Raw genomic sequence first — 53,726 nt, forward strand, 5'->3', positions numbered from 1 at the left:
GACATGGGCCTGAACCTCAGTAAGGTCCTCATCCACGACAACGTGGAGACCGAGAGCATGCACAGCCTCGACCTGATCGACATGGGCGCGATCCCGGACGACCGCGTCATGAGCGAGCTGGAGGGCGACGTCCAGGCGATCGTTCCCACCCACGGCCACCTCGACCACATCGCGGGCATCCCGAAGCTCGCCCACCGGTACGACGCGCCCATCGTCGGCTCCCCGTACACGATCGAGCTGGTCAAACAGCAGATCGACGACGAGGGGAAGTTCCAGGTCGACAACGACCTCGTGAAGATGAAGGCGGGCGGGACGATGGCCATCGGCGACTCCGAGCAGGTCGAGATGGAGTTCGTCAACGTCACCCACTCGATCATCGACGCGATCAACCCGGTCCTCCACACCCCCGAGGGCGCGATCGTCTACGGCCTCGACAAGCGGCTGGACCACACGCCCGTCATCGGCGACCCGATCGACATGGACCGGTTCCGCGAGATCGGTCGCCAAGACGAGGGCGTCCTCTGTTACATCGAGGACTGCACGAACGCCGGTCGGAAGGGCCGGACCCCCTCGGAGTCGTACGCCAAGAAGCACGTCGAAGACACGCTGACCTCGATGGAGGACTACTCGGGCGGGATCGTCGCCACGACGTTCTCCTCCCACATCGCCCGCGTGAAGACCCTCGTCGAGTACGCCCGCGAGATCGGCCGCCAGCCGGTCCTGCTCGGGCGCTCGATGGAGAAGTACTCGGGCACCGCGGAGCGGCTCGACTTCGTCGACTTCCAGGGCGACGTCGGCATGTACGGCCACCGCAAGTCCGTCGACCGCGCGTTCAAGCGGATCATGAAGGAAGGGAAGGGGAACTTCCTCCCCATCGTGACGGGCCACCAGGGCGAGCCGCGCGCGATGCTCACCCGCATGGGCCGCGGCGAGACCCCGTACGAAATCGACGACGGCGACAAGATCGTCTTCAGCGCCAGCGTCATCCCGGAGCCCACCAACGAGGGCCAGCGCTACCAGAGCGAGCAGCTCCTCCGGATGCAGGGCGCGCGCCTTTACGACGACATCCACGTCTCGGGCCACCTCCGCGAGGAGGGCCACTACGAGATGCTGCAGGCGCTCCAGCCGCAGCACCTCATCCCCGGTCACCAGACGCTCGAGGGCCGCTCTCCGTACGTGAACCTCGCGACGTCGCAGGGGTACAAGCTCGGCCGTGACATCCACGTCACGCAGAACGGGAGCGTCGTCCAGCTCGTCGAATGACGAACGGGACGAAGGAGGCGCGGGTGCTGGACGCCATCCGCGAGCGGCGTGACCTGGTCAACGCCGCTATCGACGAGGAGCTGCCGGTACAGCACCCGGAACGCCTCTACGAGGCGACGCGGTACATCCTCGAAGCTGGCGGCAAGCGACTCCGGCCGACGGTGGCGACGCTCGCGGCCGAGGCGGTCACGGGCACCGAGCCGATGGGCGCCGACTTCCGCGAGTTCCCCGGCCTCGACGGGACCGAGGTCGACGTGATGCGCGCGGCGGTCGCCATCGAGGTGATCCAGTCGTTCACCCTCATCCACGACGACATCATGGACGAGGACGAGCTCCGGCGCGGCGTCCCGGCCGTCCACGAGAAGTACGACACGTCGACCGCGATCCTCGCCGGCGACACGCTCTACTCGAAGGCGTTCGAGTTCATGTCGGAGACGGGCGCGGCACCCGAGAACGGGCTGGAAGCGATGCATATGCTCGCGTCCACCTGCACGGAGATCTGCGAGGGACAGGCGCTCGACGTCTCCTTCGAGTCGCGCGACGACATCCTCCCCGAGGAGTACTTGGAGATGGTCGAGCTGAAGACCGCGGTCCTCTACGGCGCGTCGGCCGCGACGCCGGCCGTCCTGCTCGGCGCCGACGACGAGACCGTCGACGCGCTGTACAAGTACGGGATCGACTCGGGGCGGGCGTTCCAGATCCAGGACGACGTGCTCGACCTGACCGTCCCCTCCGATGAGCTCGGCAAGCAGCGCGGCTCGGACCTCGTCGAGGGGAAGGAGACGCTGATCACCCTCCACGCGCGTCAAGAGGGCGTCGACGTCGACGGGCTCGTCGACGCCGACACCCCGGCGGAGGTCACGGAGTCGGCCATCGAGAACGCCGTGGCCGCTCTGGAGGAAGCCGGCTCCATCGCGTACGCCCGCGAGACGGCCGAGGACCTCACCGCGCGGTCGAAGGAGCACCTCGAACTGCTCCCCGAGAGCGGCTCGCGGAGCCTGCTCGAAGACCTCGCGGACTACCTGATCGTCCGCGGTTACTGAGCGGGCCGGGAGGGCGAGCGATCGGCGGCGCAGACGCCCGCGTCCGGGCGACGTTCCCGATCCGGCGGCGTCGTCCGCAACGGACACCGCTTTATCCCCGGTCGCCCTCCTCCCCGTGTGTCCCGGTATCGAGACGTCGTCCTGTTCTTCGCCCTCGCCTCGCTGTGGGGCGGCTCCTTCGTCGCCATCGAGGTCGGGCTCGACTACTACCCGCCCGTGCTGTACGCCGCCTTCCGGTTCGACGTGGCGGCGCTGGTGCTGGTCTCGTACGTCCTCCTCACCGAGTCGGAGCCGCTCCCGCGCACCCGCGGCGACCTCGCCGCGATCGGCTTCAGCGGCGGGCTCTCCGTCGCCGCCAACAACTCGCTGCTGTTCGTCGGCCAGCAGTACACCACGAGCGGCATCGCCTCGATCACGTACAGCCTCGTGCCGATCGCGACCGCCGCGGTCGCGGCCGCCTGGGTCGGCGGCTCCGACCTCGACGCGCGTGGCGCGCTCGGCGTGGTGCTCGCGTTCGTCGGCGTCGGGCTCGTCGCCCAGCCCGACCCCGCGAACCTCGCCGGCGGCGTCACGATCGGCGTCGGGCTCATCTCGATCGGCGTGCTCGCCGTCGCGGTCGGCAGCGTCGGGCTCCGCACCGTGGAGACGAGCTTCTCCAGCATCGCGCTCACGGGATGGGCGATGCTGTTCGGCGCCCTGCTGATCCACGGGCTCAGCGTCGGGCTGGGCGAGCCCCAGCAGCTCCCGGTCGCGGAACTCCCGGCGGTCGTCGCGCTGCTGTTCCTCGGCGTGCTCTCCTCGGCGGTCGCGTACACCATCTACTTCACGCTGCTCGACCGGCTGGGGGCGTTCGAGATCAACCTCGTCTCCTACGTCGTCCCGGTCGTCGCCACCGTCGCCGGGGCGGTCCTGCTCTCGGAGCCCGTGACGCCGTTGACGGTCGCCGGCTTCGCGGTCATCGTCGTCGGGTTCGCGCTGCTGAAGCGGCACGCCATCGCCGACGAGGTGCCGCGGTTGCTCTCGCGGGTCGGCGGTTTATTCTGACGTATTGATGATTGGAGCAGTGAACGAGGCTTCCGATGCTGGAATTTATATATTGATTCGAGGTGTTGCTGTCGGTTGTTTATACGTGGGCGGTGACGTTGTGTAGACTGTTGCCGGGGACCGAGCCGCTCATTCATACGTTATCAGCACCGAATCGGCAGAATCCATCTCTGAAGTCATAGTCGCTCGGTTATAAATAACGGACACCGGATCGACGGTGACCGCCTCCAAAGCCCCACCCGACCGCACAGCGACCGCACCTCACGCCTCCCCAGCCTCGCGGTTCGCTCGGGGCTCCCTTCGGTCGCCCACGTCGCTCACCGCGTCCCTCGCGCGTGCGACTCGCGCCCTCCGGGCGCTTGTCGGCACGCGCCACCGCACCGCTTATGCGATCGTCGCTGCCGTTCATCAGCCCTCCAGCGCGGCGATATCCTCGACGATCTCGACCGCGTGGTCCTCGGGGGAGACGCCCTCGTACGCGAGGACGACGGTCCCCTCGTCGTCGAGGACGTACGTGTTCCGGAACACGCCGTCGAAGGTGTTCCCGAACATCTGCTTCTCGCCGTAGGAGTCGTACGCGCTCGCCACCTCGCCGTCCGGGTCGGAGAGCAGCGTGAACGGGAGGTCGTGCTTCTCGGCGAACGATTTCAGGTCCTCGGGCGGGTCGTCGCTGATTCCGACGACCGAGATGTCCGCTCCCTCGAAGGCGTCCCACTCGTCGCGGAACCCGCAGGCCTCGGCGGTACAGCCCGGCGTGTCGGCGCGCGGGTAGAAGTAGACGACCGTGTACCGCGCGGCGGCGGGGTCGACCGCGACGGTCTCGCCGCGCCGGTCGGACAGCGTGATCTGGGGTGCGGGATCTCCCGGTTCGAGCATACCTCCCGTCGGATCGGCCGCGTGTTATGCAGTTCGGTCCGGTTCGTTTTTATCCTCTACCGTCATGCAACCGGTATCGATGCCGTGGCAACCGACGCCGTACACGGCGCCCCTGCTCGTGGCGGCGGTCGCCGCCGTCTCCTTCGCCGCCTACGCCGCGACGAAGGGGCGGCGGGGGGACGGCCCGCTCGTCCACGCCTTCGTCGGCGTCGCGGTCGGGAGCGGGATCTGGTCGCTGGCGTACGCGGCCCAGCTGTCGGCGACCGCCCTCGACGCGACCCTCTTCTGGAACCGGTTCGTCTGGGTCGGGATCGGGGTGCTCGGGGTCGCCTGGCCCGCGTTCGTGCTCGCGTATCTCGATCGGACGGCGTGGTTCCGGCCGCGCCGGTTCGCGCTCCTCTGTCTCGTCCCCGCGACCGCGGCCGGCGGCGCCCTCCTGTTCGGCGCGGCTCCCCTGTTCTACCGCGCCCCGTCGCTCGCCGACGCCGGGGGGTACCTCGTCGTGGAGTTCGCCCCGACGCCGGCGCTCCTCGCGTTCGTGGGCTACTCGTACGCCGTGAACCTGCTCACCTTCCTCGCCCTCGGCCGCGCGGCGCTCGTCCGCGAAGGCGTGTTCCGGCGGCAGGCCGCGCTGCTGCTCGTGGCCGGCGCGGCGCCGACGGTCGCCGGAATCGCCGGCCTCTGGAGCGCGGCGGGCTCGCCGTTCGTCGACCTCACCCCGGTGACGTTCGCCGCCACGTCGGGGGTGATCGGCTGGGTCGCGTTCAGGGGACGCCTCCTCGACCTCTCGCCGATCGCCCGCGACGCCGTCTTCGCGAACCTCGCCGACGGGGTCGTCGTGGCGGACGCGACGGGTCGGATCGTCGACGCGAACGGCCCGGCGAAGGGGTTGTTTCCGTCCGTCGCAGTCGGACGCGACGCCGCGTCGGCGTTCGACCGCGCTCCGAGCGTCGCCGAGGCGGTGACCGGCGAGGGCGACGCCGGACCGCGCGAGGACGAGTTCCGAGTGACGCTCGACCACGGGAACGGTCACCGGTTCCTGACCGTGAGCGTTCACCCGATCGCCGCCGACCGCGGGGTGACGGGGCGCGGCCGGAGCGGGACGGTCCTCCTCTTTCGGGACGTGACCGAGCGGGAGACGCTCCAGCGCCGGTACCGGACGCTCATCGAGAAGTCGCCGAACGTGATCGCCGTCTGTGGTGCCGACGGCCTGCTCCGCTACGTGAGCCCCTCGGTCGAGCGGCTGCTCGGCCGCTCGCCCGCCGAGATCGAGGGTCGACCGATCGTCGACTTGGTCCACCCGGACGACAGGCCGGAGGCCCAGCGCGCGTTCGAGCGCGCCTTCGAGACGGGCGACCCGCAGCCGATCGACCACCGGATCGCGCACGCCGACGGGAACTGGCGCCGGTTCGAGACGACCGTCGAGCGGCTGTTCGACGACGCGGAGGAGGTCGTGATCACCGCGACGGACGTGACCGAGAGCCGCCGGTACGAGCAGCGCCTGCAGGTGCTCAACCGCGTGCTCAGACACGACCTCAAGAACGACGCGAACGTGATCGGCGGGTACGCGGAGCTGCTGCGCGACCACGTCGACGCGGAGGGCGACGGCTACCTGGACATCATCGACCGGAAGGTGGAGACGCTGACGCACCTCAGCGACCAGGCCCGCGAGATCGACGTCGCGCTCCACAGCGAGCGGGGACGGACGACGATCGACCTCGCGGAGCTGGTCGAGCGCCTCTGTGCGTCGCTCGACTCGTCGTTCCCGCACGCGACCGTGCGGGTCTCGACCCCCGCCGTCGCCGTCGCCCACGCCGACGAGCTGCTCGAATCGGCCGTCCGGAACGTCTTGGAGAACGCCGTCGTCCACAGCGATCGGGACCGCCCGACCGTCGAGGCGAGCGTCGCGGCCGCCGACGGCGGATACCGGATCGAGGTCGCCGACGACGGGCCGGGCATCCCGCCGGCCGAGCGGGCGGTCTTCTCCGAGGCGCGCGAGACGGAGCTGGAGCACGCGAGCGGGCTCGGCCTCTGGCTCGTCCACTGGATCGTCACGGAGTCGGGCGGCGAGCTCGACATCGAGACGCGGGAGCCGACGGGGACGCTGGTCGCGATGTGGCTCCCCGCGGCCGACGGGGAGGACCGGGAGGCGGCGGTCGCCGAGCGCGACGGGGGGTCGCCGACCGCGGCCGACGGGGAAAACTCGGCCGCGGCCGACGACGAGAGTTCGACCGCGGCTTACGGCGGGGGATCCGCCGCGGCCGACCCCCCGGACTGACGCGGCCGCCGTCGCTCCGCAACCTCTTTGCGGTCGCTGGCCGAACCGGCGGTCATGAGTTACGGAGCCCTGGACGACGAGGCGGTCGAGAGCTACCGGGAGGCCGGCGCGGTGCTGGTCGAGGCGACGAACGAGGCCCGGAAGATGGTCGAGCCGGGGCGGACCCACCTAGAGGTCGCGGAGTGGACGGAGGACTTCGTCCGCGAGCGGGGGGCCGGGCTCGCGTTCCCGGTCAACATCAGCGTCGACCCGGAGGCGTCGCACGCCACGCCGAGCCGCGGCGACGACACCGAGTTCGGCGAGGAGATGGTCTGTCTCGACGTCGGCGTCCACGTCGACGGCTACATCGCCGACGCCGCGGTCACCGTCGACCACTCCGGGACCCCGGAGCTCGTCGAGGCCGCCGAGATGGCGCTGGAGGCGGCGGTCGACGAGGCCGGCCCTGGCGTCGAGGTCGGCGTCGTCGGCGGGGCGATCGAGGACGTGATCCGCGGCTACGGCTACACCCCGGTCCTGAACCTCTCCGGCCACGGCGTGGAGCGCTATGACGCCCACACGGGGCCGACGGTCCCGAACCGCGGCGTCGACCGCTCCGTCGAGCTGGAGCCGGGACAGGCGGTCGCCATCGAGCCGTTCGCCACCGACGGTCGCGGGAAGGTCGGCGAGGGGACCGACGAGGAGATCTTCGAGCGGCAGGGGTCGGGGAGCGTGCGCGACCGCCGCGCGCGGCAGGCACTCGAAGAGATCGAGGCGTTCGACGACCTCCCGTTCGCGGCGCGGTGGCTGGATGGCGACCGGGTCGGGATGGCGCTCCGGCGCCTCAAACAGGCGAACGCGGTGAAGGGGTACCCCGTTCTGAAGGAGGCCGACGACGCCTTGGTGAGCCAAGCGGAGCACACCCTCCTGATCACGGAGGACGGCGTCGAGGTGACGACGGCTGGGATCCACGGCTTCGACGACTGATGGACCGGATCTACGCCCCGTGGCGGATCGAGTGGGTCGAGCGCGACGCCGACCCGATCGACGGCTGCCCGTTCTGCGTTCTGCCCGAGCGCGAGGACGCCCGCGAGGCCCGGATCGTCGCCCGCAGCGAGCGCAACTACGTCCTGTTGAACAACGCGCCGTACAACCCCGGTCACGCGATGGTGATCCCGAACGAACACGTCGAGGACCCGACCGCCCTCGACGACGCGGCCCTGCTCGATCACGCGAGGCTGAAGGCGGCGACGTTGGCGGCGCTGCGCCACGACGTCGACCCCGACGGCGTCAACACCGGGCAGAACCTCGGCGGAGCCGCCGCCGGCGGCTCGGTCGATCACCTCCACACCCACGTCGTCCCGCGGTGGGACGGCGACACGAACTTCATGCCCGTGACCGGCGACACGAAGGTGATCGTGGAGGCGATCGACCGCACCTACGAACACCTCCACGCCGGCTTCGCCGCCGGCGACGACGCTATCGACCCGGGCGACCCCGACGCCGGCGAGGCGGTCGAGCTCGACTTCGGGGTCTGAATCGACGACGCTGATTCTTTATAAAAACGGTGCGGCTTGAGGACTACGCAGATTCCGTGAGATGGAGCCATCGGATTCACAAACGCCAGCGTGCAGGTGCTATGATCCGGCTTCGGATCGGGGAGTAGGATGCGGCGATTAACAGTAAGAGTAGAGTTACCGACGTAAAGAAATGCGACGAGCGACGGTCGAATCACGGCGCGAGTGCGCGCGAGAAGGATCCCGGCCGCGGCGGGACCGGTCTACCGCACTCGCAGCGTCCGGTGGAGCGTGTAGCCGGCGGTCACGAGGAAGACGAACGGGAGGCCCGTGAGCGGGTGCGCCAGCAGCGATCCGGCCGCGAGCACGAGGTACCCCTTGTCGGGCGGCGCCCACGCGGTCCGGTCTCGCATCGCCGCCAGCTCGGTCGCGAACGCGTAGAGGAACCCGCCGGCGACGAGCAGCCACAGCGCCGCCGCCAGGGCCGTCCCGAGCGGCGCCCCCGCGACCTCGGCGACCGAGCGGGGGAGCCACGCGACCGCGGCCGCGTACTCCGGGTCGACGAGCGCGCGGGCCGCGACCGACGCCGGCAGGTACAGCGCCGCGACCGCGACCGTCGTCCAGAAGGGGACGTTCGCGCGCCGCGGCGAGACGGACGGGGTGCTCATACCCGACCGCGGGGACCCGCCGGGAGAAATCCTCCGGTTCCCCTCACGCCGTCACAGGCCGTGGACGACGCGCTCCCCCGCGTCGAGACCGTTCGCGATGGCGGCGTGGAGTCGCCCCTCGCCGGCGACCCAGTCGCCGAGGAGGTAGAGGTCGTCCCGGCGGGCGGAGTCGATCGGCCCGCGGTCGACGCCGCCCTCCGGGAGCGCGTAGCGCCACCCCTGGTGGTCGGTCCACGCCGGGTCGGCCAGCCGCTCGTCGCCCACGATCGAGGCGGTGTGCGCCGCCAGGTCGGCGACGTTCGCGGCCGGGTCGTCGTCGTAGCGCTCGGCGGACCACTCGGGACCCGCCTGGACGACGAGCAGCGTCTCGCCCTCCGGGACGTGCCCCGCCTTGCACTCTTCGCGCGAGATCCACCCCACTGGGTGCTCCTTGTCGGTGTTGACCAAGGCGTAGTAGGGGACGTCGACCGCGAAGGGGTAGTGGAGCACCGCGGTCCACACAGAGCGGTACGCCACGTCGCCGACGGCGTCGACGAGCGACTCGCGCACGGACGACTCCCACTCGGCGTCCCGGAGGAGTTCGGCGGTCTGCGGCGCCGGCGGATTCAACAGGAGGACGTCGAACGGTCCCCACGTCTCGCCGTCGGCGTCGTCGAGCGCCCACCGCTCGCCGACCTGGCGCACCGTCTCGACGCGCGTCCGCCGGTGGACCGTCGCGTCGGTCCGCCCGAAGAGCCGCTTGGCGATCTGGGTGAGCCCGCGCCGGTAGCTCCACTTGCGCTCGTCGGCGTCGCGCCCGGGCGAGACCGTCTCGTCGACGTCGAAGGTGTACACCGGTTCGGTGACGTCGACGAGCCCCTCGTCGTCGAGGGTCTCGGTGACCAGCTCGACGACGCGCTCGTCGTCGGACTTCAGGTAGTTCGCGCCGTAGTCGTACGTCAGGTCCCCGTTCCGGCGGGTGGCCGCGCGGCCGCAGAGCCCGCCGGACTTCTCTAACACGGTCACGTCCGCGTCGGGCGCCGCTTCGTCGACGACGAAGGCCGCGGCCGCCGCGCCGGCGCCCGCCCCGACGATGCCGATTTCGGTCATACAGAACGTAGGCGACGCAGCCACTTAGTCGGTCGTCTCACGGTCAGTCCGTCGTCTCGCGGATCGCCGAGCGCGCGGACGCGGTGCGGAAAAAAGGGACGGCGACGCGGTCAGTCGTCGGCGCCGACCACCATGACGGGCGCGGAGGCGCCGCGCTGGACGCGGACGGGGAGCGTCTCGGGGTGGACGAGCCGGTCGAGGCCGGTGCGGCGCGCGGAGCCGACCACGATCAGGTCGGCGCCGTGCGCGTCGGCGAAGTCGAGCACCTCCTCGTGGGGGGCCCCGTACCGGAACCGCTTCTCGACGTCGACGCCGAGCGCCTCGCCGCGGGCGGCGGCGTCCTCGACGAGCGCCTCGCCCGTGCGCTCCCGGCGCTCGACGACCATGTCCCAGTGCTCGCTGGTGTCGACGACGTACAGCGCGTCGACCGTCGCGCCGTGCGCGGCGGCGACGTCGAGCCCGGCGTCGATCGCGGCGCGACCGGCCTCGTCGTCGCCCGTGACGACGAGCACGCGCTCGAAGACCGATCCGCCCCGGGCGGTTTCGACCGGGCGCGGCGCGCCGTGCGCCTCGTCAGTCGCGGCGTCGACCGCGCTCGGAGCGACGGTCCGGTCGGTGTCGGCGGGTGCGCTGACGTTCGGGGCCTCAGTGTCGACGGCGTCGGTGTCGGCGGACATGATGAGTGGTGCCGGTCTCGCCCGTTCTCGGGCGCCGGTCGTGTTCGTATTCATGTAGGAGAGGCTCCCTCTTAACAATTTTCGACAGTATAGACGATTATCATTATCTATCCGGTAGCGATTTTCGGGGCCGGTTGCGCTTCGCGGCGATCCCTCCCGATTTTCTTTGACGAACGACCACCACATCGATACCCGATCGGGGAAGGTCCCGTGCGACGCGATCTCGAGGGCGACGTGCTCCGGGATCGCGGCGCTCTGGGTCGTCGGCCTCGGAGCACTGGCCGTCGGGGGACTGATCCCGCCCGCGATCCGGTTCACCGCGGCGGATCCCGACGCGCTCTGAGGGGTCCCCTCCTCGAATTCGATCCGACCGCGGGTCGACGAGGCAAGAACGTCCCCAACGACGCGTTTTAATCGGCGAGTCCGAACAGTACCGGTACGGACGCGAGCGCCGCGGCGGAGCCGCCCCCGCGGCGCGATCGAGGCACACGACATGACACCGAACATCACCACGCGGTCGACGGACGGCAACGATGGGTGAAGAGGGCGAAGCGAGCGACGCCGCCGACGAGCCGACCGGCGACGATTCCGCCCCCGATGAGCCGGACAGCGACGGTTCCGCCCCCGACGAGCCGCCCGGCGAGGTCGACTACGCCGGCCGGGCGTCGTCGATCCTCGGTTTCTCCCGCTGGTGGCAGATCGTCGCCGCCGCGGGGATGATGGCGGCCGTGAGCCCCTATCAGTACGTCTGGTCGTCGATCGAGCAGCCGCTCGCCGCGAGCCTCGACATCGCGCTGCCGGCGCTGGGCGCGGTGTTCTCGTTTTACGTCGTCTTCCAGTCGCTCTCGCAGTTCCCCGCGGGCAAGTGGCGCGACAGCCGCGGGCCGGGCGCGCTCACTTTCCTCGCGGCGCTGCTGGCGGGCGGAGGGTACATCGGGCTGGCGTACGCGACGGCCGTCTGGCAGCTCTACCTGCTGTACTCGCTCGGCGCGATCGGCGTGGGGATCGTGTACACGGTCGCGGTGAACACCGCGGTCAAGTGGTTCCCCGACCGCACCGGGCTCACGACCGGTATCGGCACGATGGCGTTCGCGGGCGGGAGCGCACTCGTGGTGCCGTACGTGCGCGCGAACGCGACGGTGGCGGCGTACGGCGACGTGCTCCGGAACGTCGGGGTCGCCATCCTCGTCGTCACGCTCGTCGGCGCGTACCTCCTGCGGGACCCGCCGGACGACTGGCTGGGGCTGGAGGACCGGGAGGACGACGAGGGCGACGACGGGCTGGCCGCCTCGCTCCGCGGGCGGGCCTACACGACCCGCGAGATGCTGTCGACGTGGCAGTTCTGGCTGTTGTACGCGATGTTCGTCGCGATGGCCGGCGCCGACCTGATCGTCATCGCCAACGTCGTGCGGTTCGCCGAGCAGTTCGGACTGGCGGCGGTCGTCGCGACCGCGGCGGCGACCCTGCTGCCCGTCGCTGCCGGGGTCTCGCGGATGATCCTCGGCGAGGCGTCCGACCGCTTCGACCGCAAGAAGGTGATGGCCGCCTCGTTCGTGCTCGCCGGAGTCTTCCGGCTCGCGCTGATCGGTGCCGGACGGGCCGAGGCCGGACTCGCGTTCGTCGCGCTGGTGATGGCGGCGATGTTCTTCTCCTCGCCGCTGTTCGTCTACTTCCCGTCGGTGATCGCCGACTACTACGGCTCGCGCAACTCCTCCGGCAACTACGCGGTCCTCTACACCGCGAAGGTCGGCGGCGGCGTCTTCGCGGGGACCGTCACCGGCTACCTCGTCTCGGCGTTCGGCTGGGTCCCGACGTTCGCGCTCGGCGGCGGCCTCGCGATCGCCGCCGGTCTGGCGGCGCTCGCGCTCCGCCCCCCGAGCGGCTCCGGGCTTGAGTCCGAGTCGGCGACGCCGGCGGATTAGCTGTCCCGGCCGCGAGATCGACGCCGCCGGTACCGCGCTCAGCCGCGGTCGCCCGCCGCCGGCTCCCGCCCCACGACCGCGTAGAACGGGTCCGTGCCTGGACGCTCCGCGATCCGGTCCGCGACCGCGAGGCCGCCCGCTTTCAGATACCGCTCGACCAGGTCGGCGCGCTCGTCCATCGAGGCGGCCCGCCACGCCCGGACCGCCTTCGTCGGGAACATCCGGTTCGAGAAGCTCACGACCACGACGCCGCCGGGCGCGAGGACGCGCGCGAACTCCGCGAACACGTCGCCGGGGTACTGGAGGTACTGGACCGACAGGGCACAGCAGACGGCGTCGAAGGCGCCGTCGGCGAACGGGAGCTCCCGGTCGGCGTTGAGGTCCTGTACGACGAACTCGTCGAGCCGGTCGTTCGCGGCGAGTTCCGCCTCGTTGAGCCCGTGGCCGACGACGCGATCGAACTCGGTCGCGGGGAGGTGCGAGACCCAGCTGCTCATCGCGTCGAGGACGCGGTCGTCCGGGGCGAGCAGCCCGTCGTACAGCACCGTCAGGCGGTCGAGGAACGCGTCGTCGGCGTGGGTGACGAACCGCGGCTCCTCGTAGAACGTCCCGTCGGGTCGGTCGTCGCGCTTCCGCCGGTCGCGGTCGGTGAGGACGGTCGTCACGCGTGTCGAGAGGTGTGGACCGCGCGTCAAAGAACCCGTCGCCAGCGAGGACGTCATCGGTCCGCCGGCCCGCGGACCGGACCGCTCACCCGACGCGCGCCATCGCGCGCTCGATCCGCCGCGTGAGCCCGTCGAGCCGGTCGCCGACTGCACCGACCGCCGCGAGGACGGGGTACGTCGCGTCGGTCGACCCGTAGAGGTACGTCGGGAGGTCGACGGCGTCCTCGTCGAGCCGGAGTTCGCGCTCGTGGGCCGCGATCACGCGTTGACGGCGCGCCGCGATCCGGTCGCAGTCGTCCACGAGGACGCCGGCGCGGGCGCGACACGCGTCGAGCGCGCCGAAGTCGCCGTCGGGGATCGCCGCGTCGAGCGACGCGATCTCGCGCCGGACGGCCGCCAGCCGCGAGCCGGCGCGGTCGAGCGACTCGGCCTCCGTCGCCAGCCGCTCTTCGAGCCGCTCGCGCTCCGCGATCGCGGCGTCGACCGCGTCGAACAGGGCCCGTTCGCAGTCGGCGTGATACGCGGCGCTCCGGGTGAGCGCGTACGCCAGTTCGGGGCCGAACTCCGCGGCGACGCTGCGCTCGTAGGTGTCGTCGTACTCCGCCTCGTAATGCGGGACCGACATCACCGTCTCGACGTACGCGTCGCGGACGGCGACGAGCCCGGAGCCCGGCGGCGCGGCGGGAACGCCCGACCCCGCGTCCGCGGTCGCGCCGGGGGCGGCGGTCGGTCCCGTGGCGCCGCCGGTTCCCGAGATTCCGGGCGGGCCTCCGGGACTACCGAGATCCGCCGCGCGCGACCCGTCCGGCGAGGTCGACTCCGTCGGGATCGCCTCCAGTCGGCCTCGGAACGCCCGGAACGCCTCGCGCTCGTCGACGGTGCGGCGGCGCTCGACGCGGATGGCCTCCCGCGCGTCGTCGATGAGCGCCCTGGACCCTTCCGATCCGTCGGTCGTTGGCATACCGCGTCCCTCGCTACCGGTCCTCGTAAACGCTTATATGAGCGGTATCGGGCCGCCGTGAGCGCTCCCGAGCGCTCAATAGTCCTCCCGAGGCGGCGGTCGGACTCGTCTCGTGAGCCCGCCCGCCCGCTCTGGCGGCGGCGGGAAACGTACATCCGTCGGCCGACCCAAGGGCGCGCCGATGGAAGTCGCGCTGATCACGGTCGGCGACGAACTGCTCTCGGGCGACACGGTGAACACGAACGCGAACTGGCTCGCCGGCGAGCTGAGCGACCGCGGCGTCACCGTGGCGCGGATCCTCTCCGTCCCCGACGACCGGGCGGCGATCGCCGACCACGTCCGCGAGTACGCCGCGGCGTTCGACGCCGTGATCGTCACGGGGGGGATCGGCAGCACCCCGGACGACGTGACGATGGAGGCGGTCGCGGACGCGTTCGACCGAGAGATGGTCGCCACCGACCTCACGCGCGAGTCGGTCGAGCGCCGGCTGGCCGCAATTCGCGAGCGCGTCCCCGACCGCGAGTTCGACGTCGACGTCGAGGCGGAGGCGGCGGTCCCCGAGGGGAGCCGCCCGCTCGTGACCGAGGCCGGGCTCGCCCCCGGCTGCGTGGTCGAGGGCGTCTACGTCATGCCGGGAATTCCGGACGAGCTGAAGGCGACCTTCGCGACCGTCGCCGACGAGTTCGCCGGCGACCGGCGCTCGCGGTTCCTCTACACGGTCGAGCCCGAGTCGAACATCGTGCCCGCCTTGGAGGAGGCGATGGAGCGGTTCGACGTCGCCGTCGGCTGTTACCCCGACCGCGAGGCCGACCACAACCGCCTGAAGGTGACCGCGACCGACGACGGCGCGCTCGACGACGCGGCCGCGTGGCTGCTGGCGAACGTCAACGCGAGCGAGACGCCGGTGCGTCGCAATTGGGACTGAAAAGAGCGGAGCTGCGAAGGGAATTCCCGATCGGCCGCGGGCGCGGCTCAGCCGGTCGTCTGGTTCTCCGGGGGCTCCTGCGATCCGGACGGCGCCGTCTGGTTTCCGGACGGTGCCGTCTGGTTCCCCGAAGGCGCGGTCGGCGTCGGCCCGGCGGTCGGTGTCGCCTGGCCGCCCGCCACGAGGAAGTCGGCGAGGTTTCCGATCAGCGCGTCGTTATCGGCGCGGGCGGCGTTCTCGGGCGAGAGGAAGTCGCTGTCGCCCACCATCACCACGCCGTCGCTCCGAACGAGGAGCGGCGCCTCGGTCGACGCGCGCGTCGTCGACAGCTCGCTCCCCTCGATCGGGCGGAGCACGTCGCCGCCGCCGGTCGCCGTGCCGACCGGCGTCGCCGACGGCAGGACCGCGCGGTCGACGCCCTCGGTCAGCGCCGCGCCGGACCCGCCGGTCGGTTCTGCGTACACGCGCTGGTAGTTCAGATCGTTCTCCTCCATGTTGTAGACGTAGCCGGGCTCGGTCGTGACCTCGAGCGTCGAGTCGAGGCCGACCGCTCCCGGCTGGTCGAACGCCGCGTCGGGCTCCGTCGCCACGATCACGCGGCCGCCCGAGTCGACGAACTCCTCGATCGCGGAGAGCTCGGCCTCGTCGTAGTCGGTCCGGAACGTCACGAACGCGTCCGCGTCGGCGAGCCGTTCGCCGAGCCGAGTCTCCGCCCCGCCGCTGCCGGGACCGGCGGCGCGACGCGGCTGCGTCGCACCCGGCACGTAGACGCCGATCTCGTGGCCGTTCTCGATGAGCGCGTTCGCCAGCGGCCGGATGTCGCGGTCGGCGACGCCCGGACTCCCGAGGCCGAGGAGCGCGAGCGGGCTCGCGGCCACGCCGCCGGACGAGTCGATGCCGGGGTCGACGAGCACCGTCTGCGACCGCGCCGTCGACTCCATCTCGACGGTCGCCCGCCCCGGCGTGTCGTTCGCGACGGCGTCGCCGTCGACGTAGTGCTCGTTCTGGATCTCGGGCGCGGGGGCGGCGCCGTCGGCGGTCACGAAGCCGGTGACCGCCGCGCCGCCGGTGATCGCCGCCAGCGTCACGACGAAGGCGACCGCCAGCGTGCGGATATCGCTCACGCGCCGACACCTCCGGTGGACTGCGCCGTCTCGTTGCCCGTCGCGCCGGTCGCCGCCTCGCCGCCGTCGACCTTGAGGTCGCTCTCGGAGAAGCGCTCCACCGTGTCGACGTGCGGGACCGCCGGCAGGTGGACGTACGTGAGTCCCATCGGCTTGACGTCGGCGTAGCCGGGGTCGTTCGCGTGGACCGCGACGACCTGGGTGTCGGTGCGGAGCAGGAACGGCAGGCCGCCGTCGGGCCCGGTCTCCCGGGTGTCGACCCGGTACTCGCCGAGGTTCTCCTCGGTCGCGGCGGCGTGGATCGCCTCGTTGAGCGAGCCGATCTCGTCCGCGAAGCCGTTCTCGACCGCCTCGGTACCGAGGTAGACGTCGGCCTTCGCGACCTCCTCGCGAGGCATCTGGAACTCCTCCTCGCGCTCGGCCATCATCGCGTCGACGAACGTGTCGGCGAGCGTCTGCTGCTCGGCCCATCTCTGTATCTCGTTGCTACCGGCCTTGTCTGGGCCGCTCGGGCCGTAGACCGGCGCGGTCGACCGCGGCGCGGGGGCGTTCAGGCCGATGCTGCCGACCGTCGAGGTCGGGAGCACGTAGATCTCGTCCGCGGGCGCCATGGCGTAGTAGCCGCCGGAGGCGCTGATCGACTGCACGCTCGCGATGACGGTCATCTGTTCGCTCGTGCGCTGGACCGCCTTGTACATCCGCTCGGAGGCGACGGGCGCGCCGCCCGGCGTGTCGATCTTGAGCACCACCGCGCCGACGGAGTCGTTGGCGCGGATGTCCGCGAGTTCGCTCTCGACGTCCTCGGCGAGGGCCGTGTTGACGGGCCCCTCGATCTCGACGACGGCGACGGTATCGTCCGGGTCGTTGGTCGCCGCGTACACGCTGGGCGCGAGCACGGCGCCGACCACCGCCGCGGCCACCACGACGACGGCGAGCCGCTGCCGCGACGTGAGAGCCGTGGAGGGCTGTTTGGATGACATGACCGAGTAGACCCTGCGTCAAACAGAAAATAAAAATTGTGGAAACGAGAGCGGTGATATCAGTCCTCACGAAGGGGTCCCGCAGGGCGCGTCGGCACCCGGATCCCTCCCGCGGTCGTGTGCGGCGCGCGCCACCGGGGACGGGACTTGATGAGGGTGGCCGCCGTCACCGGGCCCATGCAGGAGTTCGATTTCCTCGTAATCGGGTCGGGATCGGGACTGGACGTGGCGAACGCGATGGCCGGCCGAGGGAACTCGGTGGCGGTCGTCGAGGAGGGGCGGCTCGGCGGCACGTGTCTCAACCGCGGCTGTATCCCCTCGAAACAGCTCCTCTACCACGCCGACGTGCTGGAGACGATCGAGGGCGCCGGCGCGTTCGAGATCGACGCCGAGGTCAACGACGTGGATTTCGCAGAGATCGTCCGGAAGGTGAACGAGGACGTCTCCGAGAGCTCCGAGTCGATCCGCCGCGGGCTCTCCTCGTCGGACGGCCACGACCTGTTCTCGGGGACGGGCCGGTTCGTCGACGACCGCACGGTGGAGGTCGTCGACGGCGACGACGAGGGCGCCACCCTCCGCGCCGACACCGTCCTCGTCGCCACCGGCACGCGCCCCTCGATCCCGCCGATCGACGGGATCGACGAGGTGGACTACCTCACGAGCACGGAGGCGCTCCGGCTCGGATCGCCCCCCGATCGCCTCGTGATCGTCGGCGGCGGCTACATCGCGGCCGAACTCGGGCACTTCTTCGGGACGTTCGGCAGCGACGTGACTATCGTGGGTCGTCGCGAGCACCTCCTCCCGGAGGCGGACGCGGAGGTCGGTGAGGCGTTCACCGACCGCTACGCCGACCGGTTCGACGTGTACACCGGCTACGAGGCCGTCGCGGCCGACGAGGCCGGCGGCGAGGTGACCGTCGAGGCCCGCCCGTACCCCGAGGCCGACGCGATCCGCGCGGGCCGCGAGGCGGTCGGCGCGCCCGACGAGGCCGAGGACGTGACCGTCTCGGGCGACGCGCTACTCGTCGCCGCGGGTCGGCGGCCGAACACGGACGCGCTGAACCTCGACGCGACCGGCGTCGAGACCGACGAGCGGGGGTTCGTCGAGACCGACGAGTATCTCCGGACCGACGCCGAGGGCGTGTGGGCGCTCGGCGACGTGGTCGGCGAGTACCTGCTGAAACACAGCGCGAACCACGAGGCGAAGGCCGTGATCCGGAATCTGCTCGGCGACGAGCCGGAACCGGTCGACTACTCGGCGATGCCGTTCGCCGTCTTCGCGTCGCCCGAAGTGGCCGGGGCCGGGGCGCGCGAACGGGACCTCCGCAAGGCCGACGCCGACTACGCCACCCGCACCTACGCGTACGACGAGACCGCCCGCGGGAGCGCGATGCACGCCGACGGGTTCGTGAAGGTCCTCATCGACCTCGACGGGAACATCGAGGGCTGTCACATCGTCGGCCCCGAGGCGTCGAACCTGATCGAGGAGGTCGTCGTCGCGATGACGGCGGGATCGGGGACGGTCGCCGACATCCGGGACGCGGTCCACGTCCACCCCGCGCTCTCCGAGGTCGTCGATCGGGCCTTCTCCGGGCAGTTCTCGCGCGGCGGCAGCCATGACCACGATCACCATCACCACGGGTGAGCGGTGTGAATCGCCGGCCTTCGGGCCGGCGCGCGAACCGTCGGTACGCCATGGCATGCCGAATCGGCGTCCGGAACACACACCCGCCGGTGCGTTATGTACCGGTAGCGTTTATAAGAACGTACAATGGCAAAAGCAGCTATCGTGATTCTCGCCGGCAACGAATCGCACGCCGACTACGGTCGCCTCGCGAACGCGCTGGAGGCCGCGAAGGAGTTCGCCGAGAACGACGAGGACGAGCTCGAGCTCATCTTCGACGGCGCCGGGACCCAGTGGATCCCGGAGCTGGAAGACGAGGAGAGCGACTACCACGAGCTCTACCGGGCGGTCCGCGACGACGCCGCGGTCTGCGACTACTGTTCCGGCGCGTTCGGCGTCGACGAGGCCGTCGCCGACGCGGGGCTGGTCACGCTCGACGAGTACGACGGGCACCCGAGCGTCCGGTCGCTCGTCGACGACGACTACGAGATCATCACGTTCTGAGCGCCGTCCGCGGCGCGTCTTCGTCTTTTTAACGACGCCGCCCGGTAGCGTCAGATGAACTCGGAGGGGTTCGGCCCGTTCGTGACGTGGACCTCGAACGGCTGCGTGCCGACGTCGTCCCGCTCGACGAGGTGCCAGTACGTCTCGGCCAGCTCGTCGGGGTCGAGGAACGTGTCCGCCTCGCGGTCCGGGTCGCGCTCGCGGGCCCCAGGCGAGCCGATCTGCCCGTCGATCACGACGTGCGCGACGTGGACGCCGTCGCCGCCGAACTCCTGCGCGATGTCCATCGCCATCCCGCGCGCGGCGAACTTCGCGGCCGTGAACCCGATCGCCCCGCCGCGGCTCCGCACAGCCGAGGTCGCGCCGGTGAAGATCACCGTGCCGCCGCCGGCGTCGAGCATGTCGCCGACGGCCTCCCGCGAGCAGACGAACGCGCCGCGGCCGTTGACCGCCCACGCCTCCTCGAACGCCTCGACGCTCGTGTCCATCAGACCGGTCCACGACGCCGCGCTCGCGTGGTTGACGAGGACGTCGACCGGCCCGAACGCCTCCCGCACCGCCGCGAACCCCTCCCGGATCGCTTCGACATCGGTCAGGTCGACCGTGACCGCGAGCCCCTCACCGGGCTCGGGGAGGTCCGCGGCGAGCTCCTCGATGTACTCCGTCGAACGGGCGAAGAGGGCCACGCGACACCCCTCCGCCGCGAACTTCCGCGCGAGCGACTCCCCGAGCCCCGGACCGACGCCGGCGACGACTACCGTGCGAGTCATGCCCGTGATACGCGCCGCCGCGTGAAAACCGTGGTCGCTCCGGCAGGGAGCTCAGTCGGAGTCGCGTCGGGCGCGGCGACCGCGTCTCACCCGCCCGAGGCCGCCCGGAGCTCCGGGAAGTACCGACCGTGGAAGTCGAACGGGACCGCGTGCGGCAGCGTCGCCCGGGCGCGCTCGGTGAACGTCTCGCCGTCGAGGACGAGCAGGCGCGACCGGTCGGCGTCGACGTCGAGCGCGACGGTCAGCACGACTCCCTCGTCCTCGCGCTCGCCGTCGGGCGCCGGGACGAAGATCGGTTCGCCGAAGTAATCGCCGCCCGCGTCGAAGCTCTCCGCGGTCCCCGACTCGGCGTCCAGCTTCACGACGCGTCGGGCCCACTCGGTGACCGGCGCCTCCATGCCCATCGCGTAGACGTAGCGGTGCTCGCGGCACCACCGCGCGGGCGAGCTCGTCGGCAGCGCGGTCCCGCCGTCGTACAGCGTCTCGCGGGACACCGCGGCGTCGTCGCGGTCACCGTCGCCCCCGCCTCCGCCGTACCTGTCCGCGCCGGTCGCCGCTCCGAGGTCCAGAGTGAACCGGTCGACCCGACCGACGATGGCGCCCATCTCGCCGGCGCGGACGTTCTCCAGGTACAGCGAGTCGATGGCGGTCGCGTCCGGGACCGTCTCCAGGTCGAAGACGACCTCGGTCCCCCCGTCCCGCTCGAAGGCGTTGACGTGGTGGAAGCCGAAGACGGGGGCCGCGGTCGGCTCCGCGACCACGTCGCCCGTCGTCCGGTCCAGCACGACGATGCGGGTCCCGCGCTCCGGTTCCCACTCGAACTGCTCGATGAACGGGGGCTGTCGCCCCGGCTTCAGGAACCGACGCGGGTCGAGCCGGAGCGGGAACTCCGTCAGCACGACGTACCGCGGCGTGAGCGCGAAGCTGTGCATGTACGCCGGCCGGTCGGTCTCGACACTGCCGACGTGACGACGGTCCCCGCCGGCGGTCCACGCGGTGACGTGGTACCGGCTGGTGCGCCCGAACTCGGTGTCGACGGTGACGAGCGCCCCCGTCGCCGGGTCGCGCTTGAAGTGGGCACAGGAGAGCTGGCCGCTCGGCGCGTCGCCGTCGCGGTCGGCGTATCCCGTCGTTTCGAGCGTGTCCGGGTCGAACCGGACGCCACGCGGCGACTCGGTCAGGGCGACGTACGCGTCGCCGACCCGCTCGGCGACGATGTTCGCGTTGTCGTACGGGTCCGTGAGGAAGGTCGCCAGCCGCGATCGGAGCGTCGTCTCGCCGGTGGCGAACCCGCCTTCAAACGCGCCGCTCGTCGCCGCCTCGTACGCCTCCGTCCGGAGGAAGCGGTTGCGGTAGTGGACCGCGTCCCCGTCGCCGTCGGTCACCGACCCGGCCTCGTCGCCCGGATCGAACGTGAAGCGGTACAACATCGCCAGCCCGTCGAACCAGTGGTCCACCTCGCTCCCGTTCGGGAACGAGAACGCCCCGGGGCCGTTGCGGATCAGGCTCCCGCGGAGCCACGCGGGGAGGTCGCCCCTGACCGGGAGCGACGCGGCCGCCTCCTCGCGGAGCGAGTGGAACCCGGCGTGCGAACCCATGACGGATCCTCGGGGCGCGCCGGCGTCAGACCTTAGCCCGGCGCGGACGACTCAAACCGGATCGATGTCGGCGACTCAGGCCGGATCGATGTCTACGACGGTCGATATCCGCGCGTTCTCCTTGATCCGGATCCCGGCGCCGCCGACCGACAGCGGGACTCGGGGGAGTTCCGCGACGCGAAGCGTCGGATGGAAGGCCCCTCGCTCCAGCAGCGCGTCCCGCGTCTGGACGGTGAACCGCAGGTCGCTCCCGGAGATCGACTCGTTGTACTCGACGAGGTACGTGCCCGGGTCGAGCGACCACCACCCGTACTCGTCGTCCGGATCGCGCATCTCCCGCTCGTGCGGTTCGGTGGCGGCGGCTTCCAGCTCGCCCCCGCCGAAGTCGACGCGCCCCGCCCCGGTCATCTCGTACACCTCGGCGACGGTGAGGTCGACGCCACTCCCTTCGGTCTGCGTCGGTTCGTGGACGAGTCCGTCGATGTGGGTCGCGTACGGTGACATCGGCGGACGCCTTACCGGCGAAGCAACGTAAAATCACGCGGCGTTTGGGGTGAGGGACCTTCGCCGTCGCTCGCGGTTGCGGCGTCGACAGAAATGGGTTGGGGCGGATTTGAACCGCCGGCCTCCTCCATGTCAAGGAGGTGTCATAACCGGACTAGACTACCAACCCGAGGGGGCTTACTGACGCGTCTCGTCGTTTCCGGGGGACGTAATTGAACCTTTCGTTTCGACCGGCGACGACGTGGCGCGGTCCCCCGATCGGCGGTCGCTCGCGTGCGGCGCCCGGCGTCGCGGGACGCCGACTCTCGACGCCGACGCGATCGCTGCGGTCGGCTTTCGACCGGTTTTACTGGGTCGACGAGAATCGGTGGGTATGGCCGATCTCGCCCCCCGCACCGACAGGCTCGACGCGTACCTCGACGAGCGCGGGCTCGAAGCGGTCTGGTTCGCCAGGCCGAACGGCTTCGCGTGGCTCACCGGCGGCGACAACGTCGTCGACGCCGAGACCGACGTCGGGGTCGCCGCCGCCGGCTACGACGGCGCGCTCCGCGTTATCACGGACACCATCGAGGCGGAGCGGCTCGCCGACGAGGAGCTCCCGGACGCGTTCGCGGTGGAGTCGTTCCCGTGGCACGCCGACTCCTTGGCGGGCGCCGTCGCCGAGCGCTCGCCCGCCCCCGCGGCCGCCGACTTCGACGTGCCGGGCTTCGAGCGCGTCGACGCGAGCCGGCTCCGTCAGCCGCTTACCGACGACGACGTCGAGCGCTACCGGGAGCTGGGCCGCGAGGCCGCCGCCGCCGTCGAGACCGTCTGCCGCAACCTCGAACCCGAGGACCCCGAGTACGAGGTCGCCGCCGGGATCGACATCTCGCTCGCCTCCCGCGGCGTCGACACCCCGGTCGTGCTCGTCGGCGGCGCGGAGCGCGCCCAGCGGTACCGCCACTACACGCCGAGCGACGCGGCGCTCGGCGACTACGCGCTCGTCTCCGTCACCGCCGAGCGGGCCGGCCTCCACGCCTCCCTGACCCGCACGGTCGCGTTCGACGCGCCCGACTGGCTGGAGGAGCGGCACCGAGCCGCGGCCCGCGTCGAGGCGACCGCGCTCGCGGCGACCGAGGCCGCCGCGATCGGAGAGCTGACCGGAACGGACGGCCCGGACACCGCGGGCGACGTCTTCGACGCGATCCGCGAGGCGTACGACGCCGTCGGATTCCACGACGAGTGGCGAGCGCATCACCAGGGCGGCGCCGCGGGGTTCGCGGGCCGCGAGTGGCTCGCCACGCCCGGGAGCGAGGAGCCGGTTCGACAGCCGATGGGCTACGCGTGGAACCCGACCGTGCAGGGCGCGAAGAGCGAGGACACCCACCTCGTCGCGCCCGACTTCACCGAGCGACTGACGAAGACGGGGCAGTGGCCGACCCACGAGGTGGAGCCGGTCCCGGTCGAGGGGATCTCGACGGAGCCGCGGGAGCTGTCGGCGCCAGTGATCCGGTAGACCGCCTCGTCGTCCGCGACGCCCCGGGTCGCGGACGCTCAGTAGACGTACTCGCGCTCGTCGATGCCGACGTACTCCCGCCCGACGCGCCGCTTGTTCCACTTGTAGCCGAGCATGAGCTTCAGCGACTCCCAGCCGGAGCGGTACGGCTGCGAGAGGAGCCCGTCGCCGGCCTCGGCCGCCAGCATGGCGTCGGCGGCGCCGATGATCCGGTTCCAGTCGTCCGGGTCGTAGTCGGCGACCATGTCGGCCATGGTCACGTTGCGGACGACCTCGTCGCCGATCGCCTCCTTCCAGCGCCGGTTGTAGGGGGCCATGTCGCCCGCGGCGGCCAGCTCGCCCGCGATGGCGCCGGTGCGGACCGCGACGTGGTCGCCGCCCTCGTGGAAGGCGGAGGTCGTCCCCATCGCGCCGCCGACGACGGCGACGCCGGCCTCGGTCGGCGAGTCGATCGGCCGCGTCGAGGAGATCGGATACGTCTCGGTCCCGCCGCGCTTGCCCGCGTCCTCGACGATCGGGAAGTCCTCCTCGACGTCGTACTCGTCGCCGTACTGCCACTCCAGGAGGCGTCGGATGTACTCGCCGCCCTGCGGGATCGACTCGTCGTCGGGCTCCAGCAGGGCGTACGCCTCCCGGTCGAAGTCGTCGACGTCGAGGCCGATCGGCATCGTCAGCCCGACGCGGCAGACGCGGTCGTCGTTCGGGAAGATCCACGGGTACGCCGTCTCGCCGGGCATCACGCCCCACCAGAAGACGAGCGCGTCGTTCACATCCTCGTACACGTCCGCCGGGACCCGGCGGTACTCCTGGTAGGCGATGTGGTTCGCCGTCCGCGAGGCGAGCCGGTCGGAGGCGGCCGCGTCCGCGGGGAGATACTCGTCGAGCACCTTGTTCGTCACCGTTCGCTGGGGGCCGTCGGCGAGCACGAGGAAGTCGGCCCCGACCGACTCGCCCGAGGCCAGCTCGACGGCGTGGCGGGGGTCGTCGCCGCCGGGCGAGCCGGTGTCGACGCCGCGGACGGAGACGCCCGCGCGGTACTCCGCCCCGGCGTCCTCGGCGCGCTCGCGGAGCCAGTCGTCGAAGCGCGCCCGCTGGAAGGTGTAGCCGAACTTGTCGTACGACGACTCGATCCCGGTGGAGGTGAGCGTCGCCGCCTCGTCCGGCCCGCGGAACTCCGCGCGGGTCAGCTCCCGCTGGACGACGCCGTCGTCGAACTCGTCGGGGTGGATCCCCATGATGTCGACCCAGTAATCCAAGATCCCCGCGGCGTCCGTCGAGTCGGGGCCGAGCCGGTCGCGATCGGCCCGCGGCACCCCCTTCTCCAGGACGAGGGCGTCGGCACCGCCGACCGCGGCCGCGTGCGCTGCGGCGGCGCCGGCCGGGCCGCCCCCCACGATAGCGACGTCTACGCGTTCCATATCCCGTGAGGTCACCCTCCGGCTATTAAATTCACGGTCCCCGACCGGACGACCGTTCAGCCGCGCAGGACCGCGGAGTAATCGGCGATGATCCCGTCGACGCCGGCCGCCGCGAGCCGGTCGGCCTCGTACCACGTCTCGACGGTCCAGACGTTCACCGCGACGCCCGCCTCGCGCGCCGCGGCGAGGACGTCGATCCCGCCGGTCGCCGCCGGGTCGCCGTCGGGGGCGCCGAAGCGCTCGGCGTCGAAGAACGGGGTGCCCCGGATCGCGTCGATCGGAGGGTGAACCGCGACCGCGTCGTGCTCGCGGGCGATCGCGACCCCGTCCGCGATCGACTCGGACACCAGCGGGGCGACCGCCGTCGCCGACAGCGCGCGGACCGCCGCGAGCGCCCCCTCGCAGAACGACGAGAACAGGAGGTCGTTCTCGCGCCCCTCGGCGACGTCGAGGACGCGCTCGACGAACGGCCGCCAGGCGGCCGTCCGCTCCGCGAGCGCGTCGCCCGCGAGCTTCTCGTCGGGACGGAGGTCCCACCGCCCCGGGTTCTTGAGCTCGACGTTCACGTCGACATCCGGCGGAACGGCGTCGAGCACGTCGACGAGGAGCGGAACGGTCGCCCCGCTGTCGAGCACCTCGGCGTCGGTGACGGTCGCGGTGTCGGTCTCCCAGACGACGCCGCTCGCGTCGGTGAGCCCGCGTCCGCCGCGGCCCGAGAGCGCCGCGTCGTGGATCACGACCGGGTCGCCGTCGGCGGTGGGCATCGCGTCGACCTCGACCCAGTCGGCCCGGCGCCCGGCCGCGGGAACGCGGCGGCTTCCCGTCCCGCCCGTCGAGTCCTCTCCCCTCGCGACCCCTGCGGCCCGCTCGACGGCCGGGACGGTGTTCTCGGGGTTCTCACCGGCGAACCCGCGGTGCGCGATCAGGGTCGGGGCGGAATCAGCCTGATCGGTCCGGTCAGTCATATCGCCTCCAGCACCGCGTCGACGGCGACGCCGACCGCCTCGGTGACGACGGTCTTGATCTGCGCGAAGAGGCCGCTCGATTCCGCGTCGTCGTCCTCGCCGCCGTTATCGCCCCTCCCGCCGTCGTCTTCGCCCGGTGGGTCTCGAACGAGACACCCGGCGTCGACGGGGAGCGCCGATCCGCCGCTGCCGCTGAGATACCGCCGTCGCGTGTGATGCATGCGGCCACTCAGGACGCCGACGGGCATAGTCGTGCCCGTCAGTAGACGACGAGCGAGAGGTACAGCTGGCCGACGCCGGCGACCACCATCACCGCGCCGGCGACCCGCTTCAGCGTTCCGGCGTGGGCCATCACCCGGTTGGCGTTGCCGATCAGCCCCACGCCCGTCGCGACGGTGGTCGCCGCCATCAGGAGCGCGACGACCCCGGCGTACACCGAGAGGACGACGAGGGCGGCGTCGCTGGGGAGCGCGATGGCGCGCGCCACGACGGCGAGGAAGACGGGGGCGACGCAACCCGCGCCCGCGAGCGCGTATCCCGCGCCGAACAGCCCGAAGCCGAGGACGCTCGACCGCCGCTTCGGCAGCGAGAGCGAGAGCGACGGCGCCCGTCCGGCGACGACGAGCAGGCCGAAGACGACGAGCAGCCCCCCGACGAGCGTCTCGAAGACGGCGATGTTCGAGAGCGTCGCCCGACCGACACGGACCGTCGCGCCCGCGAGCAGCGCGAACGTCGCCAGCACGCCGACCGCGGCCGCGATGCCGCGCACCCCGGCACCGGTCACCGAGGCCTCGTCGGCGTCGACGGAGTTCACGTAGAAGCCGACGTACCCCGGTAACAGGGGGTACGCGCACGGCGAGAAGAACGTCGCCACCCCCGCGGTCACCGCGAACGGGACGTTGGTCGCGAGCGAGACCCCGGTCATCGGTCGACTCGTCGGTTCACGGATCGGTCGACTCGCCGCCTCATCCGTCGAGCGCCCTCTCGATCCCCTCGACGAACTCCTCCGTCGTGTGAGTTCCGGACGTCGCCCAGCGGACACGCCCCGTGGCGTCGATGGCGCGGGCGCTCGGGAAGCCGTTGATACTCAGTCGCGTGAAGAGTTCGGCGGCGACGTCGGCCGCGACGAGCCAGTCGCCGTCGTGCTCGCGCCACCAGTCCGCGACCGCTTCCTCGCTGACCGCACCGCCGACGTCCTCGGTCGTCACCGAGACGAACCGCACCTCGTCGCCGAGCCGGTCGTGCGCCTCGGCGAGCGCCGGCATCTGCTCGGCGCAGGGCGGGCACCACGTCCCGAAGAAGTCGACGAACGTGGCCCGACCGTCGGCGGGGACCGTCACCTCGCCGTCGCGGCTCCCGGGAGCCGCGACGGTCGGTAGCGTCGTCGGCTCGACCGGCTCCGAGCCGTCGCCGAATCCCAGCCCGTCCGGCACGCTCCCCGTCGCGACGGCGCCCGCCCCGCCGAGGACGCCGACGCTCGCGACCCCGGCCAGCAGGTGCCGCCGCCTCACGCCGTGACCACCCGCTGGACGTCGTCGACGAGCCGTTCGACCTCGGTCTGCGGCCCCCTCGGGTACGCGCGCTCGACGATCCCCCGCTTGTTCGCGAGGATGATGAGCCCGTAGTGCGGGAACCGGTACTCCAGGTTCTCGATGTCCTCGGCCGGCTGCTTCTCGATGACGAGTCCGAACTTCTCGTCGTGTATCTCCTGGGCCCGCTCGTAGCTCTCCGGGCGGAGGAAGTGCCAGTTCCCCGCGTCGAGGTCGACGCCCTGCTGCGCGGCGTACCCCCGGAGCGCCTCGGCGGTGTCGCGCTCGGGGTCGAACGTGATTGGGAGGAACGCGACCTCGTCGCCGTACGCCTCCGGGCCAATGACGTCCCGGATCTCCGACGGGAGGAACGGGTACTTCGGATTCCTTCCGGTCGGGTCGGCGGCGACGGCCTGCGCGCGTCGCAGCCGGAGGATGAGCGCGGGACAGACCCCGTCCGGGCAGTTCGTGTAAAACGAGGTCCACAGCACCGCGCGCTCGCCCTCGAAGTCGGAGACGGTGACCTCCTCGTCCGCGATCGGGTCGGGGACGGTGAAGTCGGGCATCTCCTCCCCGTAGCTCGGGAAAGACGCCTCGCTCAGGTCCCGCTCCGGCGGGCCGAGGACGGTCCCCTCGGCGCCACCGGTGCCGAGGACGCCGAGACAGCCCGCGGTGCCGACGGCCGCGCTAACGCCGGTCCCGGCCGCGAGCGAGCGCATGAAGGTGCGACGGTCCATCTGTTGTCGACACCTACGTCCTCGCGCGTAAATGAACCCCGCGACTGGTCGCACCGCGCGGTGACGGTCGAGATCGCGCCGGAACCGCCGTCCTCGGAAGGTTCTCCCGAGACGAACCCGACCGACGGCCCCCGCGACGGTCGTGGTACCACGACCCTCGCAAGCGTTATCCCCCAAACGCCTGTACGTTTGGTTGCAATGGCAAACGGTAAGGTTGACTTCTTCAACGACACTGGCGGCTACGGTTTCATTTCGACTGACGACGGCGATCTCGACGACGACGAGGACGTGTTCTTCCACATGGAAGACGTCGGCGGCCCGGACCTCGAAGAGGGTCAGGAGGTCGAGTTCGACATCGAGTCGTCCCCCAAGGGACCCCGCGCGACGAACCTGACGCGCAACTAACGATTCTACCGCGGACGCCGCGTCCGCACGCACTACCGGACCCCGTCGCCGGTCACCGCGACCGGCGACCGTTCCGTTCTTTCGCGCTTATTTCGCCCGCTGAGCGACGCGCTCGGCTACCTCGATACCTCCGCCGACGCCGCGATCGACCGTTTAAATACGAGCGGGGGCAACGCCCCTTCTAGTGAGCGATCCGATCCCGACCGGCTGTCGGCCGGTCGACGACCTGTTGGGCGGCGGCTTCGAGCGCGGGGTCGTCACCCAGCTGTACGGCCCCCCGGCGGCCGGGAAGACGAACCTCGCGCTGGCCGCGGCGGTCGAGGTCGCCGGCGGCGGCGACCGCGCCCTCTATATCGACACCGAGGGGCTCTCGATCGACCGGTTCGAGCAGCTGGCCGCGGGCCGGGCCGACGACCCCGGCGTCGACGACACGGTCGAGGAGATCGCGTCGCGGCTGGTGATCTCGGAGGCGTACGACTTCGACGACCAGCGCGAGGCGGTCCGCGACGCCGAGGAGCTCGCCGAGGAGATCGAGCTGATCGTGTTGGACTCCGCGACCGGCTTCTACCGACTGGAGCGCGCCGGCGACACCGAGGGCGGCGAGTCCCTCCGGAAGGTCGCCAAGCAGGTGACGCATCTCCTCTCTTTGGCCCGCCGTCACGACGTCGCCGTCGTGATCACGAACCAGGTGTTCACCGACCCCGACTCCGACCGCGACCGGGCGCTCGGCGGCAACACCCTCAACCACTGGACCGGTGCAATCGTCCGCGTCGACCGGTTCCGCGGCGGGAACCGCCGGGCAACGCTGGAGAAGCACCGCTCGAAGCCCGCGGGCGACTCCGCCACCTTCCGGATCGTCGCCGACGGGCTCGCCGAGGGCGCGGAGACGTAACGAGTCGGAGAACGTGAGAAAAGCGGCCGGAACCGCCGAGAGTCGTCCGTCTCTCCTCCCGGCTCAGAGCTCGCCGAGCTTGCGGAGGAGCTGGCCGCGGTACTCCTCGTCGGCGTTGACGCCCTTGATCTCCAAGACGTTGCGCTCCAGCTTGTCGAGCGCGACGTGGAAGGCGTGTTCGGCGCCGTACCCCTCGCCGGAGCCGCCGACCTGCCCCTCGTTGGTGCGGAGGCGGATCTGACACTGGATCAGGGGGGTGCCGCGGAGCTTCTCCTTGTGCGCGTGGAGCCGGACGTGCGCGTGGATGACGTGCATGTCCGCGTACTTGTCCGCGACCTGCTCGATCGACTCGACGATGTGCTCGCGGGAGGTCGTGTCCAGCAGGTCGACGTTGGTGATCTGGACGTCCATCGAGTCCTCCTCGGTGAACGTGAGCGCGCGGAGCACGTCGGTCTTCGTCACCATCCCGGCGACGGTGTCGGCGCCGTCGGGCGTGACGACGAGCCCGGAGACCTCGTTGTCGAACATGCGTTGCACGACGGCCTGCGCGGTCTCGTCGGCGGTCGCGGTGACGACGGGGTCCGACATGATGTCGTAGACGGGGATGTCGAGCATCCGGTCGATGTCGCCGGCGCGGTCGCCGCTCCCCTGGCGCTCGTGGTCGCGGACGACGAACTCGACGATGTCGTTGGTGGTGACGACGCCGACGAGCGTCCCGTCCTCGTCGAGCGCCGGGAGCCGGGAGATCCCGTTCTCGCGGAGGAGATTGATCGCGCGGCCGACGCTGTCCTTCTCGCTGATCCCGATAACGTCCTCCGTCGCGATCTGCCCGACGGTGATCGCGTCGAGGCTGTCGAGGACGGCCTCGAGGATCTGGTCGACCGTGACGATCCCGTAGAGCTTCTCTCCCTCGTAGACGGGGGCGATCTTCACGTCGCCCTCGACGAGGAGGCGGGCCGTCTCCCGCACGTCCTCGTGGCGGTCGACGGAGGGCGCGGGCTTCATGACGGCCGACACCTTCGTGTCGTCCTCCATGCGCGAGCGCATGAGCTGTTTCTCCCCGACCACGCCGACGTACTCGCCGTCGTCGGTGACGACGATCCCCTTCGGGTTCTCGCGCTCGAAGATGGACCGAACCTTTGCGAGTCGCTCATCGACGTCGACCTCGACGTACTCCGGCACCGCGATATCAACGATATTCATGGTCCAACCTTCGGGTTCGTCGCGCCGGGTATTGAAAGTGCGGGAGGCGTATTCGTCAATGAGATCGGGGCCGGGGACCGCACGCGGCTCAACACCTTTCCGTTCGGACGACGAGGGTGTGGTATGCGATCGTCCGCGGCGCTCATCGCGATCGGCCTCCTCCTCATCGTGATCCCGCTCCCGGTCCCGATCCCGTTCATCGGCCTGTTCGTCGGGACGATCCTCCTGCTCGTCGGTCTCGCGCTCAGGCTGTTCGGTGCGTGAGTCGCACGGGGTCGGTGAAACCTTTTTGCCGGTTACCCACCGAGAGGTGGCCGTGTACGACGCCGTCGTCCTCGACAAGGACGGGGTGCTCGTCGGGCGGACGCCGTTCGACACGCTCCGGGAGGCCGCCTGGGACGCGTTCGTGAGCCTCGGCGTCGAGGACCCCGACCTCGCCCACGTCGACGACGTCGCCGTCGGCGTCGACCCGGCGACCCTGACAGACATCTGCGAGCGCTACGGCATGGAGCCGGCGGAGTTCTGGCGCGTCCGCGACGAGATGGCCGCGACCGCGCAGATCGACGCCGCCCGGAAGGGCCGGAAGACGCCGTACGAGGACGTGGACGCGCTCCGGTACCTCGACGCCCCGCTCGCCGTGGTCTCGTCGAACCAGCAGGCGACCGTCGACGCCGTCCTCGACCACTTCGGGCTCGCCGGGCGGTTCGAGGTCGCGTACGGGCGCGAGCCGTCGATCGCCAGCCTCTCGCGCAAGAAGCCGTCGCCGTACTACCTCGAACGCGCCTTAGAGGACCTCGGCGCCGAGACGGCGCTGTTCGTCGGCGACAACGAGTCGGACGTGCTCGCCGCCGACAACGCCGGCATCGACTCCGCGTTCGTCCGGCGCCCGCATCGCCGCTCCGCGGAGCTCTCCTGCCAGCCGACGTACGAGATCGACGACCTCCACGACCTCGTGAGCATCTGCGGGCGGGCGCCCGTCGACCCGGACGCGGACGGCGGTGGCTGACGGCGTCGAGCCCGTCGGAACCGTCCGGTTCGCCTGAACCGCCGCCCCGAAAATCACAACCACTATCCGGATCGTGGCCGAGCCACCGCTCGTGCACTCGCCCTCCACGAGTCCGGACGCCGACGCCCGGCGCTCGGACGTGCGGTCGATCGCGAAGCGGTATCACCGAGTCGAGCGCGCCGTCGGCTGGCTCCTCGCGCTGGCCGCGGCCGGGACGTTCCTCCTCGCGTTCGCGCTCGCCGACCTCGTCCCGGCGCTGGCGCTGGCCGCGGCCATCGTCGTCGCGTTCCGCGCTCCGGTCCTGCGACGGCGCGGGGCGACGAGGCTCCGGACCGACGCGGCGCCCGAAGCCGTGATCGAGGCGTTCACGTCGGCGACCCCGCCGGTACTCGCGTTCCAGTGGGGCACCGCGGACGAGGTTCGTCCGGCGTCGGACGGGGTGGACGCGACGTACGAGCACTCCGCGCTCCTCGGCCTTCGGACCTATTCGCTGGCGGTCGAGACCGAAGTCGACGAGACGCGAGAAGCGGACGAGACGGGGGAAGGGGACGCGGTCGCCGGCGCGGACGACGGCACAGGTAGTCCGGTCGCCCGCGTTCGCATCGAGGGCACGCTCGACGGTCGGCCCTGGGGCGCTTACTCGGTCGCGGTCCGGAGAGCGGGCGACGGGGAGCCGGGCGAGACGGTCCTCGACGTCGAGCTGCTCCCGCGGCGCCGGTTCGGACTCCGCAGCGTTCCGCAGGCGCTCGTCACCGACGCGTACTACGTCGACGTGTTCGCGGCGCAGGGGTACGAGATCGTCGACCGCGACGTGTCGTTCGGGGTCTAGCGCCGGCTCTCGACTCGACCGAGGGCGCCACGCGAGCGGGCCGATCGGGAGGGGACGGGGTCACGCGAGCAGCTCGGTCTTCGGGGCGTCGACAGCGGTCCGAGAGACCGCCTCGTCCCCTTCGATACCCCGGAGATCGACGCCCCGGAGTCGGAGGGCGACCGCCGCGTCGGACCGCTCTTCGTCGTCGCGGGGACGGACCGTCTCCGTCTCGCGCTCGTCGTCGTCATCGCGGTAGACGACCTCGATCTCGCCCTCGTCGAAGCCGACGTGCTCGACGTCGCGCAGCGGGACCGTCGCCGTCCGCTCGCGGGCCACCGACGTGGCGACGCCGCCGACCGCCGTGATCAGGCCAATCAGGCCGAGAGCGGTCTGTGCGCTGCCGCCGCCCCGCAGGAGCCACTCGACCGCCGGGGGAACGACCATCGCGACGGCGCCGATCCCGGTCCAGCCGACGTCGCGGAGGGCCGACGGGACGCGGCCGGCGGCGAGCGCTCTGCCCGACTCGGCGACGGTTTGCGCGAGGCCGCGCCGAATTCGGAGCTCGTCGGGGGCGACGCGGACGCCCCCCCGAACCGTGGCGAACGACCACGTTCCCGAGCGGCTCATCGGTCGAACGAGCCGGTCGCGGCCGCCGGCTGACCCGGTGTCGGGAACATCGATCGCGGCGTGACGGCGGGTCGACGGCGACTGCGGGGGACGAGACGAAGCGACATGGAGGGATGTCGGAATTTCTCCCTCGAACCTATTAAATCGTCGAGGTGAGCCGCCGGCTCCGAGAGGATTCAGGTTCGTGTATAAAAACGGCTCTCCGATCACCGAGATCGACACGATCCCGCGTCGCTTTTGTATCGCCTCGCCCTCGGTTTCGGTATGACTGAGACCACGGACGGGCCGGACGACGACCCCGACGACCCGGGTAACGCGGGCAGCGTGGACGCGACGACGATCATCGACGGCGAGGCCGTCGCGGCCGACGTGCGCGCCGACGTGACCTCCCACGTCGAGACGCTGGAGGCGGCGGGCGTGACCCCGGGGCTGGCGACCGTGTTGATGAGCGACGACCCGGCCAGCGAGACGTACGTCTCGATGAAGCAGCGGGACTGCGAGGAGGTCGGCATCGAGAGCGTCCACGTCGAGATCGACGCCGACGCGCCCGCCGAGGAGCTGTACGACGCCATCGACGACCTCAACGGGCGCGACGACGTCCACGGAATCTTAGTCCAGCTCCCCGTTCCGGACCACGTCGACAGGCGGAGCGTCCTCCGGCGGATCGACCCCGAGAAGGACGTGGACGGCTTCCACCCGGAGAACGTCGGCCGGCTCGTCGCGGGCGACGCCCGGTTCAAGCCCTGCACCCCGCACGGCGTGCAGAAGCTCCTCGCGGCGTACGACGTGGAGACGGAGGGCGCCGACGCGGTCGTGGTCGGCCGGTCAGACATCGTCGGGAAGCCGATGGCGAACCTCCTGATCCAGAAGTCGCCGACGGGCAACGCCACGACGACCGTCTGTCACTCCCGGACCGAGAACTTGGAGGGAAAGCTCGCGGCCGCCGACATCGTGGTCGCCGCCGCCGGCATCCCGGAGTTCGTCGACGGCTCGATGCTGCAAGACGGGGCGACCGTGATCGACGTGGGGATCAACCGGGTCGACGCGGACACCGAGAAGGGGTACGAGCTCGTCGGCGACGTGGAGTACGAGTCCGCGAAGGATGTCGCGGAGGCTATTACGCCGGTTCCTGGTGGGGTGGGGCCGATGACGCGCGCGATGCTGCTCTACAACACCGTGAAGGCGGCCGGACTCCGGCACGACGTTGACGTGAATCTGGACTGAGACTGCGAAGCGGCAGATTCGGCCGGTTCGCTCGCGGTTGACGTTTATAAATAGTCGAACAATCGTTTATATACTGTTGCTGCTAGATCGGCGGTGAACACTTCCAAAGCCCCAGCCGCTCGTTTATAAATAGTTGGTGACGGATCGACGACGGAGACCTCCAAAGCCCCAGCCGCGAGGCGGGCGCACGCTCGCTGCGCTCCTCAGTCGCTCACTTCGTTCGCTCCTTACGGTGCTTACGTCGCCTGCGCCCGCCTCGCGGCTGCCCCTTTGAGCCCCGCCCGACCGCGACCGCACGGCACCTCACGCCTCCCCAGCCTCGTCGGTGACCCTCCGCTTCGCTCCGGGCCACCGACTCCCTCGCGCGTGCGGTTCGCGGCCTATCGGCCGCTCACCGGCACGCGCCACCGCGTCTATTTATAAGTAAGCGATCGTCGCCGCGACTCCCGTTTAGTCGTCGTCGCCCGCGACGGCGCGGTTCCGGATCTCGATCCGGTCCTCGATCTCCGGGTCGATCCCGTGTTCGCGGGCGTAGGCGGCGAGCACCTCGTACTGGATGTCGGCCTCGTCGATCCGGTGGCGCTGCGCCAGCGTCGGGTACTCGTGCTCGGAGTGGAGCAGGTACTCGGAGACGGCGACGGTGTAGCGCGCCTCGGGGTCGATCGGCTCGCCGCCGACGGTGGCCTCTAGGATGAGTTCGGCGTCGTCGTCCCAGACGACCCGGGCGTTCGAGACGTGGCCGTGCCACCAGTCGTCCTCGCCGAAGTCGACGTCGGGCGCGGCCATCTCGCGGAAGACGTCGTGCAGCTCCGCCCCGGTGACCGACGCGAGCGCGACGGGCTCCTCGAACGGGATCAGGCTGATCAGGTCGGCCTTCGTCACCTCGTCGTGCCACGGGTCGCCCTGTCTGAGTCCGCCGGCGTTCGAGAGCCCCACGTCGGCGTCGTGGGCCCACCGGAACGCGTCCGCGACGAAGTTGCCGACGCGGCACTCGCCGCCGTGGACCACGTCGCCCGTGCGCTCGATCGGATCGTCAACGACGTCGACGGTCTCGTCGAGGTCGGCCGCGGCCATGCGCTCCGCGAGCGCGTCCGCCAGGCCGGGCGCGGGCGTCGCGCCCTCCGGCTCGTGGAGGGTCGCGTCGGGGATTGTGGAGTCCAGGTCGACCTCGACCACCGTCTCGCCGTTGACGCCCGGACGGACGAGTCGCGTCCCGGCGACGACCTCGTTGCGCCGGCTGTGGACGTGACCGCCGAGGATCGCGTCGACGTCGAGCGCCCGGGCGAGGTCGTCGTCGCCCGCGCCGAGGTGCGAGAGGACCACGGCGTGGTCGAGCGCGGCGGGTCCGTCGTCGGCCGCTCCCTCCCTGTCCCCCTCGCGCTCGGCGACCGCGGTCCGCATCTCGGCGAGCGCGTCGTGCGCGGCGGCGACCGGGTCGTCGAAGGAGAGGTCGGCGGCCATCGGATTCAGCGAGTCGGTCGCGGGGTCGGTGACGCCGACGAACCCGACCGTCTCGCCGCCGACTTCGCGGGTCGCCCACGGGACGACGCCCTCCTCGCGGCCGAAGGGCTCGCCCGCCTCGTCGCGGACGTTCGCGGAGACGAACGTCGCGGGCGCCTCGGCGACGAGCCCGCGGAGCGCGTCCGGCCCGTAGTCGAACTCGTGGTTGCCGAACGTGTCGAGGGAGGTGTCGGTGGCCTCGTAGAAGTCGGCGACCTGCCGCCCGCTCGCGACCAGCGAGAGGACGCCCGGCGCGGTCGTGTCGCCGGTGGCGACGACCGCGGCGTCGGGACCGGAGAGCGCCCGGATCCGGCCGGCGAGCCGGGCCGCCCGCTCGGGGGCGTCGAAGACGTTCTCGATGTCGGAGTAGTGGACGAGACGGACCATTCGATGTGGGAGAAGAGGAGCGAGCGAGGCTTAAAAAACGCGAAGTCCGCGTGAGGGTCGCCTTCGGGGCGGTGTAAGCGCCGTCGCGAGTCGGACGGGAGCGCCGTTACGGGTCCGGCGACGCCACCGTCCTCCACCCGTGACTCCCGATCGCACACGCGAGGGACATTGAAAGCGCTTTTATGGATGTCCGGACTACCTCGGGTCACAGCCTCTGTGGGGTTGATGATGTGCCGTGCCGTTAGGGACCGACCACGGTGCGAGCACGCGAGCCCGCGCGGAGGATAGGAGAAACATATGCCCGTTTACGTAGACTACGAAACCCCGGCGGACCTCGCCGAGCGATCGCTCGAAGCGCTCGAGGTCGCCCGAGACACAGGCACCGTGAAGAAAGGAACCAACGAGACGACCAAGGCCGTCGAGCGCGGCAACGCCGACCTCGTCATCGTCGCGGAGGACGTCTCCCCCGAGGAGATCGTCATGCACCTCCCCGAACTCGCCGACGAGAAGGGGATCCCGGTCGTCTTCGTCGACACCCAGGACGACGTCGGCCACGCCGCCGGCCTCGAAGTCGGCTCGGCCGCCGCCGCCGTCGTGGACGCCGGCGACGCCGAGGACGACGTCGAGGACATCGGCGAGAAGGTCGCGGAGCTCCGGTAACCACCCATGAGCGCAGAAGAGGGCACCGGCGACTCGACCACCGCCGAGGTGATCGAGGTCGTCGGCAAGACCGGGATGCACGGCGAGGCCATGCAGGTCAAGTGCCGCATCCAGGAGGGATCGAACCAGGGCCGGATCATCACCCGGAACGTCCTGGGCCCCGTCCGCATGGGCGACGTGCTCCAGCTCCGGGAGACCCAGCGCGACGCCGACTCCATCGGAGGGCGATAACCAATGGTCGAGACACGCACCTGCGACTACACCGGCGAGGAGATCGAGCCCGGCACGGGCACGATGTACGTCAAGAAGGACGGACAGATCCTCCACTTCGTCGACTCGAAGGCGGAGAAGAACTACTTCCTCGGCCGCGAGGCGCGCGACCTCGAATGGACCGAGGAGGGGCGCGACCACGGTGGGGAGTAGATGAGCCACCACGACGAGCGCACCTTCGTGATGGTCAAGCCGGACGGCGTCCAGCGCGGCCTCATCGGCGAGATCGTCTCCCGGTTCGAGGAGCGCGGTCTGAAGCTCGTCGGCGGGAAGTTCACCCGGATCGACGAGGAGCTCGCCCACGAGCACTACGGCGAACACGAGGGCAAGCCGTTCTTCGACGGCCTCGTCGACTTCATCACCTCCGGCCCCGTCTTCGCGATGGTGTGGGAGGGCGCGGACGCGACCCGACAGGTCCGCGCGATGGTCGGCGAGACCGACCCCGCCGAGTCCGCCCCGGGCACGATCCGCGGCGACCTCGGTCTCGACCTCGGTCACAACGTGATCCACGCGTCGGACCACGAGGACGAGGGCGCCAACGAGCGCGAGATCGACCTCTTCTTCGACGAGGACGAGCTCGTCGACTACGGCCTCGACACCGCGGCGTGGGTGTACGAGGACGAACAGCACTGAGTTCGCGGACCGCTTTTTCGCCGCTCTCGACGCCGACGCGACGCCGAGAGCGGCCGCTCCGGTGACACACCGCGTTTCCGGTGAAAAACCGTCCACGATACGGTTCCGTCTGGCGGTTTTCTGTCAGCGGGATTGATAAATTGCGGCTCAGTCGTCGAGCGCGACGACGCGGCCGTCCGCGGTGACGACGAGGACCTCGTCGCTCCCGTCGCCCGTCGCGTCCGCGAACAGCGGCCCCGCGTACACCACGGCGTCGCCGACGTCGCCCTGCGCGATCGCCTCGCCGTTGGCGTTCAGCGCGAGCGCGTCGCCGTCGCGGTTCACCGCGACGGGTCCGGGCTCGTCGGTCCCCGCGAAGCTTGCGACGCGCGGGGCGTTCACTCGCGTCTCCCCGCCGTACTGCTGTTTCCAAGCCACCTCGCCGTCGCGGAGGTCGACCGCCCAGACGCTGCCCGCCCCGCCGACGTAGATCCGACCGGGCGCCGCGTCGCCGACCGTCACGGGGAGGTCCTGGAGCCCGACCTCGAACCTCCCGGAGCCGTCGGCGAGGTCGACCGTCTGGAGGTTCCCGTTCGTCCCGCCGAGCGCGAGCGCCGGGCCGTCGGGGGTGTCGACCGCGGTCCACGTCAGCGGCGTGACCGCGGGCGTCTCGGTCCACCGCGCGTCGCCGCCCGCGTCGAGCAGTCGGATCGTCGTCTCGCTCTCGCCGACGCTCGCGACCGCGACGCCGCGGGGGTCCGCGCTCTCCGCTCCCTCGTCGGCCTCGAAGTCGGCGATCAGCGGGCGGCGATCGATCGAGGCGTCCAGCCCCCTCTCGAAGACGACGTCGCCGGCCGCGTCGACGGCGAGGACGGTCCCGTCGGTCGCGGCCGCGGCGACCTCCGCGTCGCCGTTGCCGTCGAGGTCGCCGATCGACGGCCGCAGCCCGCTCGGCCCGTCGAGGTCGGCGACGAACCGGGCCGAGCCGTCCTGCGCGTCGAGCACGACGAGCGAGCCCGACTCCGTCGTGAACGCGACGACCGAGTCGCCGCCGAGCCTCGCGGAGACGAGGCCGCTGATCCCGGGCGGGTCGCCGCTGCTATCCTCGGTTCCGGTATCGTTTCCGCCCTCGCCGTCCCCGCTCGCGAGGTCGCCCGCGGCGATCGCGGAGAGCGGCGTCCGCCACGCGACGTCGCCGCCGACCGCGGTCGCGCGGACGACCCGCTCGCCGTCGGCGGTCGTCGACTGGACGACGACCGAGTCGCCGGTCCTCGTCGCGACGACCGCGCCGCTTCCGTCGTCGCCGTCGACGGGCTCCGTTTCCCAGACGATCTCGGCGTCGACCGCGCCGCCGTCGACGCCGACGAACGCGAAGAGGGCGACCCCGACGCCGGTCGCGCCGCCGGCGAGGAGGATCAGGCTCGCGAAGAGGACGCGTCGGTCCATTACCGCCTCGTTCGGACGACGCGGGCATACGACTGTCGGATGCGGGCCGATCCCGTATCGCCGCCGGTCAGAGTACGAGCCCGATCGCCGAGACGACGAATCCGACGGCGAAGACCGCGAGCAGCGCGATCGTGGCCACGACCACCGCGGGCGCGAGCACCTCCTCGTCCTCGTCCAGCGTCATCTGTTCGATGTTTCGCATGGGATCGGCGTCGGCGCGACGGGGTTTGAACGCTTCGCTCGCGAGCGCGCCGGGGGACGCGCCCGAATCTCCGATGATTCGCGGCGAGCGCCCGAGAGACGTTAAAAAGTAAAGTAGCGGTGCCACGGATGGACCGACATGACCGACGCCGAGATCGACGACGTCGACGAGGCGATCCTGTACGCGCTTCAGGAGGACGCCCGGAACGCCTCGTCCGGGGACATCGCGGAGCGGACCGGGACCTCGGACAGCACCGTCCGCAAACGCATCCAGCGGCTCGAGTCCGACGGCGTGATCAAGGGGTACAGCGCCAGCGTGGACTACCAGCGCTCGGGGTATCCGCTCCGAATGCTGCTGTACTGTACCGCCTCGATCCCCGAGCGCGGAGACATCGTCGCCGACATCTTGGAGATAGACGGCGTCGTCTCGGTTCAGGAGCTGGTCACGGGCGAGCAGAACCTGCTCGTGACCGCGGTCGGAAAGACGGACGGCGACATCACCCCGGTCGCGCAGGCCCTCCTCGACATGGGGCTCACCGTCGCCGACGAGGTGCTCGTGCGGACCCACGAGACGACGCCGTTCGGCAAGTTCGACTCGGGGACCCGCGCGCCGGACGACGATTAAGCGAGGATCCGTTTCCTACGCGAGGACTCGCTTCCTACGCGAGGACTCGCTTCCTACGCGAGGACTCGTTTGACGTCCAGCGCGGTCGCGCGTCGAACGACCGCCCGCACCGGGTCGGCCGTCCCGGCCAGGTTGTCCGAGTCCCCGTCGAGCACGAGGAGCGCCGCCGGGCGACCGGGGGCGATGACGCCGCGGTCGAGTCCGACGGCCTCGGCGCCGGCCGCGGTCGCCATCCGCAGCACCTCCCGCGCGGTCACGTCGAACCGCTTCGCGGCGAACGACATCTCCCGGAACATCGACGGCGGGTTCAGCATCGCGTTGTCGGTCCCGAGCGCGACCGTCGCGTGATCGAGCAGTTCCCGTATCGGCGGGTCGCCGACGCCGAGGACGGCGTTCGCCCGCGGACAGACCGCGACCGGAACGGACCCCTCGGCGACCCGTTCGAGGTGGTCCCGCTCCGCGTGTACCATGTGTATCAGGAGGTCGGGGTCGAGGTCGAGCGCCGGGTGGATGTCGGTCGCGTCCGGTTCGCCGGCGTGGATGGCGAACGGGAGGCCGCGCTCCTCGCACGCGGCGCGCTCGTCGGTGAAGTCGGCGTCGTTCGCCCCGGAGGCGCCGTAGCCGTCGGCGACTTCGAGGACGGAGCGGTCACCGCTGCCGAAGACGAACGCGTCCACGTCCACGGGCGCCGCCGCGTCGCGGAGCGCGCGCGCTCCGTCGACCCCGAACTCGCGAAAGTCCAGGCACGAGAGCGTGCCGGTCCGCTCCATGAACCGCAGCGTGCGGCGCATCGCCGACACGAGGTCGGACCGGTCCGCGGCCGCCAGCCGCCGGTGTTTCAGGCTGTCCGGCGGGGCGACGGCGTCGTCGAGCGACAGCCCGACGGCCGCCTCCTTCGCCACGGAGTCGCCGAGGTGCGTGTGCGCGTTGACGAACGCCGGCAGCACGATGTCTGTCGACGCCGTGTCCGTCTCCTCGACGGCCTGAATCCGGCCGTCCGAGACGACGACGCGGCCGCGGATCGGCTCGAACGATCGCCCCGCGAGAACGGTTCCGGAGAGTTCGTCCATACCGGGACCGCGGGGCGGAGAACGATATGTTTTCCTACGGCAGGATATCGAACGATTCGGTCGTTCGGTACCGTTCGCGACCGAGCGACCGCCCCGCTATCGTTTCTCCGAAACTATAACGTTCTATAATCCATAATTTTCGAACGAATTGTGAACTTAGATAGATTTAATAGCCATTCTGTTCTCAAATCTGGTGACGAACGACCGGAAACGGACCCGGGCGCCCCTCGGTCGAACGGACCCGAGCGCCTCGGTCACCGAGACGGGTCGTCGGACGACTCAACGATGTCAGGACGCACACAGCAGCCGACGGTCGGACCGCTTCCGGAGGCGACGGCCGCTTCGTCGCCCGTACCCGCCGCGCTGACGTGGCTCGCGTGGTCGCTGTTCGCGGCGAGCGTCGCCGCCCTCGTCGCTCGCCTCCGACTCGACGGGGCGTGGGAGATCGCCGGCCTGGTCGCCGTGGACGGCCTGACCGTCCTGCTGTGGGTGGTGGTGACCTTCTTCAGCGGCGTCGTCCACAGCTACTCGCGCCGCTACATGGCGGGGGACGCCGACGAGACGCGCTTTTTCCTCCTGGTCTTCGGCTTCACCGTCGTCGTGATGGGGCTCGTGGCCGCCGATCACCTCGCCCTGTTCACCGCCCTGTGGCTGGCGATGGGGCTCGCGATGGCCGAGCTGATCGGTCTCGTCGACGGGTGGCGTCAGGCGCGTGTGGCCGCGGCGGTCGCCCGCAGGCACTTCCTCGCGAGCGGCGCGCTCCTCGCGGTCGCGGTGACGACGCTGTGGTGGTCCACGGGTGCGACGACGGTGTCGGGCGTCGCCGCGACCGCGGACGGCCTCGGCGGCGTCACGTGGCTCGTCGCCGCGGCCGCGCTCGTGCTCGCGGCGATGATCCAGTCCGCGCTCGTCCCGTTCCACGGCTGGCTGCTCTCGTCGATGACCGCCCCGACGCCGGCGTCGGCGCTGATGCACGCCGGGTTCGTCAACGCCGGCGGCGTCCTCCTGATCCGCTTCGCTCCCGTCGTGACCGCCGACGCCGCGCTCATGCTCGGCGTCGTGGTCGTCGGCGCGACGAGCGCCCTGTTCGGGAAGCTCCTCAAGACGGTCCAGTCGGACGTCAAGGGCGAACTGGGCTGCTCGACGGTCGGACAGATGGGGTTCATGATCATGCAGGCCGGCCTCGGCTTCTTCGGCGCCGCGATCACGCACCTGATCCTCCACGGATTTTATAAGGCGTACCATTTCCTCAGCGCGGGCGGAGAGGTCGAGCACACCGTTCCGACGGAGGCGGACCCCACGCCCGAAATGAGCGCCGTCGGAGCGGTCGTCGTACTGGCCACCGGCCTCGCCGGCGGCGCGCTGTTCGCGGTCCTCACCGGGAAGGGGACCGCTTTCGACAGCGGGCTCCTCCTCGCCGCCGTCGTCACGCTCACCACGCTGCACGCGGCTCGGAGCGCCGTCCGGCAGACCGGGCTGTCGACCGCGGTTCGGTACGCCGCGGTCCCGCTGTTGTTCTTCCCCGCCGTCGCCGGCTACGCGCTCGTCTACGAGGCCGTCTCCGTCGCGCTCGCCGGACTTCCGGTGGTCTCGGCCGCGACCGAACTGAGCGCCCTCCACGCGCTGGTCGCCGTCGCGTTCCTCGCCGCGTACGCCGCGATCGAGACCGGGGTCTACCGCCGGAGCGAGCGCCTCTACGTCGCGCTGTTGAACGCCGGACAGCCCGCTCCGAACACCGTGTTAACCGCCAGGGAGGAATACGATGAGTACTGAACGCGCCGTCCGCGATCGCATCGACGACGCGGCGAGCACCGTCGGGTCGGTCTGGCCGATCCACTCGTTCGTGACCGCCAACCCGCTCTCCGGCTTCGAGGACGTTCCGTTCATCGAGGCCGTCTCGAGGGCGTCGGACCGCTTCGGCGGCCGCGGCTACCCGCGGGCGGAGACGTTCCGGGCGGCCGTCGCCGACGGACGGATCGACCGGGAGTCGCTCGACGCGGAACTGACGGCGCGGGGGCTCGACGGCGATCCGGAGGCCCTGCTGGACCGGCTGGAGGCCGCGGACGCGACGGCGCGGGAGAGCGCCGCCGACGCGGCGAGCGGTCCCCGCGGCGTCGAACGCGTCGACCGGGTGCTGACGAAGTGGCTGTCCGCCTTCCTCGACGAGGGACGGGCGGGGTGGTCGATGCCGAACCGCGAGGCGGGGTTCTACGACGCCTTCCGGTCGGTGGCGGCGCACGACGATCGGATCCCGGAGGCGGGAGTCGTCGCCGACCTCCCCGCGTCGCCGGTCGAGGCCATCGGATCCGTGCTGAGGCCGTACCCGGAGGGGCGGTGGCGGGCGATCTTCGAGCGGGAGTTCGCCGCCCTGCCCGGGTGGACCGGGCTGATCAAGCGCCGCGCCGCCGACGGGGACGCGTGGCAGTCCGCCTACCCGATCACCCTCGAAGGCTACCTCGCGGTGCGCCTCGCGCTGGCGGACGCCTTCGACGTCGACCTCGCGCCGCCCGCCGACGAGGACGGGTCGGGGCCGGACGCGACCGACGAGATCGCCGACGCGTTCCTGAGCGCGTGGGAGGCGAGCTACCGCGCCGAGCTCGTCGACCGAGTGGCCGCGGAGAGCGAGGCCGAGGCCGCGACCGACGGCGACGAGTCCGGGCGCCCGGACGCGCAGTTGGTGTTCTGTATCGACACGCGCTCCGAGGTCATCCGCCGTCACGTCGAGACCGTCGGGGCGTACGAGACCCACGGCTACGCCGGGTTCTTCGGCGTTCCGATGGAGTACCGGGGCTACGACAGCGAGGTGACGGTCGACGCCTGTCCCCCGATCGTCGAGGCGCGACACCGGATCTCCGAGGTCCCGACCGACGACGAGACGCGGGCCGAACGCGATCGCCGGGCGGGGCTCCGCGAGGCGGCCGGCGAGGTCATCGAGACGCTGAAGTCGAACCCAGCCACCGCGTTCAGCTTCGTCGAGGCCGCCGGCGGCGGCTACGGGCTGGCGCTCGCGGCCCGCACGCTCGTTCCCGACCGGGTCGCCGGGCTGCTCGACGCCGCCGACGACGCGGTGCCCGACGACCACGAGTTCTGCGCGCCGGGGATCCGCGCTCGGGACGCGTCCGCGGGCGAACTCCCGGCGGGACTGACCCGCGAGGAGCGGGTCGAGTACGCCGCGACCGCCTTCGAGCTGATGGGGTGGGACGAGTTCGCTCGGCTCGTCGTGTTCACCGGTCACGCCGCCGAAACGGCGAACAACCCGTACGACTCCAGCCTGGACTGCGGCGCCTGCGCCGGCAACCCCGGCGGCCCGAACGCCCGCGTGCTCGCGGCCGTCTGCAACGACCCCGAGGTCCGCGCGGGCCTACGCGACCGCGGTTTCGACGTGCCCGAAGACACGGTCTTCCTCGCCGCCGAACACAACACGACGACCGACGAGATCGAGCTGTACGACGACGGGGTACCCGACTCGCACGCGGACGACCTCGACCGGCTGCGCGCGGACCTCGACACCGCCCGCGAGAACGCCGCCGCCGAGCGGATCGGGTCGACGAGCGGAGCGGGTTCGACGGCCGCGGGTGGTTCCGTCGGCGCGCGCGAGGCGGAGCGCCGCGCGGGCGACTGGGCCGAGACGCGCCCCGAGTGGGGGTTGGCCGGCAACGCCGGGTTCGTCGTCGGCCCCCAGGACCTGACGAGCGGTCTCGACCTCGACGGGCGCGCGTTCCTCCACTCGTACGACTGGTCGACCGACCCCGAGGGCGACGCGCTCGAAGCGATCCTCGCCGGACCGATGGTCGTCACGCAGTGGATCAACGCGCAGTACTACTTCTCGACGGTCGATAACGCCGTGTACGGCAGCGGGTCGAAGGTGACTCACAACCCGGTCGGGAACGTCGGCGTCTACCAGGGCAACGGCGGCGATCTGATGACGGGGCTCCCGCTCCAGTCGCTCGCGGCGGCCGACGGCGAACCGTACCACCAGCCGCTCCGCCTCTCGACGGTCGTCCACGCCCCGGTCGACCGCGTCGCCGAGGTGCTGGCCGACCACGCCGAGCTCGTCAGACTGCTCGACAACGACTGGCTCTCGCTCACGGTCGTGGACCCCACGCGGGACCACCGCGCGTTCCGCTACGAGGAGGGGCTCGAATGGACGCCGCCGTTCGATCGGGCCGGGGATCGGGAGACGACGCCGACCGTGCCGGTGGCCGAGGACGACTGACTCGGGTCCGCGGATGCGGAAGCTTCTTTTGGCTCACACCGGTGCGTAGCGACAGATGAGCGACCGAGGCGGTCGAGCGCCGGACCGAACCGAACCGTCGGCCGGGAACCGCGAGACGGCGGCCGGGGCCGAGCAGACGCCGTCGGCCGTCGCGGCCGACGGCGACGCGTCGCGCGGCCGATTGGCGGTCGTCTGCGGGCTCCCCGGAGTCGGCAAGACGACGGTGGCCGAGCGCGTGGCCGCCCGCCTCGACGCCGAGGTCCTCCGCACGGACGTGATCCGCAAGGAGCTGTTCGACGACCCGGCCTACACCGACGCGGAGACGGAGGCGGTGTACGCGGCGCTGATCGACCGGGCCCGCGAGCGCGTCGCCGACGGGGACGCCGTCGTCCTCGACGCCACGTTCGCCGACGCGCGCTTCCGCGCGGACGCCCGCGAGATGGGCGAGCGGGCGGCCGGCTCGTTCGACCTCGTGGCCGTCGAGTGCGACGAGTCGGTCGTCGAGCGCCGGATCGAGCGCCGCGACGGGATCAGCGACGCCGACTTCGAGGTCTACCTCCACTTCAAGGAGGTCTTCGACCGGATCGAGACCGACCACGTGGTCGTCGACAACTCGGGCGACGAGGCGGCGACGTTCGCGCAGGTCGACGCCGCGTTCGGCGGGGAAGTCGAGGGTGGCAGGGCCGACAGTGACGACGACGTGGTCGGCGATGACCCGGTCGACGGCGACGGACACGCGTGAGCCGCGGACGCTCGCCTCGGTGCGTGCTATCGATTCGCACGCGAAACGCGCACACGCGTCTCCCACCACTTATACGGGCGAGCGCACTACGAAGTGTATGAGCGAAGAATCCGGGCGTCGGAACCTCCGAATGCCCTCGGACGACGAAGTGTTCGCCGTGGTGACCGAGCACCTCGGCGGGAACCACGTCCGCCTGCGCTGCGTCGACGGCGAGACGCGACTGGGCCGGATCCCCGGCCGCATGAAGTACCGCACGTGGATCAGCGAGGGCGACGTCGTGCTCGCGGAGCCGTGGGACTGGCAGGACGAGAAGGCGAACGTCGAGTGGCGGTACGAGGACGACGAGGCTGACCAGCTGCGCCGCGAAGGCCACATCCAGTAGCTCGCTTTTCACGCGGTGATCGGTCCCGGACCCCGACTTCCGGCGTCGTAGCCGCGCCTCCGGCGACTCGGACCCCGTCGCGGTTCCGTCGCGCGAGCCAGAGCGAAGCCCTTTGTGGCTCCCCCGCGGCGTTCGACCATGCTCGCCGGCGCGTCGACGGGGACGCTCGTGGTGTTCGGGCTGATAGCCGCCGCGCTGGTGCTGTTCGTGACGGAGGCGATCCCCAACGACGTCACCGCGATCGGGATCGTCGTCGCGCTCGCGGCGACCGTGCTGACCACGGGGCCGATCGCGCCAACGGGTTCGCGTTCCTGCTCGTGGTGACGTTCGCGTCGGCGACGTCCTTCTCGACGCCGGTGGGGTACCAGACGAACCTGATGGTGTACGGTCCCGGCGGCTACGAGTTCGCCGACTTCGTCCGGGTCGGCGGGCCGCTCCAGCTCCTGCTCGCGGTCGTGACGACCGCCGGCGTGGCGGCGCTGTGGGGCGCGTGACCGCGGTTGCGAAGCCGGCCGCTTCCACGAGTCGATCGGGTCAGCCGAACAGTAGGATGATCACGGCCACGAACAGCAGCTCGCCGCCGACGAGCAGGACCGCGACCAGCCAGTAGCGGTAGGTCCAGAGCCACTCTGCGGTCCGGCTCCACCGCGCCGAGAGCCCCGGCCTCGCGGCGTCGCCCTCGTCTCCGTCGGCCTCGCGCTCCCCGACGTACGCCTCGTCGAGCCGCCACCCCTCGTCGGGGTCGTACGTCGCGGGGACCCGGGTTCCGGCCAGCTCGTCGACGTCGAGCGGCGAGACGCCCGCGGCGTCGAGGAACGCGAGGAACGCCTCGGATTCCGCGAGCGACCCGTCCCGCGGGGCCCGGAACCGCTCGACGTGGGTCGACCCCCCGTGCGGCGGCCGGAACTTCACGACGACGTGCCGCTCGGTCGATCGCACGCCGGTCACGACGAGGACGCTCTCCTCGTCGTTGAGATACGCCTCTCGAAGGCGACGCTGCACCTCATCGTCGACGGCGTCCGCCCCGTTGACGGCGTCCGTCTCGCCGGCGGATTCCGCCTCGTCGGCGGGACCCGTCCCGTCTGAGACCCCGTCGACCGGGGTCGTCCGCTCGCGCTCGTCGCCGAACGATGTCGTCACCTCGCCGTCGTCGTCGGGCGACGGCTCAGTCTCGTGCCCGTCGTCGGAGGGGCCTTCGGGCATTCGACCGGTAGTTGGCGACGCGCGCTCATAAGCCCGTGGCAGCGTCGGGGTGAGCGTCGCCGCGCGCCTCGGAGTCGCCTGCCGGTCCGTCCGGAAGCCGTTTGAACCTCGGCGGTCACCCTCCGGTATGCGCGAAGTGACCCTTCGGATCCGCCACCGCGGCGGGCCGGAGTCCGAGGTGAGCGCCCGCCACCCGGAGGTGACCATGCGGTCCGTCTCGTCGATGACCGGTCGGGGGAGCGAGCGGAAGCGGATCGTGGAGCTCCGCGGTCCGACCGCGGACATCGAGTCCTTCATCCGTGAGTTCCGCGCGGCCGACGACGTCGTCGAGGCGGAGCCGCTCTCGCCGGTCAACGGCACCCACGCGTACGTGGCGGTGGTCGTCGACACCGAGGGGTGGGAGGGGATCCGCGAGCGCCTCGCCGAGATGGGGATCCACTACCGCACCGGGACGACCATCGTCGGCGGGATCGAGCGCTGGACGGTGTATATCGAGCCCGACGACGACCTCTCGGCGGTGATCCGCGAGCTGGAGCGCGGCGGCAACGACGTCGAGCTCGCGCGCAACGTCGAGCTGGCGTCGATCGAGCGGCCGCCGGGCCTCCCGGCGTCGGGCATCCTCGACGGGCTCACGTCGAGACAGCGGGAGGTCCTCGCGACGGCGATCGCGGTCGGCTACTACGACCACGAGGGCGGCGTGGGCGTCGAGGATGTCGCCGACGAGATCGGGCTCGGGTCGACGACGGTGTGGGAGCACCTCTCGCGGGCGGAGTCGACGGTGATGAACGCCCTCTTCGATCGGTTCGAGGGATAGCGACGCGCGTCGAGCGAGCGCGGCGTCGCCGACTGACACAGCGCAACTGACAACTCCGGGGCCGTCGAAGGGACGCCATGACCTCGAACGTCGACGCCGATGTCACGCTCGTCCGCAACGCCACGCTCTTGGTGACCGTAGGCGAGACGACCTTCCTCGTCGATCCGCTGTTCGCGTCGGAAGGCGCGCTGCCGCCGATCGACGACACGGCGAACGACCGGGCGAACCCCCTCGTCCCGATGCCCGACGTCGACCTGTCGCACGACGCGGTGGTCGTCACCCACCGCCACCCCGACCACTTCGACGACGCGGCGCGGGAGGCGCTGGACCCGGACGTCCCGCTGTTCTGTCAGCCCGCGGAGGCGGCGGCGTTCCGCGACGAGGGGTTCACCGACGTGCGCCCCGTCGAGGACGCGGCGTCGTTCGCGGACGTCACGCTCCACCGGACGCCGGGCCGCCACGGACACGGAGAGTTGGCCGAGCAGATGGGCCCCGTCTCCGGCTTCGTCTTCGAGGGCGACGACACGCTGTACCTCGCCGGCGACACGGTCTGGTACGAGCCGGTCGCGGAGACGCTAGACCGGTTCGAGCCCGACGCGGTCGTGCTCAACGCCGGCGCCGCGCGGTTCAATCACGGGGAACCGATCACGATGGGCGTCGACGACGTCGCCGCGGTCCGTGAGGCCACCGACGCCGCGGTCGCCGCGGTCCACATGGAGGCGATCAACCACTGCCTGCTCTCGCGGGAGGAGTTGCGAACGGAGACGGAGGACGTGGTCGTCCCGGAGGACGGCGAGCGGATCGAGTTCTAGTCGCGCGGCTGTCCGGTAGCGGCGCTTCGGAGAAGGTCCGGGTGCGAGAATCGAACCCCGGTCGCTCTGCTCACATTCGCTCGCGTCGCTCCCCGCTTCAATTCTCCGCGGAGCCTCGCGGCTCGCGGTGTCGCTCGCCGCGAGAAGGTCCGGGTGCGAGAATTGAACCCGCGTCTCAGCCTCCACAAGGCTGAAGGATAGTCCACTACCCTAACCCGGACACGCGTCGATATCTACCCCGCTTCGATAAATAACGGTTACGACTCCCGGACGGGCGTGTGACGCGGTGGCGTCCGGTGATAGCGCCGAGTCGCCATGGGTCGTCTCGGGTCGCCCGTCGGGCGAACGAGGGCGACGCACCGCGCCGTTTTTACTGCCCGCCGGCGTACGTCGGCGCACCCGTGGCGTTCACCGATAAGATCTACGTCAAGAACCACCGGCAGCTCGCCTCCCAGCTGGAGACGAACATCCCGAAAGGGGCGTTCGCCGGCGCGACCCTCGACATGCTGTTCACCGGCGACGGCCTCTCGAAGCTCGACTCCACCACCCGCGACCGCATCCTCGACTTCGCCGAGGACTTCCTCGACTGCGACTGCCAGGCGAACCCCTACTGCGGCTGCCCCGAGGAGAAGTTCATGCGGTACGTGCTGGAGCTCCGGGCCGAGGGGCTCGGCCCGCAGGCGATCGTGGACGTGATGACGGACGATTACATGGTGTACGCGTACACCGGCGACGTGCTCTCGTTCCTCGACGACGCGGTGCGGAACCTGGAGGCGGTCGAGACCCTCGCCGACGTCGAGGGCGACGAGGAAATGTCCGACCGCGCGCGACGAGCGAAGCGCGAATTATCGGGATAGAACGAGGCAGCTCAAAGCGATTCCGTCGGTTCGAACGATCACGTGCAGACCGGTTCCGCCGGCGGTGTAGTGAACGCCTTCAAAGCCTCAGTTGCCCGGATACAGGCGCACGACTTCAAATCGGCGGATCCCTCCAAAGCCCCAGCTGGGAGGCGGGCGCACGCTCGCTGCGCTCCTCGTCACTCGCGTTGCTCGTTCCTGCGGTGCTTGATCGTCATCAGAACGCGCAGCGTTCTGATTGGCTCACGAGAGCAGAGCTCTCGTGAACGCCTGCGCCCGCCTCCCGGCTGCCCCTTCGAGTCCCATCCCGCCCAGCACCGCAACCGCCCTCGCACCTCCCCAGCCTCGTCGCCGGCGGCGGAGCCGCCGGCTGCCAGAGGCGCGTCGCGCCTCGCTGCCGCTCACGCCCTGCGGGCGTTCGCGGCGTCCCTCGCGCGTGCCTGCAAGCGGCCGCCCTCGGCGGCCGCGAGTCAGCACGCGCCACCGCAGTCCTATTTATGAACAATATCGTCTGTCACGGCCGATCCACCTTCCCGTCCGCGTGGAGCGTCCGAACGGTCTAAGTGCGCTCGCGCCCGAACTCGGGTAATGAGTTTTCGGCCCGCGTGGCTGACCTTCAGGCGATACGCGGCGGCGACGACGGGGATGACGCTGACGCTGTTCGCGCTCGGCGTCTACACCGCGGCGACCGGCTCCGGACTGGCGTGCGAGGCGCAGTGGCCGCTCTGCTCGGACCAACTCATCCCCGCGATGACGATCAACCCGGACTTCATCGAGTGGTTCCACCGGGCGTGGGCGATGATCACCGGGTTCCTCATCGTCGGGACCGCGGGGTGGACGTGGCTCGGGAGCTTCGACCGGCGAACGCGGCTCGCGGCGACGCTCGCGGTCGCGATCCTCCCGCTGCAGATCACCGTCGGCGCGATCACCGTCACGGTCGGCGGGCTCGTCCCGGGCGGCTACACCGTCTCGACGCACGCGGCGCACCTGATCGTCGCGCTGACGATCTTCACGCTGCTCGGACTGGCGACCATCTGGGGCGGCGGCCGCGGGTCGGCGCGGCTCCTCCGGATCGCGGCGACGGTCGGCGTCGCGGGGATCGCCGCCAGCGCGGTCTTCTCGCGGGCGGTCCCGTTCGTCACGTACTCGCCGGGCGCGCAGGCGGGCTTCTACGCGACCGGACTCGCGGGGCACCTCGGCCTCGTCGCGACGGTCGCGTTCGCCACCGAGGCGGTCCGGTCGGGCTACGGGGGCGTGAGCCGCGCCGCGGCCGGGACCGTTCGCCTGCTCGCCGCGGGCGCGATGGCCGCGCTCGTCGCGACGCTGCTCCTCGGCCGCGACCTGGTGTTGTACACCGCGGTCTGGGAGCGGATCAACCTCGTTGCCCTGGGCGTCGCCGTCGCGCTCGCGGCCGGCGCGGCGTGGGTCGCGCGCGACGCCGGCGAGGTGCGCGACGGCTCGGCCCCGATCGGCGGCGACTGACCGGACGGTCGGCCGTTCGCGGAGGAAAGGTTAAAATCGGTCCACGTTCTCCCACCGATATGCCATACCGTACGGAAACCGATGTGAGTCGTCGGACGTACCTGAAGCTGACCGGTGGCGCGAGCGCCGTCGGACTCTCCGGCGTCGCCGGGTGCCTCGGCGAGAGCGGCGGCGACGGCGCCACGATCACGCCCGGTACCGCGCCGGGGTTCCCGCCGTTCGAGATGCAGCAGGACGGCGAGCTGGTCGGCTTCGACGTCGACCTGCTGGAGGCCGTCGTCGGGGAGACCGAGTACGAGATCGACGAGTGGGCGACCTTCGAATTCGACGGGCTCATCCCCGCGCTCACGCAGAACGAGGAGATCGACGTGATCGCGGCCGCGATGACGATCACCGAGGACCGCCAGGAGACGATCGCCTTCTCGGACCCCTACTGGGAGTCCGACCAGGCGATCCTCGTACGCGAGGGCGGTGACTTCCAGCCGTCGGGCTGGGCGGACTTCGAGGGCGTCCGCGTCGGCGCGCAGTCCGGGACGACCGGGGCCGACCAGGTGGAGTCGAACCTCGTCGGCGAGGGGATCATCTCCGAGAACGACTTCTCCACGTACGACAGCTACGTCCTCGCGGTCGAGGACCTCGCGAACGAGAACATCGACGCCGTCGTCGTCGACAACCCGGTCGCCGAGACGTTCGCGGCCGAGCGCGACGTGACGATCGCGTTCATCGAGGAGACCGGTGAGCGGTTCGGCTTCGGCCTCCGGCAGGGCGAGTCGGAGCTCCAGTCGGCGCTCAACGACGGGCTCGCGACCGTCCGCGACGGCGGGACGTACCAGGAGATAACCAACACCTGGTTCGGGCAGGAGTAGGATGTCGGCCGCGGGGTCGCTCGCGCTCGCCGCGTCCGGCAGCCTCGGCGCCCTCGCGTCGGGCGCCGTCTCCGCCGCCGCCCATCCGGCCGCGAGCGCCGTCTGGCTCGTCGGCGAGGGGGCCGACTGGGGGTTCGTCCTGCGGAACGCCGACTACCTGGCCGGGGGCGCCCTGCTGACGGTCGGACTCACGGCCGCGTCGATTCTCCTCGGCTTCCTCGTCGGCTTCCCGGCGGGCGCGGTCGAGGTGTACGGCGGCGGGCTCCCGAAGCGGCTCGTTGGCGGCGCCGGCGTCGTCCTCCGCGGGACGCCCATCGTCGTCATCCTCCTCGTGATGTACTTCGTGATCGGGGTCCCGCAGGTGAACCTCGGCGTCGCGTCGATCTCGCCGGCGGTCTCGGCGGGGATCCTGGGACTCGGACTCCGCAGCGCGGCGTACCAGTCGCAGATCTTCCGGGCGACGCTGGCGAGCGTCGACGACGGGCAGTTGGAGGCGGGGCGGTCGGTCGGGCTCTCGCGGTTCGAGGCGATCCGCTACGTCGTCGTCCCGCAGGCGCTCCGGCGGTCGATCCCGGGGTTCCAGAACGAGTTCACGATCGTCCTGAAGGACACGAGCATCGTCTTCGCGATCGGGCTCGCCGAGCTGTTGACCCGCGGGGCCGACCTGTTCACGCAGCGGACGACCGCGGTGTTGGAAGTCATCCTGTTTATCAGTGCAATCTACTTCGTCCTCACGTTCGCGACGAACCGCGCGCTCGACTACCTCGGTACCCGCTACGCGATCCCGGAGGGCGAGTCGGTATGAGTGACGCCGACGCCTTCCTCCGAGTGACCGACGTCTCGAAGTGGTACGGCGACGAGCAGGTGCTCGAAGACGTCTCCTTCGAGATGGACCGCGGCGACGTCACCGTGCTTATCGGTCCGTCCGGGTCGGGCAAGTCGACGATGCTGCGCTGCGTCAACCGCCTCGCGGAGGCCCAGGAGGGGTCGATCACGCTCGACGGCGAGGAGGTGCTCTCGCCCGACACCGACGTCGACGAGCTCCGCCGGGAGGTCGGGATGGTGTTCCAGAGCTTCAACCTGTTCGCGCACCTGACCGCGACCGGGAACGTCGCGCTGGGGCCCCGCCGCGTGCTCGGGCTCTCCGAGGACGGGGCTCGCGACCGCGCGGCGGCGCAGCTGGAGCGCGTCGGGCTCGGCGACCAGCTCGACTCGTACCCGGCGGAGCTGTCGGGCGGGCAACAGCAGCGCGTCGGGATCGC

The 53,726-nt window shown here is 71.0% G+C and carries 58 protein-coding genes, 2 tRNA genes and 1 pseudogene (1 of these 61 running past the window's edge); 35 read left to right on the top strand and 26 right to left on the bottom strand.

The window, feature by feature from the left end; all coding sequences use genetic code 11:
• From SD626R_RS08570 to SD626R_RS08580, 3 genes are all read left to right on the top strand, one after another.
• On the top strand, positions 1-1,263 hold a 1,263-nt coding region (locus SD626R_RS08570; protein ID WP_092565696.1), incomplete at its 5' end, for a ribonuclease J.
• Positions 1,260-2,306: a geranylfarnesyl diphosphate synthase gene (gene idsA3 / locus SD626R_RS08575; RefSeq protein ID WP_092565698.1), complete on the top strand. Its 1,047-nt coding sequence runs from the start codon at positions 1,260-1,262 to the stop codon at positions 2,304-2,306. The genes SD626R_RS08570 and idsA3, both read left to right, overlap by 4 nt.
• A gap of 117 nt (positions 2,307-2,423) precedes the next feature.
• On the top strand, positions 2,424-3,350 hold the full coding sequence (locus tag SD626R_RS08580) for a DMT family transporter (RefSeq protein WP_092565700.1): 927 nt from the start codon (positions 2,424-2,426) through the stop codon (positions 3,348-3,350).
• Between the two features lie 408 nt (positions 3,351-3,758).
• Here the strand turns inward: SD626R_RS08580 and bcp are convergent, their stop codons facing one another.
• A complete protein-coding gene (bcp, locus tag SD626R_RS08585; RefSeq protein WP_092565702.1) occupies positions 3,759-4,226 on the bottom strand; it encodes a thioredoxin-dependent thiol peroxidase in 468 nt (155 codons plus the stop codon).
• Positions 4,227-4,305: 79 nt separating this feature from the next.
• Between bcp and SD626R_RS08590 the strand changes: the two genes are divergently transcribed.
• From SD626R_RS08590 to SD626R_RS08600, 3 genes are read left to right on the top strand one after another with little or no spacing between them, the layout of a single operon-like run.
• Positions 4,306-6,504, top strand: a complete 2,199-nt coding sequence (locus SD626R_RS08590; RefSeq protein ID WP_092565704.1) for a histidine kinase N-terminal 7TM domain-containing protein — start codon at positions 4,306-4,308, stop codon at positions 6,502-6,504.
• A 54-nt stretch (positions 6,505-6,558) separates the two neighbouring features.
• Positions 6,559-7,467 (top strand): type II methionyl aminopeptidase, encoded by a 909-nt coding sequence (map, locus tag SD626R_RS08595; RefSeq protein WP_092565706.1) that lies wholly within the window; start codon positions 6,559-6,561, stop codon positions 7,465-7,467.
• Complete coding sequence (locus SD626R_RS08600) at positions 7,467-8,018, top strand: HIT family protein (RefSeq protein ID WP_092565708.1); 552 nt, start codon at positions 7,467-7,469, stop codon at positions 8,016-8,018. Before map ends, SD626R_RS08600 begins: the two co-directional genes overlap by 1 nt.
• A gap of 242 nt (positions 8,019-8,260) precedes the next feature.
• Here SD626R_RS08600 and SD626R_RS08605 read toward each other — a convergent pair whose 3' ends face one another.
• From SD626R_RS08605 to SD626R_RS08615, 3 genes are all read right to left on the bottom strand, one after another.
• Positions 8,261-8,665 (bottom strand): abortive infection protein, encoded by a 405-nt coding sequence (locus SD626R_RS08605; protein WP_092565710.1) that lies wholly within the window; start codon positions 8,663-8,665, stop codon positions 8,261-8,263.
• A gap of 51 nt (positions 8,666-8,716) precedes the next feature.
• Entirely contained in the window at positions 8,717-9,754 is a 1,038-nt protein-coding gene (locus tag SD626R_RS08610) for an NAD(P)/FAD-dependent oxidoreductase (RefSeq protein ID WP_092565712.1), read from the bottom strand.
• A gap of 110 nt (positions 9,755-9,864) precedes the next feature.
• A complete protein-coding gene (locus SD626R_RS08615) occupies positions 9,865-10,431 on the bottom strand; it encodes a universal stress protein (protein WP_092565714.1) in 567 nt (188 codons plus the stop codon).
• A 533-nt stretch (positions 10,432-10,964) separates the two neighbouring features.
• Here SD626R_RS08615 and SD626R_RS08620 point away from each other — a divergent pair.
• Complete coding sequence (locus SD626R_RS08620) at positions 10,965-12,353, top strand: MFS transporter (RefSeq protein WP_092565716.1); 1,389 nt, start codon at positions 10,965-10,967, stop codon at positions 12,351-12,353.
• Between the two features lie 38 nt (positions 12,354-12,391).
• Here the strand turns inward: SD626R_RS08620 and SD626R_RS08625 are convergent, their stop codons facing one another.
• Together SD626R_RS08625 and SD626R_RS08630 are read right to left on the bottom strand one after the other, a co-directional pair.
• On the bottom strand, positions 12,392-13,018 hold the full coding sequence (locus SD626R_RS08625) for a class I SAM-dependent methyltransferase (protein ID WP_092565718.1): 627 nt from the start codon (positions 13,016-13,018) through the stop codon (positions 12,392-12,394).
• Positions 13,019-13,103: 85 nt separating this feature from the next.
• On the bottom strand, positions 13,104-13,979 hold the full coding sequence (locus SD626R_RS08630) for a DUF7260 family protein (RefSeq protein WP_092565720.1): 876 nt from the start codon (positions 13,977-13,979) through the stop codon (positions 13,104-13,106).
• A 181-nt stretch (positions 13,980-14,160) separates the two neighbouring features.
• Here SD626R_RS08630 and SD626R_RS08635 point away from each other — a divergent pair, with 181 nt between their 5' ends.
• A complete protein-coding gene (locus SD626R_RS08635) occupies positions 14,161-14,904 on the top strand; it encodes a competence/damage-inducible protein A (RefSeq protein WP_092565722.1) in 744 nt (247 codons plus the stop codon).
• A gap of 47 nt (positions 14,905-14,951) precedes the next feature.
• Here the strand turns inward: SD626R_RS08635 and SD626R_RS08640 are convergent, their stop codons facing one another.
• Both SD626R_RS08640 and SD626R_RS08645 read right to left on the bottom strand, forming a co-directional pair.
• Entirely contained in the window at positions 14,952-16,028 is a 1,077-nt protein-coding gene (locus SD626R_RS08640) for a DUF4350 domain-containing protein (protein WP_241996651.1), read from the bottom strand.
• Positions 16,025-17,008 (bottom strand): S49 family peptidase, encoded by a 984-nt coding sequence (locus tag SD626R_RS08645; RefSeq protein WP_092565724.1) that lies wholly within the window; start codon positions 17,006-17,008, stop codon positions 16,025-16,027. Before SD626R_RS08645 ends, SD626R_RS08640 begins: the two co-directional genes overlap by 4 nt.
• Positions 17,009-17,185: 177 nt before the next feature.
• On the opposite strand from SD626R_RS08645, the gene SD626R_RS08650 reads away from it, so the two are divergent.
• Together SD626R_RS08650 and SD626R_RS08655 are read left to right on the top strand one after the other, a co-directional pair.
• Entirely contained in the window at positions 17,186-18,652 is a 1,467-nt protein-coding gene (locus SD626R_RS08650) for a dihydrolipoyl dehydrogenase (RefSeq protein WP_092565726.1), read from the top strand.
• Between the two features lie 126 nt (positions 18,653-18,778).
• Positions 18,779-19,135: a DsrE family protein gene (locus tag SD626R_RS08655; RefSeq protein ID WP_092565728.1), complete on the top strand. Its 357-nt coding sequence runs from the start codon at positions 18,779-18,781 to the stop codon at positions 19,133-19,135.
• 50 nt (positions 19,136-19,185) lie between these two features.
• Here SD626R_RS08655 and SD626R_RS08660 read toward each other — a convergent pair whose 3' ends face one another.
• From SD626R_RS08660 to SD626R_RS08675, 4 genes are all read right to left on the bottom strand, one after another.
• Positions 19,186-19,905, bottom strand: a complete 720-nt coding sequence (locus SD626R_RS08660) for an SDR family NAD(P)-dependent oxidoreductase (RefSeq protein ID WP_092565730.1) — start codon at positions 19,903-19,905, stop codon at positions 19,186-19,188.
• 86 nt (positions 19,906-19,991) lie between these two features.
• A complete protein-coding gene (locus SD626R_RS08665; protein ID WP_092565732.1) occupies positions 19,992-21,503 on the bottom strand; it encodes a carotenoid oxygenase family protein in 1,512 nt (503 codons plus the stop codon).
• Positions 21,504-21,578: 75 nt separating this feature from the next.
• A complete protein-coding gene (locus SD626R_RS08670; protein WP_092565734.1) occupies positions 21,579-22,007 on the bottom strand; it encodes a dCTP deaminase/dUTPase family protein in 429 nt (142 codons plus the stop codon).
• 94 nt (positions 22,008-22,101) lie between these two features.
• Positions 22,102-22,176, bottom strand: a tRNA-Val gene (locus SD626R_RS08675).
• A 204-nt stretch (positions 22,177-22,380) separates the two neighbouring features.
• On the opposite strand from SD626R_RS08675, the gene SD626R_RS08680 reads away from it, so the two are divergent.
• Positions 22,381-23,502 (top strand): M24 family metallopeptidase, encoded by a 1,122-nt coding sequence (locus SD626R_RS08680; RefSeq protein WP_092565736.1) that lies wholly within the window; start codon positions 22,381-22,383, stop codon positions 23,500-23,502.
• Between the two features lie 38 nt (positions 23,503-23,540).
• Here the strand turns inward: SD626R_RS08680 and SD626R_RS08685 are convergent, their stop codons facing one another.
• From SD626R_RS08685 to SD626R_RS08710, 6 genes are read right to left on the bottom strand one after another with little or no spacing between them, the layout of a single operon-like run.
• Positions 23,541-24,920 carry an NAD(P)/FAD-dependent oxidoreductase gene (locus tag SD626R_RS08685; RefSeq protein WP_092565738.1) on the bottom strand — a complete coding sequence of 460 codons (1,380 nt, stop codon included), beginning with the start codon at positions 24,918-24,920 and terminating at the stop codon, positions 23,541-23,543.
• 56 nt (positions 24,921-24,976) lie between these two features.
• Complete coding sequence (locus SD626R_RS08690; RefSeq protein WP_092565740.1) at positions 24,977-25,885, bottom strand: glycerophosphodiester phosphodiesterase; 909 nt, start codon at positions 25,883-25,885, stop codon at positions 24,977-24,979.
• Positions 25,882-26,106: a hypothetical protein gene (locus SD626R_RS08695; protein WP_092565742.1), complete on the bottom strand. Its 225-nt coding sequence runs from the start codon at positions 26,104-26,106 to the stop codon at positions 25,882-25,884. Before SD626R_RS08695 ends, SD626R_RS08690 begins: the two co-directional genes overlap by 4 nt.
• A gap of 38 nt (positions 26,107-26,144) precedes the next feature.
• On the bottom strand, positions 26,145-26,810 hold the full coding sequence (locus SD626R_RS08700) for a cytochrome c biogenesis protein CcdA (RefSeq protein WP_092565744.1): 666 nt from the start codon (positions 26,808-26,810) through the stop codon (positions 26,145-26,147).
• Positions 26,811-26,850: 40 nt separating this feature from the next.
• A complete protein-coding gene (locus SD626R_RS08705) occupies positions 26,851-27,396 on the bottom strand; it encodes a TlpA family protein disulfide reductase (protein ID WP_092565746.1) in 546 nt (181 codons plus the stop codon).
• Positions 27,393-28,151 carry an SCO family protein gene (locus SD626R_RS08710; protein ID WP_092565748.1) on the bottom strand — a complete coding sequence of 253 codons (759 nt, stop codon included), beginning with the start codon at positions 28,149-28,151 and terminating at the stop codon, positions 27,393-27,395. Before SD626R_RS08710 ends, SD626R_RS08705 begins: the two co-directional genes overlap by 4 nt.
• A 198-nt stretch (positions 28,152-28,349) precedes the next feature.
• Here SD626R_RS08710 and SD626R_RS08715 point away from each other — a divergent pair, with 198 nt between their 5' ends.
• Both SD626R_RS08715 and radB read left to right on the top strand, forming a co-directional pair.
• Positions 28,350-28,556 carry a cold-shock protein gene (locus SD626R_RS08715; RefSeq protein ID WP_004046191.1) on the top strand — a complete coding sequence of 69 codons (207 nt, stop codon included), beginning with the start codon at positions 28,350-28,352 and terminating at the stop codon, positions 28,554-28,556.
• A 184-nt stretch (positions 28,557-28,740) separates the two neighbouring features.
• Positions 28,741-29,448 carry a DNA repair and recombination protein RadB gene (gene radB, locus SD626R_RS08720; RefSeq protein ID WP_092565750.1) on the top strand — a complete coding sequence of 236 codons (708 nt, stop codon included), beginning with the start codon at positions 28,741-28,743 and terminating at the stop codon, positions 29,446-29,448.
• 63 nt (positions 29,449-29,511) lie between these two features.
• Here radB and SD626R_RS08725 read toward each other — a convergent pair whose 3' ends face one another.
• Positions 29,512-30,651: a CBS domain-containing protein gene (locus SD626R_RS08725; protein WP_092565752.1), complete on the bottom strand. Its 1,140-nt coding sequence runs from the start codon at positions 30,649-30,651 to the stop codon at positions 29,512-29,514.
• Positions 30,652-30,774: 123 nt separating this feature from the next.
• Between SD626R_RS08725 and SD626R_RS16820 the strand changes: the two genes are divergently transcribed.
• From SD626R_RS16820 to SD626R_RS08735, 3 genes are all read left to right on the top strand, one after another.
• Positions 30,775-30,915 carry a hypothetical protein gene (locus SD626R_RS16820; RefSeq protein ID WP_176697301.1) on the top strand — a complete coding sequence of 47 codons (141 nt, stop codon included), beginning with the start codon at positions 30,775-30,777 and terminating at the stop codon, positions 30,913-30,915.
• Positions 30,916-30,967: 52 nt separating this feature from the next.
• Positions 30,968-31,657, top strand: a complete 690-nt coding sequence (locus tag SD626R_RS08730; protein ID WP_092565754.1) for an HAD family hydrolase — start codon at positions 30,968-30,970, stop codon at positions 31,655-31,657.
• A gap of 91 nt (positions 31,658-31,748) precedes the next feature.
• Positions 31,749-32,486 (top strand): hypothetical protein, encoded by a 738-nt coding sequence (locus tag SD626R_RS08735; RefSeq protein WP_092565756.1) that lies wholly within the window; start codon positions 31,749-31,751, stop codon positions 32,484-32,486.
• A 60-nt stretch (positions 32,487-32,546) separates the two neighbouring features.
• Here SD626R_RS08735 and SD626R_RS08740 read toward each other — a convergent pair whose 3' ends face one another.
• Positions 32,547-33,095 (bottom strand): hypothetical protein, encoded by a 549-nt coding sequence (locus tag SD626R_RS08740; protein WP_092565758.1) that lies wholly within the window; start codon positions 33,093-33,095, stop codon positions 32,547-32,549.
• Positions 33,096-33,359: 264 nt separating this feature from the next.
• Between SD626R_RS08740 and SD626R_RS08745 the strand changes: the two genes are divergently transcribed.
• On the top strand, positions 33,360-34,319 hold the full coding sequence (locus SD626R_RS08745; protein WP_092565760.1) for a tetrahydrofolate dehydrogenase/cyclohydrolase catalytic domain-containing protein: 960 nt from the start codon (positions 33,360-33,362) through the stop codon (positions 34,317-34,319).
• Between the two features lie 450 nt (positions 34,320-34,769).
• Here SD626R_RS08745 and SD626R_RS08750 read toward each other — a convergent pair whose 3' ends face one another.
• Positions 34,770-36,206 carry a bifunctional metallophosphatase/5'-nucleotidase gene (locus SD626R_RS08750; protein ID WP_092565762.1) on the bottom strand — a complete coding sequence of 479 codons (1,437 nt, stop codon included), beginning with the start codon at positions 36,204-36,206 and terminating at the stop codon, positions 34,770-34,772.
• Between the two features lie 297 nt (positions 36,207-36,503).
• Between SD626R_RS08750 and rpl7ae the strand changes: the two genes are divergently transcribed.
• From rpl7ae to ndk, 4 genes are read left to right on the top strand one after another with little or no spacing between them, the layout of a single operon-like run.
• Positions 36,504-36,866 (top strand): 50S ribosomal protein L7Ae, encoded by a 363-nt coding sequence (gene rpl7ae / locus SD626R_RS08755; protein WP_092565764.1) that lies wholly within the window; start codon positions 36,504-36,506, stop codon positions 36,864-36,866.
• Positions 36,867-36,872: 6 nt separating this feature from the next.
• Positions 36,873-37,097 carry a 30S ribosomal protein S28e gene (locus tag SD626R_RS08760; protein WP_004046478.1) on the top strand — a complete coding sequence of 75 codons (225 nt, stop codon included), beginning with the start codon at positions 36,873-36,875 and terminating at the stop codon, positions 37,095-37,097.
• Positions 37,098-37,100: 3 nt separating this feature from the next.
• Entirely contained in the window at positions 37,101-37,289 is a 189-nt protein-coding gene (locus SD626R_RS08765) for a 50S ribosomal protein L24e (protein WP_092565766.1), read from the top strand.
• Positions 37,290-37,769: a nucleoside-diphosphate kinase gene (ndk, locus tag SD626R_RS08770; RefSeq protein WP_092565768.1), complete on the top strand. Its 480-nt coding sequence runs from the start codon at positions 37,290-37,292 to the stop codon at positions 37,767-37,769.
• A gap of 147 nt (positions 37,770-37,916) precedes the next feature.
• On the opposite strand, the gene SD626R_RS08775 is transcribed toward ndk, so the two are convergent.
• Entirely contained in the window at positions 37,917-39,194 is a 1,278-nt protein-coding gene (locus SD626R_RS08775; protein WP_092565770.1) for an outer membrane protein assembly factor BamB family protein, read from the bottom strand.
• 67 nt (positions 39,195-39,261) lie between these two features.
• Positions 39,262-39,396, bottom strand: a complete 135-nt coding sequence (locus SD626R_RS17230) for a hypothetical protein (RefSeq protein ID WP_255310128.1) — start codon at positions 39,394-39,396, stop codon at positions 39,262-39,264.
• Positions 39,397-39,534: 138 nt separating this feature from the next.
• Between SD626R_RS17230 and SD626R_RS08780 the strand changes: the two genes are divergently transcribed.
• On the top strand, positions 39,535-40,020 hold the full coding sequence (locus SD626R_RS08780) for an Lrp/AsnC family transcriptional regulator (protein WP_092565772.1): 486 nt from the start codon (positions 39,535-39,537) through the stop codon (positions 40,018-40,020).
• A gap of 53 nt (positions 40,021-40,073) precedes the next feature.
• Here SD626R_RS08780 and SD626R_RS08785 read toward each other — a convergent pair whose 3' ends face one another.
• On the bottom strand, positions 40,074-41,090 hold the full coding sequence (locus SD626R_RS08785) for an amidohydrolase family protein (RefSeq protein WP_092565774.1): 1,017 nt from the start codon (positions 41,088-41,090) through the stop codon (positions 40,074-40,076).
• 285 nt (positions 41,091-41,375) lie between these two features.
• Between SD626R_RS08785 and SD626R_RS08790 the strand changes: the two genes are divergently transcribed.
• The 6 genes and pseudogenes from SD626R_RS08790 to SD626R_RS08815 form a co-directional block, all read left to right on the top strand.
• Positions 41,376-42,863 (top strand): proton-conducting transporter transmembrane domain-containing protein, encoded by a 1,488-nt coding sequence (locus tag SD626R_RS08790; protein WP_092565775.1) that lies wholly within the window; start codon positions 41,376-41,378, stop codon positions 42,861-42,863.
• Positions 42,853-45,306 (top strand): DUF2309 domain-containing protein, encoded by a 2,454-nt coding sequence (locus SD626R_RS08795; RefSeq protein ID WP_092565777.1) that lies wholly within the window; start codon positions 42,853-42,855, stop codon positions 45,304-45,306. The genes SD626R_RS08790 and SD626R_RS08795 overlap by 11 nt, the downstream gene beginning before the upstream one ends.
• Before the next feature lie 55 nt (positions 45,307-45,361).
• Positions 45,362-46,048, top strand: coding sequence for a P-loop nucleotide/nucleoside kinase family protein (locus SD626R_RS08800; protein ID WP_092565779.1), 687 nt, complete (start codon positions 45,362-45,364; stop codon positions 46,046-46,048).
• Between the two features lie 97 nt (positions 46,049-46,145).
• The gene (eif1A, locus tag SD626R_RS08805; protein WP_092565781.1) at positions 46,146-46,430 is read left to right on the top strand and encodes a translation initiation factor eIF-1A; all 285 of its coding nucleotides are present in this window, start codon (positions 46,146-46,148) and stop codon (positions 46,428-46,430) included.
• Between the two features lie 138 nt (positions 46,431-46,568).
• Positions 46,569-46,754 carry a hypothetical protein gene (locus SD626R_RS08810; RefSeq protein WP_092565783.1) on the top strand — a complete coding sequence of 62 codons (186 nt, stop codon included), beginning with the start codon at positions 46,569-46,571 and terminating at the stop codon, positions 46,752-46,754.
• A pseudogene (locus SD626R_RS08815) lies at positions 46,724-46,924 on the top strand (SLC13 family permease); the annotation flags it as partial. The gene SD626R_RS08810 and the pseudogene SD626R_RS08815, both read left to right, overlap by 31 nt.
• 40 nt (positions 46,925-46,964) lie before the next feature.
• On the opposite strand, the gene SD626R_RS08820 reads toward SD626R_RS08815, so the two are convergent.
• Positions 46,965-47,633, bottom strand: coding sequence for a hypothetical protein (locus SD626R_RS08820; RefSeq protein ID WP_092565785.1), 669 nt, complete (start codon positions 47,631-47,633; stop codon positions 46,965-46,967).
• 127 nt (positions 47,634-47,760) lie between these two features.
• Here SD626R_RS08820 and SD626R_RS08825 point away from each other — a divergent pair, with 127 nt between their 5' ends.
• Both SD626R_RS08825 and SD626R_RS08830 read left to right on the top strand, forming a co-directional pair.
• Positions 47,761-48,447: a helix-turn-helix domain-containing protein gene (locus tag SD626R_RS08825; protein WP_092565787.1), complete on the top strand. Its 687-nt coding sequence runs from the start codon at positions 47,761-47,763 to the stop codon at positions 48,445-48,447.
• Between the two features lie 77 nt (positions 48,448-48,524).
• Positions 48,525-49,259 (top strand): MBL fold metallo-hydrolase, encoded by a 735-nt coding sequence (locus SD626R_RS08830; RefSeq protein ID WP_092565789.1) that lies wholly within the window; start codon positions 48,525-48,527, stop codon positions 49,257-49,259.
• 147 nt (positions 49,260-49,406) lie between these two features.
• Here SD626R_RS08830 and SD626R_RS08835 read toward each other — a convergent pair.
• Positions 49,407-49,479 (bottom strand) — tRNA-His (locus SD626R_RS08835).
• Positions 49,480-49,660: 181 nt separating this feature from the next.
• Here SD626R_RS08835 and SD626R_RS08840 point away from each other — a divergent pair.
• The 5 genes from SD626R_RS08840 to SD626R_RS08860 all read left to right on the top strand — a co-directional run.
• The gene (locus SD626R_RS08840) at positions 49,661-50,116 is read left to right on the top strand and encodes a DUF5814 domain-containing protein (RefSeq protein ID WP_092565791.1); all 456 of its coding nucleotides are present in this window, start codon (positions 49,661-49,663) and stop codon (positions 50,114-50,116) included.
• 645 nt (positions 50,117-50,761) lie between these two features.
• Entirely contained in the window at positions 50,762-51,598 is an 837-nt protein-coding gene (locus SD626R_RS08845) for a COX15/CtaA family protein (RefSeq protein ID WP_092565819.1), read from the top strand.
• A gap of 59 nt (positions 51,599-51,657) precedes the next feature.
• Entirely contained in the window at positions 51,658-52,464 is an 807-nt protein-coding gene (locus tag SD626R_RS08850; RefSeq protein WP_092565793.1) for a basic amino acid ABC transporter substrate-binding protein, read from the top strand.
• A gap of 1 nt (position 52,465) precedes the next feature.
• Positions 52,466-53,269, top strand: coding sequence for an amino acid ABC transporter permease (locus SD626R_RS08855; protein WP_092565795.1), 804 nt, complete (start codon positions 52,466-52,468; stop codon positions 53,267-53,269).
• Positions 53,266-53,726, top strand: the 5' portion of a protein-coding gene (locus SD626R_RS08860; protein WP_092565797.1) for an amino acid ABC transporter ATP-binding protein. Its footprint extends 289 nt past the window's final position; the window shows 461 of its 750 coding nt (coding positions 1-461); the start codon lies at positions 53,266-53,268; its stop codon lies beyond the right edge, outside the window. Before SD626R_RS08855 ends, SD626R_RS08860 begins: the two co-directional genes overlap by 4 nt.

Origin of the sequence: Halorubrum sp. SD626R (assembly GCF_001261915.1) — an archaeon.
In the GTDB taxonomy this organism is placed as follows: Archaea; Halobacteriota; Halobacteria; order Halobacteriales; family Haloferacaceae; genus Halorubrum.

What these genes read in the sequence shown, in the direction of transcription:
- SD626R_RS08610 (WP_092565712.1), bottom strand. Translation starts at nt 9,754, where the DNA reads ATGACCGAAATCGGCATCGTCGGGGCGGGCGCCGGCGCGGCGGCCGCG.
- SD626R_RS08845 (WP_092565819.1), top strand. Translation starts at nt 50,762, where the DNA reads ATGACGCTGACGCTGTTCGCGCTCGGCGTCTACACCGCGGCGACCGGC.
- SD626R_RS08780 (WP_092565772.1), top strand. Translation starts at nt 39,535, where the DNA reads ATGACCGACGCCGAGATCGACGACGTCGACGAGGCGATCCTGTACGCG.
- SD626R_RS08800 (WP_092565779.1), top strand. Translation starts at nt 45,362, where the DNA reads ATGAGCGACCGAGGCGGTCGAGCGCCGGACCGAACCGAACCGTCGGCC.
- bcp (WP_092565702.1), bottom strand. Translation starts at nt 4,226, where the DNA reads ATGCTCGAACCGGGAGATCCCGCACCCCAGATCACGCTGTCCGACCGG.
- SD626R_RS08740 (WP_092565758.1), bottom strand. Translation starts at nt 33,095, where the DNA reads ATGAGCCGCTCGGGAACGTGGTCGTTCGCCACGGTTCGGGGGGGCGTC.
- SD626R_RS08685 (WP_092565738.1), bottom strand. Translation starts at nt 24,920, where the DNA reads ATGGAACGCGTAGACGTCGCTATCGTGGGGGGCGGCCCGGCCGGCGCC.
- SD626R_RS08810 (WP_092565783.1), top strand. Translation starts at nt 46,569, where the DNA reads ATGCTCGCCGGCGCGTCGACGGGGACGCTCGTGGTGTTCGGGCTGATA.
- SD626R_RS08790 (WP_092565775.1), top strand. Translation starts at nt 41,376, where the DNA reads ATGTCAGGACGCACACAGCAGCCGACGGTCGGACCGCTTCCGGAGGCG.
- SD626R_RS08680 (WP_092565736.1), top strand. Translation starts at nt 22,381, where the DNA reads ATGGCCGATCTCGCCCCCCGCACCGACAGGCTCGACGCGTACCTCGAC.
- SD626R_RS17230 (WP_255310128.1), bottom strand. Translation starts at nt 39,396, where the DNA reads ATGCGAAACATCGAACAGATGACGCTGGACGAGGACGAGGAGGTGCTC.
- SD626R_RS08825 (WP_092565787.1), top strand. Translation starts at nt 47,761, where the DNA reads ATGCGCGAAGTGACCCTTCGGATCCGCCACCGCGGCGGGCCGGAGTCC.
- SD626R_RS08620 (WP_092565716.1), top strand. Translation starts at nt 10,965, where the DNA reads ATGGGTGAAGAGGGCGAAGCGAGCGACGCCGCCGACGAGCCGACCGGC.
- SD626R_RS16820 (WP_176697301.1), top strand. Translation starts at nt 30,775, where the DNA reads ATGCGATCGTCCGCGGCGCTCATCGCGATCGGCCTCCTCCTCATCGTG.
- SD626R_RS08725 (WP_092565752.1), bottom strand. Translation starts at nt 30,651, where the DNA reads ATGAATATCGTTGATATCGCGGTGCCGGAGTACGTCGAGGTCGACGTC.
- SD626R_RS08760 (WP_004046478.1), top strand. Translation starts at nt 36,873, where the DNA reads ATGAGCGCAGAAGAGGGCACCGGCGACTCGACCACCGCCGAGGTGATC.
- SD626R_RS08660 (WP_092565730.1), bottom strand. Translation starts at nt 19,905, where the DNA reads ATGACTCGCACGGTAGTCGTCGCCGGCGTCGGTCCGGGGCTCGGGGAG.
- SD626R_RS08590 (WP_092565704.1), top strand. Translation starts at nt 4,306, where the DNA reads ATGCCGTGGCAACCGACGCCGTACACGGCGCCCCTGCTCGTGGCGGCG.
- map (WP_092565706.1), top strand. Translation starts at nt 6,559, where the DNA reads ATGAGTTACGGAGCCCTGGACGACGAGGCGGTCGAGAGCTACCGGGAG.
- SD626R_RS08750 (WP_092565762.1), bottom strand. Translation starts at nt 36,206, where the DNA reads ATGGTCCGTCTCGTCCACTACTCCGACATCGAGAACGTCTTCGACGCC.
- eif1A (WP_092565781.1), top strand. Translation starts at nt 46,146, where the DNA reads ATGAGCGAAGAATCCGGGCGTCGGAACCTCCGAATGCCCTCGGACGAC.
- idsA3 (WP_092565698.1), top strand. Translation starts at nt 1,260, where the DNA reads ATGACGAACGGGACGAAGGAGGCGCGGGTGCTGGACGCCATCCGCGAG.
- SD626R_RS08795 (WP_092565777.1), top strand. Translation starts at nt 42,853, where the DNA reads ATGAGTACTGAACGCGCCGTCCGCGATCGCATCGACGACGCGGCGAGC.
- SD626R_RS08600 (WP_092565708.1), top strand. Translation starts at nt 7,467, where the DNA reads ATGGACCGGATCTACGCCCCGTGGCGGATCGAGTGGGTCGAGCGCGAC.
- SD626R_RS08785 (WP_092565774.1), bottom strand. Translation starts at nt 41,090, where the DNA reads ATGGACGAACTCTCCGGAACCGTTCTCGCGGGGCGATCGTTCGAGCCG.
- SD626R_RS08700 (WP_092565744.1), bottom strand. Translation starts at nt 26,810, where the DNA reads ATGACCGGGGTCTCGCTCGCGACCAACGTCCCGTTCGCGGTGACCGCG.
- SD626R_RS08775 (WP_092565770.1), bottom strand. Translation starts at nt 39,194, where the DNA reads ATGGACCGACGCGTCCTCTTCGCGAGCCTGATCCTCCTCGCCGGCGGC.
- SD626R_RS08690 (WP_092565740.1), bottom strand. Translation starts at nt 25,885, where the DNA reads ATGACTGACCGGACCGATCAGGCTGATTCCGCCCCGACCCTGATCGCG.
- ndk (WP_092565768.1), top strand. Translation starts at nt 37,290, where the DNA reads ATGAGCCACCACGACGAGCGCACCTTCGTGATGGTCAAGCCGGACGGC.
- SD626R_RS08695 (WP_092565742.1), bottom strand. Translation starts at nt 26,106, where the DNA reads ATGCATCACACGCGACGGCGGTATCTCAGCGGCAGCGGCGGATCGGCG.
- SD626R_RS08655 (WP_092565728.1), top strand. Translation starts at nt 18,779, where the DNA reads ATGGCAAAAGCAGCTATCGTGATTCTCGCCGGCAACGAATCGCACGCC.
- SD626R_RS08605 (WP_092565710.1), bottom strand. Translation starts at nt 8,665, where the DNA reads ATGAGCACCCCGTCCGTCTCGCCGCGGCGCGCGAACGTCCCCTTCTGG.
- rpl7ae (WP_092565764.1), top strand. Translation starts at nt 36,504, where the DNA reads ATGCCCGTTTACGTAGACTACGAAACCCCGGCGGACCTCGCCGAGCGA.
- SD626R_RS08745 (WP_092565760.1), top strand. Translation starts at nt 33,360, where the DNA reads ATGACTGAGACCACGGACGGGCCGGACGACGACCCCGACGACCCGGGT.
- SD626R_RS08615 (WP_092565714.1), bottom strand. Translation starts at nt 10,431, where the DNA reads ATGTCCGCCGACACCGACGCCGTCGACACTGAGGCCCCGAACGTCAGC.
- SD626R_RS08645 (WP_092565724.1), bottom strand. Translation starts at nt 17,008, where the DNA reads ATGTCATCCAAACAGCCCTCCACGGCTCTCACGTCGCGGCAGCGGCTC.
- SD626R_RS08710 (WP_092565748.1), bottom strand. Translation starts at nt 28,151, where the DNA reads ATGGACCGTCGCACCTTCATGCGCTCGCTCGCGGCCGGGACCGGCGTT.
- SD626R_RS08665 (WP_092565732.1), bottom strand. Translation starts at nt 21,503, where the DNA reads ATGGGTTCGCACGCCGGGTTCCACTCGCTCCGCGAGGAGGCGGCCGCG.
- SD626R_RS08630 (WP_092565720.1), bottom strand. Translation starts at nt 13,979, where the DNA reads ATGCCAACGACCGACGGATCGGAAGGGTCCAGGGCGCTCATCGACGAC.
- SD626R_RS08855 (WP_092565795.1), top strand. Translation starts at nt 52,466, where the DNA reads ATGTCGGCCGCGGGGTCGCTCGCGCTCGCCGCGTCCGGCAGCCTCGGC.
- SD626R_RS08715 (WP_004046191.1), top strand. Translation starts at nt 28,350, where the DNA reads ATGGCAAACGGTAAGGTTGACTTCTTCAACGACACTGGCGGCTACGGT.
- SD626R_RS08820 (WP_092565785.1), bottom strand. Translation starts at nt 47,633, where the DNA reads ATGCCCGAAGGCCCCTCCGACGACGGGCACGAGACTGAGCCGTCGCCC.
- SD626R_RS08830 (WP_092565789.1), top strand. Translation starts at nt 48,525, where the DNA reads ATGACCTCGAACGTCGACGCCGATGTCACGCTCGTCCGCAACGCCACG.
- SD626R_RS08670 (WP_092565734.1), bottom strand. Translation starts at nt 22,007, where the DNA reads ATGTCACCGTACGCGACCCACATCGACGGACTCGTCCACGAACCGACG.
- SD626R_RS08850 (WP_092565793.1), top strand. Translation starts at nt 51,658, where the DNA reads ATGCCATACCGTACGGAAACCGATGTGAGTCGTCGGACGTACCTGAAG.
- SD626R_RS08765 (WP_092565766.1), top strand. Translation starts at nt 37,101, where the DNA reads ATGGTCGAGACACGCACCTGCGACTACACCGGCGAGGAGATCGAGCCC.
- SD626R_RS08635 (WP_092565722.1), top strand. Translation starts at nt 14,161, where the DNA reads ATGGAAGTCGCGCTGATCACGGTCGGCGACGAACTGCTCTCGGGCGAC.
- SD626R_RS08650 (WP_092565726.1), top strand. Translation starts at nt 17,186, where the DNA reads ATGCAGGAGTTCGATTTCCTCGTAATCGGGTCGGGATCGGGACTGGAC.